This window comes from Acidovorax sp. IB03, from assembly GCF_016406015.1.
GTDB lineage: Bacteria > Pseudomonadota > Gammaproteobacteria > Burkholderiales > Burkholderiaceae_C > Acidovorax > Acidovorax temperans.
This window is the reverse complement of the sequence record NZ_JAEFCH010000016.1, coordinates 1-47,725: the sequence shown is the minus strand read 5'-3', so window position 1 is coordinate 47,725 and position 47,725 is coordinate 1. Positions and strand designations below refer to the sequence as shown.

The 47,725-nt window shown below is 65.2% G+C and carries 40 protein-coding genes and 1 pseudogene; 24 read left to right on the top strand and 17 right to left on the bottom strand.

Annotated features, from left to right (window positions below):
* The first annotated feature begins 131 nt into the window (after positions 1 to 131).
* Positions 132 to 881, top strand: coding sequence for a 5'-methylthioadenosine/adenosylhomocysteine nucleosidase (locus tag IHV84_RS10985; RefSeq protein ID WP_198846882.1), 750 nt, complete (start codon positions 132 to 134; stop codon positions 879 to 881).
* Positions 882 to 1,070: 189 nt separating this feature from the next.
* Here the strand turns inward: IHV84_RS10985 and corA are convergent, their stop codons facing one another.
* The 9 genes from corA to tsaB all read right to left on the bottom strand — a co-directional run bounded on the left by corA (position 1,071) and on the right by tsaB (position 11,941).
* Positions 1,071 to 2,057, bottom strand: coding sequence for a magnesium/cobalt transporter CorA (gene corA, locus IHV84_RS10980; RefSeq protein ID WP_044399042.1), 987 nt, complete (start codon positions 2,055 to 2,057; stop codon positions 1,071 to 1,073).
* Positions 2,058 to 2,281: 224 nt separating this feature from the next.
* Complete coding sequence (locus IHV84_RS10975) at positions 2,282 to 4,015, bottom strand: bifunctional protein-serine/threonine kinase/phosphatase (protein WP_198846881.1); 1,734 nt, start codon at positions 4,013 to 4,015, stop codon at positions 2,282 to 2,284.
* A gap of 92 nt (positions 4,016 to 4,107) precedes the next feature.
* The gene (locus IHV84_RS10970; protein ID WP_198846880.1) at positions 4,108 to 4,920 is read right to left on the bottom strand and encodes a formate/nitrite transporter family protein; all 813 of its coding nucleotides are present in this window, start codon (positions 4,918 to 4,920) and stop codon (positions 4,108 to 4,110) included.
* A 237-nt stretch (positions 4,921 to 5,157) separates the two neighbouring features.
* Entirely contained in the window at positions 5,158 to 6,471 is a 1,314-nt protein-coding gene (locus tag IHV84_RS10965; RefSeq protein WP_198846879.1) for a nitrate regulatory protein, read from the bottom strand.
* 45 nt (positions 6,472 to 6,516) lie between these two features.
* On the bottom strand, positions 6,517 to 6,855 hold the full coding sequence (gene nirD / locus IHV84_RS10960; RefSeq protein WP_198846878.1) for a nitrite reductase small subunit NirD: 339 nt from the start codon (positions 6,853 to 6,855) through the stop codon (positions 6,517 to 6,519).
* 36 nt (positions 6,856 to 6,891) lie between these two features.
* Positions 6,892 to 9,435, bottom strand: coding sequence for a nitrite reductase large subunit NirB (nirB, locus tag IHV84_RS10955; RefSeq protein WP_198846877.1), 2,544 nt, complete (start codon positions 9,433 to 9,435; stop codon positions 6,892 to 6,894).
* Between the two features lie 415 nt (positions 9,436 to 9,850).
* Complete coding sequence (locus IHV84_RS10950; RefSeq protein ID WP_198846876.1) at positions 9,851 to 10,669, bottom strand: uracil-DNA glycosylase family protein; 819 nt, start codon at positions 10,667 to 10,669, stop codon at positions 9,851 to 9,853.
* Between the two features lie 58 nt (positions 10,670 to 10,727).
* The gene (rimI, locus tag IHV84_RS10945) at positions 10,728 to 11,219 is read right to left on the bottom strand and encodes a ribosomal protein S18-alanine N-acetyltransferase (protein WP_198846875.1); all 492 of its coding nucleotides are present in this window, start codon (positions 11,217 to 11,219) and stop codon (positions 10,728 to 10,730) included.
* Complete coding sequence (gene tsaB, locus IHV84_RS10940) at positions 11,216 to 11,941, bottom strand: tRNA (adenosine(37)-N6)-threonylcarbamoyltransferase complex dimerization subunit type 1 TsaB (RefSeq protein ID WP_198846874.1); 726 nt, start codon at positions 11,939 to 11,941, stop codon at positions 11,216 to 11,218. Before tsaB ends, rimI begins: the two co-directional genes overlap by 4 nt.
* 315 nt (positions 11,942 to 12,256) lie before the next feature.
* Here tsaB and dacB point away from each other — a divergent pair, with 315 nt between their 5' ends.
* The 3 genes from dacB to IHV84_RS10925 all read left to right on the top strand — a co-directional run bounded on the left by dacB (position 12,257) and on the right by IHV84_RS10925 (position 15,490).
* A complete protein-coding gene (gene dacB / locus IHV84_RS10935; RefSeq protein ID WP_198846917.1) occupies positions 12,257 to 13,630 on the top strand; it encodes a D-alanyl-D-alanine carboxypeptidase/D-alanyl-D-alanine-endopeptidase in 1,374 nt (457 codons plus the stop codon).
* 173 nt (positions 13,631 to 13,803) lie between these two features.
* On the top strand, positions 13,804 to 14,073 hold the full coding sequence (locus tag IHV84_RS10930; RefSeq protein ID WP_198846873.1) for a SemiSWEET transporter: 270 nt from the start codon (positions 13,804 to 13,806) through the stop codon (positions 14,071 to 14,073).
* A gap of 118 nt (positions 14,074 to 14,191) precedes the next feature.
* The gene (locus IHV84_RS10925) at positions 14,192 to 15,490 is read left to right on the top strand and encodes a lipase family protein (RefSeq protein ID WP_198846872.1); all 1,299 of its coding nucleotides are present in this window, start codon (positions 14,192 to 14,194) and stop codon (positions 15,488 to 15,490) included.
* Between the two features lie 124 nt (positions 15,491 to 15,614).
* On the opposite strand, the gene IHV84_RS10920 is transcribed toward IHV84_RS10925, so the two are convergent.
* The 4 genes from IHV84_RS10920 to purE all read right to left on the bottom strand — a co-directional run bounded on the left by IHV84_RS10920 (position 15,615) and on the right by purE (position 19,463).
* The gene (locus tag IHV84_RS10920) at positions 15,615 to 16,568 is read right to left on the bottom strand and encodes an SGNH/GDSL hydrolase family protein (RefSeq protein WP_198846871.1); all 954 of its coding nucleotides are present in this window, start codon (positions 16,566 to 16,568) and stop codon (positions 15,615 to 15,617) included.
* A 215-nt stretch (positions 16,569 to 16,783) separates the two neighbouring features.
* Positions 16,784 to 17,800, bottom strand: a complete 1,017-nt coding sequence (locus IHV84_RS10915) for an L-threonylcarbamoyladenylate synthase (protein WP_198846870.1) — start codon at positions 17,798 to 17,800, stop codon at positions 16,784 to 16,786.
* 2 nt (positions 17,801 to 17,802) lie between these two features.
* Positions 17,803 to 18,972, bottom strand: a complete 1,170-nt coding sequence (locus IHV84_RS10910) for a 5-(carboxyamino)imidazole ribonucleotide synthase (protein ID WP_198846869.1) — start codon at positions 18,970 to 18,972, stop codon at positions 17,803 to 17,805.
* A complete protein-coding gene (gene purE / locus IHV84_RS10905; protein ID WP_198846868.1) occupies positions 18,969 to 19,463 on the bottom strand; it encodes a 5-(carboxyamino)imidazole ribonucleotide mutase in 495 nt (164 codons plus the stop codon). The genes IHV84_RS10910 and purE overlap by 4 nt, the downstream gene beginning before the upstream one ends.
* Before the next feature lie 163 nt (positions 19,464 to 19,626).
* Here purE and trxA point away from each other — a divergent pair, with 163 nt between their 5' ends.
* A complete protein-coding gene (gene trxA / locus IHV84_RS10900; RefSeq protein WP_198846867.1) occupies positions 19,627 to 20,583 on the top strand; it encodes a thioredoxin in 957 nt (318 codons plus the stop codon).
* A gap of 185 nt (positions 20,584 to 20,768) precedes the next feature.
* Here trxA and IHV84_RS10895 read toward each other — a convergent pair whose 3' ends face one another.
* The gene (locus IHV84_RS10895) at positions 20,769 to 21,689 is read right to left on the bottom strand and encodes a phosphoribosylaminoimidazolesuccinocarboxamide synthase (protein ID WP_044399082.1); all 921 of its coding nucleotides are present in this window, start codon (positions 21,687 to 21,689) and stop codon (positions 20,769 to 20,771) included.
* A gap of 411 nt (positions 21,690 to 22,100) precedes the next feature.
* Between IHV84_RS10895 and hpf the strand changes: the two genes are divergently transcribed.
* From hpf to hprK, 3 genes are all read left to right on the top strand, one after another.
* Complete coding sequence (gene hpf / locus IHV84_RS10890) at positions 22,101 to 22,436, top strand: ribosome hibernation-promoting factor, HPF/YfiA family (protein ID WP_044399058.1); 336 nt, start codon at positions 22,101 to 22,103, stop codon at positions 22,434 to 22,436.
* Between the two features lie 115 nt (positions 22,437 to 22,551).
* Positions 22,552 to 23,019, top strand: coding sequence for a PTS sugar transporter subunit IIA (locus IHV84_RS10885; protein WP_198846866.1), 468 nt, complete (start codon positions 22,552 to 22,554; stop codon positions 23,017 to 23,019).
* Positions 23,020 to 23,070: 51 nt separating this feature from the next.
* Positions 23,071 to 24,027, top strand: a complete 957-nt coding sequence (hprK, locus tag IHV84_RS10880) for an HPr(Ser) kinase/phosphatase (protein WP_044399060.1) — start codon at positions 23,071 to 23,073, stop codon at positions 24,025 to 24,027.
* 52 nt (positions 24,028 to 24,079) lie between these two features.
* Here the strand turns inward: hprK and fur are convergent, their stop codons facing one another.
* Positions 24,080 to 24,496 (bottom strand): ferric iron uptake transcriptional regulator, encoded by a 417-nt coding sequence (fur, locus tag IHV84_RS10875; protein ID WP_198846865.1) that lies wholly within the window; start codon positions 24,494 to 24,496, stop codon positions 24,080 to 24,082.
* Between the two features lie 97 nt (positions 24,497 to 24,593).
* Between fur and IHV84_RS10870 the strand changes: the two genes are divergently transcribed.
* From IHV84_RS10870 to lptE, 6 genes are all read left to right on the top strand, one after another.
* Complete coding sequence (locus tag IHV84_RS10870) at positions 24,594 to 25,160, top strand: outer membrane protein assembly factor BamE (protein WP_044399064.1); 567 nt, start codon at positions 24,594 to 24,596, stop codon at positions 25,158 to 25,160.
* Positions 25,161 to 25,282: 122 nt separating this feature from the next.
* Entirely contained in the window at positions 25,283 to 26,128 is an 846-nt protein-coding gene (dapB, locus tag IHV84_RS10865; protein ID WP_198846864.1) for a 4-hydroxy-tetrahydrodipicolinate reductase, read from the top strand.
* Positions 26,129 to 26,142: 14 nt separating this feature from the next.
* Positions 26,143 to 26,865, top strand: coding sequence for a MotA/TolQ/ExbB proton channel family protein (locus tag IHV84_RS10860; RefSeq protein WP_198846863.1), 723 nt, complete (start codon positions 26,143 to 26,145; stop codon positions 26,863 to 26,865).
* Complete coding sequence (locus tag IHV84_RS10855) at positions 26,862 to 27,290, top strand: biopolymer transporter ExbD (protein WP_198846862.1); 429 nt, start codon at positions 26,862 to 26,864, stop codon at positions 27,288 to 27,290. The genes IHV84_RS10860 and IHV84_RS10855 overlap by 4 nt, the downstream gene beginning before the upstream one ends.
* Before the next feature lie 241 nt (positions 27,291 to 27,531).
* Positions 27,532 to 30,270, top strand: a complete 2,739-nt coding sequence (leuS, locus tag IHV84_RS10850; RefSeq protein WP_198846861.1) for a leucine--tRNA ligase — start codon at positions 27,532 to 27,534, stop codon at positions 30,268 to 30,270.
* Positions 30,271 to 30,272: 2 nt separating this feature from the next.
* Entirely contained in the window at positions 30,273 to 30,776 is a 504-nt protein-coding gene (lptE, locus tag IHV84_RS10845; protein ID WP_198846860.1) for an LPS assembly lipoprotein LptE, read from the top strand.
* A gap of 106 nt (positions 30,777 to 30,882) precedes the next feature.
* Here the strand turns inward: lptE and rocF are convergent, their stop codons facing one another.
* Complete coding sequence (gene rocF / locus IHV84_RS10840) at positions 30,883 to 31,848, bottom strand: arginase (protein ID WP_198846859.1); 966 nt, start codon at positions 31,846 to 31,848, stop codon at positions 30,883 to 30,885.
* 540 nt (positions 31,849 to 32,388) lie between these two features.
* Here rocF and IHV84_RS10835 point away from each other — a divergent pair.
* The 3 genes and pseudogenes from IHV84_RS10835 (at position 32,389) to IHV84_RS10825 (ending at position 36,638) form a co-directional block, all read left to right on the top strand.
* Positions 32,389 to 34,077 (top strand): annotated as a pseudogene (locus IHV84_RS10835) (methyl-accepting chemotaxis protein).
* 138 nt (positions 34,078 to 34,215) lie between these two features.
* A complete protein-coding gene (gene holA / locus IHV84_RS10830) occupies positions 34,216 to 35,271 on the top strand; it encodes a DNA polymerase III subunit delta (RefSeq protein WP_198846858.1) in 1,056 nt (351 codons plus the stop codon).
* A gap of 47 nt (positions 35,272 to 35,318) precedes the next feature.
* Positions 35,319 to 36,638 (top strand): FAD-binding oxidoreductase, encoded by a 1,320-nt coding sequence (locus IHV84_RS10825; RefSeq protein WP_233099953.1) that lies wholly within the window; start codon positions 35,319 to 35,321, stop codon positions 36,636 to 36,638.
* Positions 36,639 to 37,022: 384 nt separating this feature from the next.
* Here the strand turns inward: IHV84_RS10825 and IHV84_RS10820 are convergent, their stop codons facing one another.
* The gene (locus IHV84_RS10820; RefSeq protein WP_066691073.1) at positions 37,023 to 37,307 is read right to left on the bottom strand and encodes a hypothetical protein; all 285 of its coding nucleotides are present in this window, start codon (positions 37,305 to 37,307) and stop codon (positions 37,023 to 37,025) included.
* A gap of 63 nt (positions 37,308 to 37,370) precedes the next feature.
* Between IHV84_RS10820 and IHV84_RS10815 the strand changes: the two genes are divergently transcribed.
* The 7 genes from IHV84_RS10815 (at position 37,371) to gshB (ending at position 47,624) form a co-directional block, all read left to right on the top strand.
* Positions 37,371 to 38,651 (top strand): glutamate-5-semialdehyde dehydrogenase, encoded by a 1,281-nt coding sequence (locus tag IHV84_RS10815; protein ID WP_198846857.1) that lies wholly within the window; start codon positions 37,371 to 37,373, stop codon positions 38,649 to 38,651.
* A gap of 77 nt (positions 38,652 to 38,728) precedes the next feature.
* Complete coding sequence (gene trkA, locus IHV84_RS10810) at positions 38,729 to 40,207, top strand: Trk system potassium transporter TrkA (RefSeq protein WP_198846856.1); 1,479 nt, start codon at positions 38,729 to 38,731, stop codon at positions 40,205 to 40,207.
* A 166-nt stretch (positions 40,208 to 40,373) separates the two neighbouring features.
* On the top strand, positions 40,374 to 41,840 hold the full coding sequence (locus IHV84_RS10805; protein ID WP_198846855.1) for a TrkH family potassium uptake protein: 1,467 nt from the start codon (positions 40,374 to 40,376) through the stop codon (positions 41,838 to 41,840).
* 121 nt (positions 41,841 to 41,961) lie between these two features.
* A complete protein-coding gene (gene gshA / locus IHV84_RS10800) occupies positions 41,962 to 43,257 on the top strand; it encodes a glutamate--cysteine ligase (RefSeq protein WP_198846854.1) in 1,296 nt (431 codons plus the stop codon).
* Between the two features lie 194 nt (positions 43,258 to 43,451).
* A complete protein-coding gene (locus tag IHV84_RS10795) occupies positions 43,452 to 45,323 on the top strand; it encodes a potassium transporter Kup (protein WP_198846853.1) in 1,872 nt (623 codons plus the stop codon).
* A gap of 63 nt (positions 45,324 to 45,386) precedes the next feature.
* Entirely contained in the window at positions 45,387 to 46,577 is a 1,191-nt protein-coding gene (locus IHV84_RS10790) for a benzoate/H(+) symporter BenE family transporter (RefSeq protein ID WP_198846852.1), read from the top strand.
* 99 nt (positions 46,578 to 46,676) lie between these two features.
* On the top strand, positions 46,677 to 47,624 hold the full coding sequence (gshB, locus tag IHV84_RS10785) for a glutathione synthase (protein WP_198846915.1): 948 nt from the start codon (positions 46,677 to 46,679) through the stop codon (positions 47,622 to 47,624).
* The last annotated feature ends 101 nt before the right edge of the window (positions 47,625 to 47,725 follow it).

Here is a 47,725-nt window from a genome sequence, read left to right as displayed (position 1 = left end):
CACCCGAAGGGGCACTTCTTGCGGCGAAGGCTCATGTTGCGCAGCAACGTGAAGCGCAGCGGCCCCACCGGGGCCGTTTTTCATGGGGCGAGCATCCTTGGTGCAGCCGGGTATACGGGACAATCCAGCACATGACCACAGCCATCCTCAGCGCCCTTCAAGAAGAACAAAGCTCCCTGCTGCAACACCTGCAGCGGCCCCGGCGCACCATGCACGCGGGCCGGGCCTTTTGGCAGGGAGACTGGCATGGGCGCCCGGTGGTGCTGGCCCTGTCGGGCATTGGCAAGGTGGCCGCCGCCACCACGGCCACAGCGCTGGTAGAGCGTTTTGGCGTGGCGCGCATCGTGTTCACCGGCGTGGCGGGGGGCGTGGGCGATGGGGTGCAGGTGGGTGATGTGGTGGTGGCGCACGACTATGTGCAGCATGACATGGACGCATCGCCCCTGTTCCCGCGCTGGGAGCTGCCCGGTTACGCACGCACCCGCCTCAGTTGCGATACCGCGTTGACTGCTATGCTTTTGGAAGCTGCCAGCGCTTATGTACAAAGCGCTGCAGGCCAATTTGACTCCAAACTGGTGGCGGGCCAGCCGCGCGCCCACCGGGGGCTCATTGCCAGTGGCGACCGCTTTGTCAGCGCCGCGCAGGAAGTGCAGGGCCTGCGCACCGCGCTCAGCAGCGCCGGGCACGAGGTGCTGGCGGTAGAGATGGAAGGCGCCGCCGTGGCCCAGGTCTGCCACGACTACGGCCTGCCCTTTGCCGCCATGCGCACCATCTCTGACCGCGCTGACGACTCGGCCCATGTGGACTTCCCGGCGTTTGTGAACACCGTGGCCACCCGGTACGCCGAGCACATCATCCAGGATTTCTTGCAAAAGCTATGAAATTCATAGCTGCTGGCGCTTATCTGGCAAGCGCTGGCGGCCATTTTGATGTGAATGCTTGCGTTCGAAAAAACAGCGGGCGTTGATAAAGGCGCGCCCCAATACCAGCGCCACCGCGGAACCGGCTTTGCCGGGCCGCTGGAGGCGTCCCCCTCAGGGGGAAGGCGCGCAGCGCCACAGGGGGAAAACCTATTTCAACCAGCCGCGCTTGCGGAAGTACCACATGGGGCCCAGCGCACTGGCCACCATCAGCGCCAGCGCGTAGGGGTAGCCCCATTCCTGGGCCAGCTCGGGCATGTACTGGAAGTTCATGCCGTACACGCTGGCGATCAGCGTGGGCGGCAGCAGCGCCACGCTGGCCACCGAGAAGATCTTGATGATCTTGTTCTGGTTGATGTTGATGAAACCGACGGTGGCGTCCATCAGGAAGTTGATCTTTTCAAACAGGAAGGCCGTGTGGTTGTCCAGCGACTCGATGTCGCGCAGGATCTGGCGCGCTTCCTCGAACTGCTCGGCGTTGAGCATCTTGCTTCGCATCATGAAGCTCACCGCGCGGCGCGTGTCCATCACGTTGCGGCGGATGCGGCCGTTCAAGTCTTCCTGGCGGGCAATGGCGGCCAGCACTTCACCTGCGCGGGTGTCAGTCACGTCGCCGGCCAGCACCTGCTTGCTCACGCCTTCAAGCTCATCGTAGATGTTCTCCAGCGTGTCGGCCGAGTATTCCGCATCGGCGTCGAACAGCTTGAGGAGCACTTCCTTGGCGTCTTCGATCAGCCCTGGCGCGCGGCGCGCGCGCAGGCGCAGCAGGCGAAACACGGGCACGTCTTCGTCGTGGATGGAAAACAGCACGCCCCGGCTTTTGAGGTTGGCGTTGTGCTGGTTCAGGATGAAGGCCACGCGCACCGAGCGGGGGTCTTCGTCGTCGTCGATCAAGAAGTCGCTGCGGATGTGCAGCTCGCCGTTGTCTTCCTCGTAGAAGCGGGCGGATTCCTCAATGTCGTCGTCCATCGCATCTTCGGGGATGGACAGGCCGTAGTGCTGCTTGATCCAGCGCTTTTCTTCGAGGGTGGGGGATTCCAGATCCACCCAGATCGGCTGGAACTTGGTCAGCTCTTCCAGCGATTCGATTTCTTCCTGGAACAGCCGGCCATTGGCGAGCGTGAAGATGTTGAGCATAGGCTCACTCCCTTGTTTGGTGGCATCTGCGGTGTGGGGGGGCTCGGGTTGCTTTCAACCCCACGTGGCGTGCCAGGGGAGCTGAAAGCTACCGACTCGGGTAGGTTTCCAAAACGCTGTCTCCGTTTGTCGATCAATAGCCGCCGATTATGGCACCGCACGCAGCGGCGCAAGGCCTGGCGGGCGCGGTTGCGCCCCGTGTGCGTGGCGGGGTCTGAGGGGTTTCAGGCCGCCAGCACCAGCCTGGCCGTCAGCCAGAGCACGGCCAGGGCCAGCACCGCGGTGGTGGTTTGCCAGAACACCACGGGGTTGCGTTCAATCAGCGGCACCGCCCGCCGGTGCTGCAGGCCGTGGCTGGGGAAGTGCAGGTCGTGCATGAACTCCGACACCGCCTCTTGCCGTTTGGCGGGGTCGGGGTGCAGGGCTTTTTGCAGCACCACATCCAGCCAGTCGGGCAGGTCAGGGCGCAGGTGGCGCACGGGCACGTAGCGCAGTTTGCGGGTGTCTGCCGGGCTGCGCAGGCGGGTGACTTGCAGGCCATAAGGCAACTGGCCGGTGAGCATCTGGTACACCAGCACCGCCAGCGAGAAGAGGTCAGAGCGTGCGCTGCTGCCTTGCCCCGTGAAGTATTCGGGGGCGGTGTATTGCAGCGTGCCCTGGATGGCCGGGGGCTGGCGGGAGTCGGTCAGGCCTTCGGTGAGCCCGGCCACATGGGTGGCGCCAAAGTCGATGATCTTGGCGGTGCCGCTGCGGTCAATCATGATGTTTTCGGGCCGCAGGTCCTGGTGCAGCATTTCCTTGCTGTGAAAGGCTTGCAGGCCCTTGGCGACTTGCGCCGCCAGGCTGCGCACGCTGTCCAGGTCGGGCGCGGGGTGGTCCATCATCCATCGGGCCAGGGTCTGGCCCTCGATGTATTCCATGGCGACGTACAGGTGCGTGCGCGGGCGCTGCGTGGCGTAGGGCCTGAGCACATGCGGGTTGTGCAGCCGCTGTGCCACCCACTCTTCCAGCACGAAGCGCTCCAGGTAGGCGGTGTCATCGCGCAGCGCTACAGACGGCAGCTTCAGCACCAGGGGCTGGCCGGTCTGCTCGTCTACGGCCAGGTGCACATGGCTGCGGTCGCTGACATGCAGCTCACGCAGCACCCGAAAGCCCTCAAATGACATGCGCTCGGTGAGGACAGGGGGCAGGGCCAATTCCTGGCGCAGGCCCAGCAGCGGCTGGGCCTGCGGCAAGCCGTCAATGCGCAGCAGCTGCACCGTGATGTCGTCCTCGGAGCCGCGTGCCTGGGCGATGTCCACCAGGGCTTGTGCGGCAGCGTCCAGATCGTCCGGAAACTGCTGTACGGCGCTGTGTGCGCTGGCTGCGTCCAGGTGGGTGTAGGCCCCATCGGTGGCCAGCAGGTACAGATCGCCCGCCTCGGCCTCCAGGCAGCGGTAGTCGATCTCGATGTGCGGGCCGGTGCCCAGCGCCCGCCCCAGGTACGACTCCACCGACGACAGGTGCACGCGGTGGTCTTCGGTGATTTGCTCCCACGCCGCGCCTTGCAGCCGGTAGATGCGCGCATCGCCCACATGCAGCACATGCACCTCGCGGCCTTTGACGACCAGGGCGCTGAAGGTGCAGACGTAGCCCCGGTCTTTGTCAAAGCGCGCGTGGCTGCGCATGGTCTGCGCATGCAGCCATGCATTGGTCGCACCCAGCACCCGTTGGGCGGAACGGCGCACCGACCATGCATCGCTGGTGGCGTAATAGTCTTCCAGAAAGCTGCGCACCGCAGCCGCGCTGGCCTCCTGGCTGACGGGGCTGGAACCAATGCCATCGGCCAACGCCACCGCAATGCCCTTGCGGCTGCGCAGGGGCTCGTGGGGCAGCATGGCGCCATGGAAGTCCTGGTTGACGCCATGCACCCCGCCACGCGAGTGCTGGCCCAGCGTCACGCGCAGCGTCTGTGTCATGGTGCGTTGGGGGGAATCAAGGTGCGGTCAGGGTGACCGGGTGCAAAGCGCGCTGGGCTGGGGCTTGCCAGGCCCAGCGCACCGTGCAGCGGTCAGGACACCTTGCGCTTGGGGGCGGTTTTGTAGTGCGTCGAATACAGGGTGGCACCCACAAACGTCAGGCCGCCCACCAGGTTGCCCAGCACCGTGGGCAGTTCGTTCCAGATCAGGTAGTCCATCAGCGTGAAGTTGCCGCCCAGCATGAGGCCTGTAGGGAACAGGAACATGTTGACGATGGAATGTTCGAAGCCCATGTAGAAGAAAACCATCACCGGCATCCACATGCCGATGGCCTTGCCCGAGACCGTGGTGGACATCATGGCCGCAACCACGCCGGTGGACACCATCCAGTTGCACATCACAGCGCGAATAAACAGCGTGAGCATGCCCGCAGCGCCATGCGCGGAATAGCCCAGCGTACGGCCTTCGCCGATGTGGCCCAGCTTTTCACCCACGGCACCGGGTGCCTCGCTGAAACCGAAGGTGAGGATGATGGCCATGAACACGGCCACCGTGAGGGCGCCCGCAAAATTGCCGCAGAACACCAGGCCCCAGTTGCGCATCACGCCGCCCCAGGTGGCACCGGGGCGCTTGTCCATCACTGCCAAGGGGGCCAGGGTGAAAACGCCGGTGAGCAGGTCAAACCCCATCAGGTACAGCATGATGAAACCCACCGGGAACAGCATGGCCCCGATGAGGGGGTTGCCCGTGTTGACGGTGACGGTGACCGCAAAGGCGGCGGCCAGCGCCAGGATGGCGCCCGCCATGTACGAGCGGATCAGCGTGTCGCGGGTGGACATCAGCAACTTGGATTCACCAGAATCCACCATCTTGGTGACGAACTCGGCAGGGTTGAGATAGGCCATTTGACTTCCTTGGGACGGGGTACGGGCGGAGCCACCTCAGGCAAGGCTCTGGGTGGCGCGTGAAAGAACGCGGTGCGCTGCAGGGACGCCGTTATCCCTGTGTGCACGCTTGCGTGGCTTGCGGAAGGTTCCGCGGTGAAGTTCGTGCCGCCATCAGCCCGGACTGTTCTGTGTATTTGCAAGTTCCATGCCGCCCTGCGGGGGGGCGTCAGGGCTGCGGCGCTGCACGGAGAGGTTTCACTGCAGTGCTCGCGCACCTGACGCGGGCGTGGCAAAGGCCAGGTCGGGCAGTGCCAACGTGGCCTCAGCCACTTCCAGCAGGCGGCGGTTCTGGTCCATGGATGTTTTTTGCAGGGCGCGGAAGGCCACGTCTTCCGTCATGCCCAGCCGGGCCATCAGCACCCCCTTGGCGCGCTCGATGATCTTGCGCTCGTTCAGGGTGCGGCGGGTGGCTTCGAGTTCGGCCTCCATCTGTGCCATGCGCTGCGATTGCGTGCGCAGCAGCTCCCGCAGCGGGGTGGGCTCAGCGCCGGTCGGCGGGTGGTCTGCCTGTTCGGGCGGGGTAGGGTGCGTGCTGCCCGTTTCAAAAAAGCGATCCACCGCGTGCGTGCGCTGCGGCGGGTTTTCGCGCAGAAGGCGCAGCAGGTTGCGAGAGTCCTGCAGGTCCTGCTGCGCATGTGCGATGCGCGCGTCGCACTCTTCGCGCAGGCGCTGGACCAAAGCCCCTTGCAGCTGCCACAGCCCGTCCATGCGCTCGGAGCAGGCGCCGAACCAGGTGCGGCTCAGGTCGCTGTCGAGCGCTGAGCCGGGGCGCGCCACACACAGCGCGCGCCGCAGGCGCTCCAGTGTGGCCATGCAGGGGGCCAGTTGCAGCTCATCCCAGCGGGCGCGCAGGGCGGGCTCTGCAAAATCACCAAACACGCGCAGGCTCCGCTCCTGTGCATCAATCAAGTGCAGCAGGCGTTGCTGGTGGGCTTCCTGGCAGTGGCCCGATGCGTACAGCAAGGCGCCCATGGCCCGTTCCTGGCCCGCCTCTTCCGTGGCCTGCACGGCGTGCAGCAAGGCCACCAGCAAGCGCGACACACTGGGCACGCCTGCGGTGTCGGCCATGTGGAACACCAGCTCCACCAAACCGGCGATCAGGTGGCTGTAGGCCGCCACGGCATCGAGCGCGCTCATGGCCTGCCGGTCAATCTGCAAGCGCAAGGCAGGCAGAGATTCCAGCCCGAGCAGTGCCCAGGCCATGAGCGACAGCGTCTGGGCCGAGGTGCCCTGCGCCGGGTCCATCTGCGCGCTGAACACCTGCCGCAGTTTTTCCTCGTGCAGCAGGGCTTCGTTGACTGCCTGGTGGCGCACCTCGGCAAACCGCTGGGTTTGCGAGGCCAGGTAAATGCACGACGCCCCGCGTTCGCGTTGCAGGCGCTGCACCAGCTGCCCGATCACGTCCACCCACTCCGCCTTGTGTGCCAGGTGGCGCAGGGCGTCGATTTCCTGCTGCTTGGAGCGCAGCACCAGGTTGGCGACAGACAGGGTGGGGGTCGTATCGGGCATGGGTGGTTCCTCGATCCTTTTCGAAAGGGCTGGGTGGTGCGGCTTTCAGGCCACCGCCACGCGAATGCGGCCTTGGTGGGCCTGCACCGGGTGGGTGCGAACCGAGTGCTCCGGCTGCTCCAGGCATTCGCCGGTCTGCAGGTCAAAGTGGTTTTTGTAGAGGGGCGATGCCACCACCACGCGGTCGCCCAGATTGCCCACCAGCCCGCGCGACAACACGCTGGCGCCCGACTTGGGGTCCACGTTGTCAATCGCGAACCAGCGGTCGGTGCCGGTGCGAAACACGGCCACATGGCGGCTGCCCACGAGCGCGCACACGCCGGTGTTGGGAAGGATGTCTTCGACCGCGCAGACGTCGGTCCAGTGCAAAAGTGCTTCGGTCATTGGGGGCCTTCTTGAAACAATGGGGAACCGGCCACGTCAGGCCACGCGCCGCAGGGCGATGGTGGGGCGTGTGGGCTGCGGGCGCTCTTGCGTGCTGGCCGGGCGGATCTGGCCGCGCTCGTGCACGAACACCACGTTCTCGTCGGGCTGGTCGCTGTTGACGAAGGTGCGAAAGCGCTTGCGTGTTTCGGGGTCGGTCACCGCGGTTTTCCATTCGCACTGGTAGGTGTCCACCACTTGCTGCATCTGCAATTCCAGCTCGGCGCACAGGCCCAGGCTGTCTTTTTGCAGCACGTCCTTGAGGTAGTCCAGGCCACCTTCGAGGTTCTCGCGCCAGGTGCTGGTGCGCTGCAGCCGGTCAGCGGTGCGCACGTAGAACATCAGCACCCGGTCGATCATGCGCACCAGGTCTTGCTTCGTGAGGTCCGATGCGAACAGCTCGGCATGGCGCGGCTTCATGCCGCCGTTGCCGCAGATGTAGAGGTTCCAGCCCTTTTCGGTGGCAATGACGCCGATGTCCTTGCCCTGCGCCTCGGCGCATTCGCGGGTGCAGCCCGACACACCAAACTTGATCTTGTGTGGCGCCCGCAGGCCTTTGTAGCGGTTCTCCAGCTCCACCGCCAGGCCCACGCTGTCCTGCACGCCGTAGCGGCACCAAGTCGATCCCACGCAGCTCTTCACCGTGCGCAGCGATTTTCCATATGCGTGGCCGGACTCGAAGCCGGCGGCGATCAGCTCTTCCCAGATCAGCGGCAACTGTTCCACCCGTGCACCAAACATGTCCACGCGCGCACCGCCCGTGACCTTGGTGTACAGCCCGTACTTCTTGGCCACCTGGCCCACGGCGATCAGGCCGTCGGGCGTGACTTCGCCGCCGGGCATGCGTGGCACCACGGAATAGGTGCCGTCCTTCTGGATGTTGCCCAGGTAGTAGTCGTTGGTGTCCTGCAGGCTGGCCAGTTCCTTCTTGAGCACAAACTCGTTCCAGCACGACGCGAACACGCTGGCCGCCACGGGCTTGCAGATGTCGCAGCCCATGCCTTTGCCGTGGCGGGCGAGCAGGTCGTCGAAGGTCTTGATCTGTCCCACGCGCACCAGGTGGTAGATCTCCTGGCGCGAGTACGCGAAGTGCTCGCAGAGGTGGTTGTTCACCGCCAGGCCCCGGCGTGCCATCTCGGCCTTCATGACCTGGGTGACCAGGGGCACGCAGCCGCCGCAGGTGGCGCCCGCCTTGGTGCAGGCCTTGATGTCCGCAATGGTGCATGCGCCGTTGCCCACGGCTTCGCAGAGGTTGCCCTTGGTGACGTTGTTGCATGAGCAGATCTGCGCCGTGTCGGGCAGCGCATCCACGCCCAGGCCGGGCTTGGCCTTGCCCTCGCTGGACGGGAAGATCAGGAACTCGGGGTCTTCAGGCAGGGTGATGCCGTTGAGCGCCATCTGCAGCAGCGTGCCGTATTCAGCCGCATCGCCAATCAACACTGCGCCCAGCAATTGCTTGCCGTCTTCGCTGATGACGATCTTCTTGTAGACCTGGCGGCGTTCGTCCACGTACTGGCAGCTTCGGCTGTGGGGCGTCTTGCCATGGGCGTCGCCAATGCTGGCCACATCCACGCCCATGAGCTTGAGCTTGGTGCTCATGTCCGCGCCCACAAAGGCTGCAGCGGCATCGCCTGCAATGTGGCGTGCCGCCACGCGGGCCATGTCGTAGCCGGGGGCTACCAGGCCGAAGGTCTGTTCGTTCCACGAGGCGCACTCGCCAATGGCGTACACATCGTGGTCGCTGGTGCGGCAGGCGCTGTCGATGGCGATGCCCCCGCGCGGCCCAATGGCCAGCAGGCATTGCCGCGCCAGCTCGTCGCGCGGCCGAATGCCGGCCGAGAAGACCACCATGTCGGCCTCCAGATGCGACCCATCGGCAAACACCATGCGGTGGCGGGCGCGGGCGCCATCGGTGATCTGCTGCGTGTTGCGGCCCGTGTGCACCTGCACGCCCAGGCGCTCGATCTGGGCCTGCAGCACCCGGCCGCCGCCTTCGTCCACCTGCACCGCCATCAGGCGGGGGGCGAACTCCACCACATGGGTTTCCAGGCCCATGTCGCGCAGGGCCTTGGCGCATTCCAGCCCCAGCAGGCCGCCGCCAATCACCACGCCCGAACGGGCCCTGGCCCCCGCCGCCTGCATGGCTTCCAGGTCTTCGATGGTGCGGTACACAAAGCAGTGCGGGCGGTCGCGCCCCGGCACCTGGGGCACGAAGGGGTTGGAGCCTGTGGCCAGCACGAGTTTGTCGTACGGCACGACTTCGCCATCGTGCGTGGTGACGGTATTGGTGCGCCGGTCAATGCTGGCGGCGCGCGTGGCCAGCCGCAGCGAAAAGCCCGTGCGCTCGAAAAAGCCGGGTTCCACCAGCGACAGCTCGGCGGCAGACTTGCCGCTGAAGAATTCGGAGAGGTGAACGCGGTCGTACGCGGGGCGGGGTTCTTCGCACAGCACCGTGACTTCCACGCCGGTGATACCGGTCTCGGCCAGGCTCTCCAGAAACTTGTGGCCCACCATTCCGTGGCCAATGAGAACAATCTTCATGCTTGCAATCCTGCTATGGCCCGGGTCACCGGTGGGGCGGATTGCAGTGCACCGGCCAGGGGTGACTGGCAAGGGGTGCAATACATCCTCCGCTGGCGTGCGGGCTTGTTGTGGAACAACCGGTACGCTGGGCATGGGCCCAGCCTTGGGGGTTCCGCCATCGTTAGCGGAGGTCACGGGTCGCCGCAGGCGGCATCACCTGCGTCAGTCAGGTAGGTGGCAATATCCGTGCCCGCTTTGGCTGCGGGCAGGTGCCTCGCTTCCGCAGGCTCAGGCGGTATGTGGTTGCCAAGGCGGTGCGTCGCAGCCCCGGATTGGTGCGGGAGCACCAGCCTTGGAGCAGATGGCGCACCTTTGGGGATGGCCAAGCGATCAGCCGCAAGGGCAATTGGCCCCGCGCCTCAGCGGGCGCGGTTTAGCCCGAGTTGGCAGTGCTGCCCTCTGCCTTGCGCACCAGCGCCAGGGCACGGCACAGGTCGGCCCAGGTGGCTGCTTTGGCGTCTTGGGACCGCAGCAGGAAGGCCGGGTCGTAGGTGACCACGGCCGGGCGCCCGGCCACGGTGTGCGGCACGGCGCGCAGCCTGCCCAGGGGCTCGGTGCGGCCCAGGGCGGCGCGGGCGGCCACATGCCCCAGCACCAGCACCAGAGCGGGCTGCAGGGTGGTCACCACCTCGGCCAGCGCTGCGGCCACGTCGGCTGGCGCCGCAGCCCCTTCGGCCGTGCGGGCGCCGGGTGCGGGGCGTTCCAGTGCTGCCACGAACACGCGGGGGTGGCGGTGCAGTTGCATGGCACGCAGTATGTTGTCCAGCAGCTTGCCCGCATCCCCCCCCAGGGGGTCGGCGGCCGCAATGCCTTCGGTCACGATGAGCCAGCCAGCGCCCAGCCCTGGCGGCGTCTGTGCCGGATCCACCGTGGGGTACAGCAACTGCGGTGCGTGCAGGCGTAGCGCAGGGGCGGCGCCTGGTGCGCCCAGCCCTGCAGGAGCGGCTGGCGCCGCAGGTGCGGGCGCGGTGTGCGCCTTGGCGGCAGGTGCCGAAATGGGCTGGGCCACAGGCATTGCCGGTGGCTGGGCCATGGCCGGTGCGGCTGGTAGGGGCGCGGTGGCGGGCACGGCCACCGTAACGGGCTGCATGGCGGCTGGGGCCTGGGGGGCAGCGGTTTCGGCGCGGGTCCAGACGGTCACGCCCATCTCTTGCAGCATGGCGCGCTGGCGCGCATCAAGGTTCAGGCTCATGGCGATGGGCTCACAACAGGGGCTGGCGAAATGGGGGTGAATGGGGTGGCGGGGTTCATCACAGCGGCAGGCTCATGACCACGGCGTCTTCGCGCTGCCCGTGCCCTGCCGGGTAGTAGCGTTTGCGTTCGCCCACGCGCCGGAAGCCATGGGCCTCATACACCTGCTGGGCGCGCAGGTTGCTGGCGCGCACTTCCAGCCACAGCCACTGCGCCCCGCGTCCGCGTGCCCACAGGGCCAGGGCGTCCAGCAGCACCCGTGCCCAGCCCTGGCGCTGGTAGGCGGGGGCGACGGTGATGTTGAGCAGGTGCGCTTCGTCCACCCCCAGCATGGCCACAAAGTAACCCAGCAGGTGGTCGCCTGCCATGAGCAACTGGCATTCGTAGCCTGCGGCCAGGGCGTCGGTGAAGTTGCCGCGCGTCCAAGGGTGGGAATAGGCGCTGAATTCCACGTGCAGCAGTGCGTCGAGGTATTCGGGCGTGAGCTTTTCAAAGCGCACCTCCAGCGCGTTTTCCGCTGCGGTGGCTGCAGTCGATGGCCGTGCGCTCATGGTGCGGCGGTGCCTGCAGCGGCCTGGGCGCGCAGGGCTTCGCGCTCGGCAGTGGTTTGTGCCACCTTGTCGCGGATGTAGCGCGGCAGCGCCTCGCTGGCGGGCACGGCCGCGCCGGCTGCCAGCAGGGCCGAGGCCAGACGCAGCAGGGCGGTGGCTGTGGGCAGGGCTGGCACATGGCGGGCCTGGGGCAGCAGGCGCTCGCCGTAGGCGGCGTGTGCGTTGCCGGCCACGGTCCACAGGGCTGCATCGGCCAGCGTCAGCGCTTCAGGGGCGCACAGGCCAAAGTCGGCATCGGTGCTCCATTGCCGGGTGGCCTCTTGCCAGGTGCAATGGGCGCTGTAGACCTCGTTCATGCGTGCATCCAGCACCGCCAGCACCTGGGTGCAGCCGTGCTGCTGGCGCGCTTCCTCGGCCACGGCCAGCAGGGTGTCCACCGGCAGCACGGGCGTGCCCTGGCCACTGCGGGCGCCAAACGCCAGGCCTTGCGCCACCGCACAGGCCGTGCGCAGCCCGGTGAAGGAGCCGGGCCCCCGGCCGAAGACGATGGCGTCGAGGGTGTCAAAGCCCAGCCCCGCCTCGGCCAGCAGCCGCTGGATGGCGGGGATCAACGCCGCAGAAGCCTGCGCGCCCCCTGCGCCCGTGTGCTGCCACACCGCATCGCCGTGCTGCACGGCAATGGAAAGGGTGTCGGTGCTGGTATCAAAAGCAAGCAGGTTCATGGGCCTAGGGTTCACGGACGGGGCTGCGCTGCTGGCGCGCGGGTGGGGCAGAAATGCCCAAAGGGCAATTATCGGTGGTTGCGGTGATGGGGCGGGGCGGCAGGGCAGCGCTGGTGCCGGGCGCCTGTTTTTTTCATGGAGCGTGGGCAGAGATTCCCTAGACTCTCCGGTATGTGGAATTTTTCTGTCTCGGGGTTTCTTGCCCCCCTCGCGCCTTGGGCTCTTTTGCGGAACGGCAGTTTGCCGGTCATCCCCCCCGCGCGAGTGCGTGCCTGGGTGGGGTCTGTGGGGCTGGCCGTGGGGCTGTGCGGGGCGATGCCCGCCAGTGCGCAGCCTGCCGGTGCGCCGCCCCTGCCGCCGGAGGTGGAAGCCGCCCTGGCCCGCGCCAAGCTGCCGCGCGAATCCTTGAGCGTGCTGGTGGCCGATGCGCAGGGCGGTGCACGCACGCCGCCCCGGCTGGCGCACCGGGCGCAGGTGCCCGTCAACCCGGCCTCGGTGATGAAACTCGTCACCACCTATGCAGCGCTGGAACAGCTCGGCCCGGCCTACACCTGGAGCACGCCGGTGTTTGTGGAGGGGGCGGTACAGGGTGGCAGCCTCAAGGGCAATGTCTACATCCAGGGCCAGGGCGACCCCAAGCTGGTGGTGGAGCGCCTGTGGCTGCTGATGCGGCGCCTGCAGGCGCAGGGCATTCAGGTCATCGTGGGCGACATCGTGCTCGACCGCTCTGCCTTTGATGTGCCCGAGCAAGACCCCGGCCGTTTCGATGGCGAGCCCTTGCGCCCCTACAACGCATCGCCCGATGCGCTGCTGCTCAACTACAAGTCCAGCGTGATGACCTTTGTGCCCGACGCGTCTGCCGGGCTTGCCCACATCCAGTACGACCCGCCGCTGGCCGGGGTGCAGCGCCCGGCCACGGTGGCTTTGGCCCCGCCGGGGGCAGACTGCGGCGACTGGCGCGGTGCCTTGCGCGCGGAATTGAACGACCCGCTCAAAGTCGTCTTCCAGGGGGCTTACCCCGCCGCCTGCGGCGAGCGGGTCTGGCCCGTGGCCTACCCCGCGCCGCGGGAGTTTGCCGCCCGCGCGGTGGAGGGCATGTGGCGCGAGCTGGGGGGCAAGCTCACCGGCAGCGTGCGTGAAGGAAAGGTGCCCGCGGGGCTCAAGCCCGCGTTTGTCAGCACCTCGCCCGCGCTGGCCGAGGTGGTGCGCGACGTGAACAAGTACAGCAACAACGTCATGGCGCAGCATGTTTTTCTGACCCTGGCGCGCCAGAAAAACGGCGTGGCCACGCTGGACGGTGCCCGTGAAACCCTGCGCCAGTGGTGGCAGGCCCGCTTTGCCGATGTGGACGCCCCCGCGCCCGACAACGGCGCGGGCCTGAGCCGCGATGCCCGCATCACCGCCCAGGCGCTGGCGCGCATGTTGCAGGCCGCCTGGGCCTCGCCCGTCATGCCCGAGCTGGTGGCTTCGCTGCCCATTGCGGGGGTGGACGGCACGCTGCGCCGCAGCCAGAGCCGCAGTGCCGCCCACCTCAAAACCGGCAGCCTGCGTGACGTGATGGCCGTGGCCGGATATGTGCACGCGCAAAGCGGGCGCCGCTACGTGCTGGTGGCCATCGTCAACCACCCCAATGCCAATGCGGCCCGGCCCGTGCTGGACGCCCTGACGGATTGGGCTGCCAAGGATTGATTGCTATTAAATCAATAGCTGCTGGCGGCTTCACCGATTGGGTTGGTGTCACTTTTTATTCAAAATCGCGATGGGACGACGCCTTTGGCTGTCACGCTGGCATTCCACCCACACGCGTTGCACCCCGCCGCTGTTTCTTTATCCCCCACCCTGTCTTTCCTCCGAAAGCCCCCATGCCCTCGACCGAGCTGATTGGCTACCTTGCCGCCACGTTGACCACCTGCAGCTTTGTGCCCCAGGCCTGGCACACCTTCCGCACCCGCGATGTCAGTGGCATCTCGCTGGGCATGTACAGCGTCTTCACCACCGGGGTGGCGTTGTGGCTGGCTTATGGCATCGCCTTGCAGGCCTGGCCCATCGTGGTGGCCAATGCCATCACGCTGCTGCTGGCCAGCACCATCCTGGGTATGAAGCTGCGTTTTCGCCGCACGCCCGGCGGCTGAGCACGCCTCTGTCGCCTACGCGTCATGAAGGGCGGGGGTGCCGCGTTATCCCCTATGGATGCTGCACCGCAGGTGCGCGCACCATGCCTTCCTTTCTGGTCATCCACGAGGGATTTTCATGACACTGTTTCGCCTTTCCTGTGTGGCGGCTGCGGCCGCGTTGCTGGTCGCCTGTGGCGGCTCTGACGATTCCGTTCGCGGTGAGTTGATTGATCCGCCCGCCGTGGTCACCACCCTCACGGCCGCGCAGATCGACGCCACCACCGCAGCCAGCGGCCTGCAGGCCCTGAGTGGCAAGGCCAAGTGTGATGTGAAGGTGGTGGCGCTGAACTACCGCACGCCAGGCGCCAAAGAAGGCGAGATGAGCAACGCATCGGGCGTCATGCTGGTGCCCGGCGGCATGTGCTCGTCGGCCGCGCCGCTGGTGGCCAACGCCCGGGGCACCGAGGTGCTCAAAACCCGTACCCTGGCCAACCCGCAAGACGGCGAAACCTTCCTGCTGGCCGCCATGTACGCCGCCCAGGGCTATGCCGTGGTCGCCACCGACTACCTGGGCTATGCCAAGTCCACTTACGCGTTCCATCCCTATCTGCACGCTGATTCGCAGGCCACCACCGTCATCGACTCGGTGCGTGCTGCCCGCAACGCCGCCGATGCAGTGGGCGCCAAACTCTCGGGCAAGGTGATGTTCACCGGCTATTCGCAAGGCGGCCACGCCTCCATGGCGGCCCACCGCGCGGCTGAGCGTGACCACGCCGGCGAGTTCAATGTGGTGGCGGGCGCGCATTTGGCGGGGCCTTACAACCTGTCGGGCTCGTTGCAGGTCACGGAGGCGATCGCCGGGTACCAGTTCTTTGTGCCCATGATCGTGACCTCCTGGCAAAAGGTCTACGGCAACATCTACGGCAGCCCGTCCGAAGCCTTCAAGGCTCCCTACGCCAGCTACATCGAAAACCTGCTGCCCAACCCCACGTTGACCACCACGACCCTGATCACGTCGGGCAACCTGCCGGGCGGCACGCCGAACCAGGCCCGCGACGCGCTGTTCCAGCCCGCCTTCCTGACCGGGGCCCAGCAAGGCGGCAACAACCCGCTGTACCAGGCGGGCAAGAAGAACGACCTGCTCGGCTGGACGCCCAAAGCCCGTGTGCTGCTGTGCGGTGGCGCGGGTGACCCTACCGTGCCGCCTGCCGTGCACCAGGTGGTCATGAAGGCCGACTTTGACAAGCGCGGCGTAACCAACGTCACCTCGGTGGATGTGGATGCCGCCATTCAGGCCACCTACGGCCCTGATGGAAAAGCGCCGACCGATCCCACCTCGGCCGCCTTCGCCACCTATTACGGCAACTACCACGGCCGCTATGAGCCACCGCTGTGCCATGCCCAGGCGCGCGGCCTGTTCGACACGGTCAAGTAATCTGCCGCCACACCGCACGCTGCCACGATCAAGCGTGCGGGCAACAAAAAACCGACCCTGGGGTCGGTTTTTTTGTTGGAGGCCTGGGCCTGCCCAAAGGGCAGTGCCAGGCAGGCTGCGCGGCTTACCAGCGCGAACGCAGGCGGTCGTAAGCGTAGGTGCCAAACTGGCGTTGCGCCGAAGGCGTCAGGTACACCGAGTCTGCAAAAGCGTACTTGTCCTGGTTGGCGCTGGCCAGCAGGGTGGAGGTGGTGCACAGCGCAGAGTTCACCTTGCCCGCGCCAATGCCGATGCCGTCGGTAGCGTCCACCGACGTGCACACGGCCTTGGTGGCGTTTTCAAAGCCGTAGGCCGATGGGCTGCTGGTGTACAGGTTCACGTAGTAGGCCAGGTCCACGTACAGCACGTTGGCGCCCAGGTCCACGATGCCCACGAGCAGGCCTTCGTTGAAGGCGCTGCTGGCCGAGTTCAGCACGGTGGTGCGGCCAATGTCGGTGGCCCAGGGGGTCTTGCTCAGGTCATAGGTGCCAGCCACCACAACGTACTTGGCGCCTGCGTTCACCAGACGGCGAATCTGCGCAGCGAAATCGGTACCCGCCTGGCGCGAGGCCGTGATCATCTGCTCTGTGGTCATGGTGCCAGCGTTCACGGCGGCCATGTTGGCAATCACATCGCTGATGCCGCCGTTGATCATCACCAGGTCATCGCCCGTGAAGGTGTTGCTGGCCAGGAAGCTGTCGATCTGCTCTTTCACCGTCAGCGTGGTGTTGCTGCCAGCGGCATCGGGCTTGGCCACGATGCGGGCATTGCCTGCGGCGTAGCTCTTGCCGCCAGCCGAAGAGGCGGCGAGGGTCTTGCCATAGCCCGAAGCCACCTGCAGTGTCCAGTTGTTGACCGAGCCGTCGTTGACGGTGTAGCGCGTGCCCTTTTGGCCCACATCGCTCATGCCATCGCCGAAAGCAATCATGCGCTGCGGCGAGATGGCCGATTCGGTGGTGCTGGAACCGCAAGCCGCGAGCAGCGCTGCCGACGCACAGGCGGCGACCATCAAGCTGCGGCGCATCCAATTTGCTGCCATGTATTTCTCCAAAAAAGTGGGGGGTAGTTTAACGATGCCGAGTCAACGCATGTAAAGCGATTTCGGGAACCATACTTGCAATATTCGTGTTTCGGATCCGCGAGCTTTGCCACTGGCACTGTCGAGGCCAGCGGCCGCCGCGCAAGGGCCGCCCCGCCGCGCTGGCGGCGTCCCCCTGGGGGGAAGTCGCGAAGCGGCTCAGGGGGGCTTCCAATCTATGCTGCCGCGGCGCGCTGCAGCCGGTCGCGCACACCTTCCCATTCAGGGGTGGCGGGCGGGGTTTCAATCCAGATCAGCTTCACGCCCTGGTCATCAAACGCGCGCAGCGCCGCGAACAGTTGCTGGGCGGCTGCGCTGGCGTCATCGGGCATGCGGCGCATGACCAGCTTGGACGACGGGGTGCGCAGCGCAGCGCGGGCATACACGGCAATGTGGGCGGCTTCGGCGCCCAGCAGGTCCAGCCCGGTTTGCAGGGCCTTGGCGTCCATCAGCCGCACCTTCGCAGCCGGGGCGTAGTGCGCCTCCAGCGTGCCCGAGGCGCGCGGGGTGTGGCTGGGCAGGTCTTCTTTGGACAGCGGCACCATGCCGCAAGCCTGCTGGATCTGCTCGCGCGTGATGGCGCCTGGGCGCAGCAGCACGGGCACGCCCCGCGTGCAATCGACGATGGTGCTTTCAATGCCCACCTGGCACGGGCCGCCGTCGAGCACCAGCAGGGCCTCGCCCAATTCGTCCTGCACATGCTGGGCGGTGGTGGGGCTCACGCGGCCAAAGCGGTTGGCGCTGGGCGCGGCCACGCCCCACACGGGGGCATCACCGGGCACGGCCGCATCAGCCGGTGCAGCGCAGGCCACCAGCAGCGCGTGCGCCACCGGGTGGGCCGGGCAGCGCAGGCCCACGCTGTCTTGCCCGCCCGTGGCGGCGGTGGCCACGCCAGGCAGGCGTGGCAGGATGAGCGTGAGCGGGCCGGGCCAGAACGCATCGACCAGTTTTTGCGCAAACGCGGGCACGTCGCTGGCAAAGTGGGCAATGCCTGCGGCGTCGGCTACGTGCACGATCAGCGGGTGGTCGCTGGGGCGGCCCTTGGCTGCAAAAATCTGCGCCACGGCAGCGTCGCTGCTGGCATCGGCGGCCAGGCCGTACACGGTTTCGGTGGGCAGGCCCAGCAGCGCGCCGCTGCGCAGGGCGCGTGCGGCGGTGGCGATGGCCGAAGGATCGTTGCCGTCAAGGATCATGGTCAGAACGCGTCAATGCCCAGCAGGGCTGCCGCCTTCAGGGCGGTTGCGCGCGCTGCTTCGGGCGTGGCGGCGGTGATGTTCAGGTGCCCCATCTTGCGGCCGCGCTTGGCGTCGCGCTTGCCGTACAGGTGCAGGTGGGTGCCGGGCAGGGCCAGTACCTGTGCCCAGGGCGGGGTCTGCGCCGCCTCGCCGTGGGCAAACCACAGGTCGCCCAGCAGATTCAGCATGACGGCGGCGCTGTGCTGGCGCGGCTGCGTGAGCGGCAGGCGTGCCATGGTGCGCACCTGCAACTCAAACTGCGACACGTCGCAGGCGTTCTGGCTGTAGTGGCCACTGTTGTGGGGGCGCGGCGCAATTTCGTTGACCACCAGGCTGCCGTCTTGCAGCACAAAGAACTCCACGCACAGCACGCCCACATACTGCAGGCCTTCTGCTACAGATTTTGCAGCTGCTACCGCTTGTGCAGCAAGCGCTGGAGGCAGATTCCCTTCATAAACCTCGGTCACCGCCAGAATGCCATCGCGGTGCAGGTTGCGCTGCACGGGCAGGTGCACCATGGCGCCGTCCGCGCCGCGCGCCACGATCACGGAGCATTCGAGCTGCAGGGGCAGCATCTTCTCCAGCACGCAGGGTACTTGGCCGACGGAATCCCAGGCAGCGGCCAGCTCGGCGGGCGTCTTCACGCGCACCTGGCCCTTGCCGTCGTAGCCCATGCGGGCGGTTTTCAAAATGCCGGGCAGCAGGTCGGGCGATACCGCGGCCAGTTGTTCGGCCGTCTCAATCACCGCATAGGGCGCGCAGGGCACGCCGCAGGCCACAAAGTGCGCCTTCTCGCGTGCGCGGTCTTGCGCTACCGACACGGCACTGGCGGCGGGCGACACGGGCCGTTGCGCGGCCAGGGCCGCGAGCGCGGCGGCGGGCACGTTTTCAAATTCGGTCGTCACCGCATCGGCCACGCGGGCCAGCTCAGCCAGGCCCTGCGGGTCTTCGTAACCGGTCTGGATGTGGTGGTGGCTCACCAGCCCGGCGGGGCTGGTCGGGTCGGCATCCAGCACGGCGGTGAAGTAACCCATGGCTTGCGCCTGGTGCACAAACATGCGGCCTAGCTGGCCGCCGCCCAGCACGCCCAGGGTGGATCCGGGAAGCAAGGGTTGCATGGCGGCGCTCATGCGGCGGGTGGCAAGGTCATGTTGCGGGCCACTTCCGTCTGCTCGGCGCGGAAGGCTTCCAGGCGCTGGCGCAGTTCGGGGCTCTCGCTGGCGAGCAGGGCCACGGCAAACAGGGCGGCGTTGGCTGCACCTGCGGTGCCGATGGCAAACGTGGCCACGGGAATGCCCTTGGGCATTTGCACAATGCTGTGCAGCGAGTCCACACCCTGCAGGTGGCGGCTGGCCACGGGCACGCCCAGCACCGGCACGGTGGTCTTGGCGGCGATCATGCCGGGCAGGTGGGCAGCACCGCCCGCACCGGCGATGATGGCCTTCAGGCCCCGGCCTGCAGCGGCTTCGGCGTAGGCAAACATGTCGTCGGGCATGCGGTGGGCCGAGACCACGCGGGCCTCGTGTGCAATGCCGAACTGCTCAAGAATTTGCACTGCGTGCTGCATGGTGTCCCAGTCGCTGCTGGAACCCATGACGACGCCGATCTGGATGGATTTCATGGTGTGTGGGGGTGGCGCTGCGGCCGCATGGCGCAGCCGCTCGCAATGGATGGAACCCGCGATTTTACTTTTTGCGTCCCCCCACGGCACATCCGGTCACAGGCTTGGGCCAAAATAGCGCGAACTCGCCTTTGAAAGGGCCCTGCCGGCCCGCTTTTTGCCCATGATCGACATCACCGTAGAGAATTTTGAAACCGAGGTGGTTGCCGCCTCGATGACCGTGCCCGTGCTGGTGGACTTCTGGGCGCCTTGGTGCGGCCCCTGCAAGTCGCTGGGCCCGGTGCTGGAAAAGCTCGAAGTGGAATACGCGGGCCGCTTCAAGCTGGCCAAGATCGACTCGGACCAGCAGCAGCAACTGGCCGCCATGTTCGGCATCCGCAGCATTCCCACCTGCGTGCTGCTCAAGAACGGCCAGCCCGTGGACGGATTCATGGGCGCACAACCCGAGGGCCAGGTGCGGGCCTTCCTCGACAAGCATGTACCCAGCGAGGGTGCGCTGGAGGCCGAGGCCGATGTGGACGAGGCCCACGAACTGCTGGAGTCTGGCGACACCCAGGCCGCGCTTTCCAAGATGGCCGATGCCCTGGCTGCAGACCCCACCAACGACGACGCCCGCTTTGACTACGTGCGCCTGCTGATTGCCACCGGCGGCTACGAAGAGGCCGATGCCCTGCTGCAGGAACCCCTCAAGCGCATTCCCCAGCCGCTGCGCTTCGATGCGCTGTGGCGCTGGCTCGATGCCCTGCAGTTCGTGCAGAACGATGACCGGGGCAACTGGCCGCTGGAGCAATTTGACGCCCTGATTGCCCAGAACAAGCGCGACTTCGACACCCGCTTTGCCAAGGCCCGCGTGCTCATGGCCGAGGGCGAATGGGCGGCGGCCATGGAAGAGCTGCTGGAAATCATCATGCGCGACAAGACCTGGAACGCCGAGGCACCGCGCAAGACCTATGTGGCCATTCTGGAGCTGCTCACTCCGCCCCAGCCCAAGCCCGACCCCACCGCGGCTGGCAAGACGGCTGCGGGCATTGAACTGGTGGGCAAGACCACTGTGGAGCAGGACGAAACCACGGCCATGCTCAACGCCTACCGCCGCAAGCTGAGCATGGCGCTGAACTGAGACCCTGCGGCCTGGTCCGCGCGCTCACAAAAAAAGGAGGCATCGCCTCCTTTTTTGTTGCCGGTTTTCAGCGTGCTGGTGCTATGAAATCAGAAGCGGCTTGCGCTTGTTGGTAGCTATATTCCAATAGAAATCGGCCACGAAGTCACGCCAGTAAAGCGCAAGATGCTATCAATTAATGAGTATCAGGCGGTGAGGCGCTCCAGCGCCTCGCGGTACTTGGCCGCCGTTTTTGCGATCACTTCCTGGGGTAGGCGTGGCGCGGGGGCGGTTTTGTCCCAAGGCTTGCCGTTCACCTTGGCCTGCTCCAGCCAGTCGCGCACAAACTGCTTGTCGTAGCTGGGGGGGTTGGCACCAGCGGCCAAGGCGGCTTCGTAGCCTTCCACGGGCCAGTAGCGTGAGCTGTCGGGGGTCAGCACCTCGTCCATCAGCACCAGCGTGCCATCGGGGGCCAGGCCAAACTCGAACTTGGTGTCGGCAATGATCATGCCCTTGGTCAGCGCAATCTCGGCCGCTGCCTTGTAGATGGCGATGCTCAGGTCGCGGATGCGGGTGGCCAGGTCCAGGCCAATCATCTCCACGGTGCGCTCGAAGGTGATGTTCTCGTCGTGCTCACCCACGGCTGCCTTGGCAGCGGGCGTGTAGATGGGCTCGGGCAGCTTGGCCGCGTTGGTCAGGCCTTCGGGCAGCGGCACGCCGCAGACCGAGCGGCTTTCCTGGTATTCCTTCCAGCCGCTGCCAGCCAGGTAACCGCGCACCACGGCCTCCACCGGGATGGGCTTCAAGCGCTGCACCAGCATCGAGCGGCCGCGCACCTGGGCCACTTCCTCGGGCTTGACCACGCTTTCCGGGGCATCGCCTGTCAGGTGGTTGGGGCAGATGTGGCCGAGCTTGTCGAACCAGAACAGGGCCATCTGCGTGAGCAGCTCGCCCTTGCCGGGGATGGGCTCGCCCATGATCACGTCAAAGGCCGAGAGGCGGTCGCTGGCGACCATGAGGATGCGGTCGTCGCCCACGGCGTAGTTGTCACGCACCTTGCCGCGAGCCAGCAGGGGCAGCGATGTGAGGGCAGAGGTGTGCAGGGCGGGGTTGCTGGGCTGGGTCATGGTTTCGATGGTGGCAATCAACGCGCCAGGAACGTGGCGTACGAAGGCAAGGCAAGCTCGCGGGCGCCCAGAGGGCTGGCATCGCAAGCGGCCAGATTTTACGCGGCTTGCCTGCTCTCGCGGCTGCAGTGGCGCGCGGGCTGTGTGGGGTGGGGTGTTGGGGGGAGGATGCGTGACTACGCGAGTGGTCGGCGGCATGGTGCAGTTTTGAGCCGACTTCAGCATTGTGCGGGGTTTTTTGGCGTTTGGCACCTTGGGCCTGATAACCCGGTACAGCACAGCGGAATGGGATTGCATTTCAGACGGTGCAGAGGCATAGTGAACTCACGCCAACGGATGCATCCAGTTCGCCGGGCCGCCACTCTGATCCAGTGCGGCATATGTTTCACCGAGAGCACAGGAGACCTATTTATGAATCTGACGATCAGCGGGCACCACCTCGAAGTTACCCCTGCCTTGCGCAATTACGTCACCACCAAGCTCGATCGGATCACTCGCCACTTTGACCAGGTGGTGGACGTCAAGGTACTGCTGACAGTAGAGAAACAGAAGGAGAAGGAAAAGCGCCAACGTGCTGAATGCAACATCCACGTCAAAGGCAATGATTTGTTTGCAGAAAGCGCCCATTCAGACCTGTACGCTGCTGTGGATGAACTCGTAGACAAGCTGGACCGCCAAGTGGTACGCCACAAGGATCGCCTGCAAGACCACCACCATGAAGCTGTGAAGCGTGAGTTGCAAGTCTGACGACACTGCCTGATTGGCATTCGCACGGCAACCGCCCCCTGGGGGCGGTTTTTTTGTGGGCCACGTTCCGTTACTCAGGGTTTTTGCCAGTGTGTGCATAATTGTTACTGTGACCATGAACCGACTCGCCTCTATCCTCCCCGCCGCTCAAGTCCTTGTGAGCGTGGACGCCACCAGCAAAAAGCGTGCTTTTGAAGAAGCGGGGCTGCTCTTCGAGAGCCAGCACGGGCTTTCGCGGGCGCTCATCACAGACAGCCTGTTTGCCCGGGAGCGATTGGGATCGACAGGACTCGGACATGGTGTGGCCATTCCCCACGGGCGCATCAAGGGGCTGAAGGCGCCCATGGCGGCGGTATTTCAGCTGCTGCAGCCCATCGGGTTTGATGCGCCGGACGAAATGCCGGTCAGCCTGCTGATCTTTTTGCTGGTGCCAGAAGCTGCCACACAAAAGCACCTGGAAATCCTCTCTGAAATTGCCGAGCTGCTCAGTGATGCCAGCTTGCGCGAGCGCCTCAAAGCTTCGGCAGATGCTGCCGAGTTGCACGGCATGATTGCAGGCTGGCAGTCCACCCAGGCTGCCTGACATCGCCGGTCTGAACGGCGTGTTTTTTGTTCCACCCAACGCCCTCACGCCGTGAAACCTAACGTAGTCAGCGCTGACGTACTGTTTGAAGAATTCCGTGCTTCCCTGAAATGGGAATGGGTGGCTGGCCTGGGGGCGTCAGAGCGCCGCTTCGATGAAGTGGCCGTGCGTTCTGCCCGCTCGGGTGCAGACCTGGTGGGTTACCTCAACTACATCCACCCTTATCGCGTGCAGATTCTGGGCGAGCGCGAGATTGCGTATCTCAGCAACGCATCGCCCGACGACTGCAAGCGCCGCATTGCCCGCATCGTGACCCTGGAACCGCCGGTGCTGGTGCTGGCAGACAACCAGGTTGCGCCCGACGCCCTGGTGTCCATGTGCGAGCGCGCGCAGATTCCGATGTTCTCCACGCACGAGTCGTCGGCGTTCGTCATCGATGTGCTGCGTGCCTACCTGTCCAAGCACTTTGCTGATCGCACCACCATGCACGGCGTGTTCATGGACATTCTGGGCCTGGGCGTGATGATCACGGGCGAATCCGGCCTGGGCAAGAGCGAGCTGGGCCTGGAGTTGATATCGCGCGGCAACGGCCTGGTGGCTGACGATGCGGTGGATCTGTACCGCATCAACCAGACCACCATCGAAGGCAAGTGCCCCGAGCTGCTGCAGAACCTGCTGGAAGTGCGCGGCATTGGCCTCCTGGACATCCGCGCCATCTTTGGTGAAACCGCCGTGCGCCGCAAGATGCGCCTCAAGCTCATCGTGCATCTGGTGCGCAAGGAAACGCTGGAGCGCGACTACGAGCGCCTGCCCTACGAGCCGCTCACCCAGGACGTGCTGGGCGTGCCCGTGCTGAAGGTGGTCATTCAGGTGGTGGCAGGGCGCAACATTGCGGTGCTGGTGGAGGCTGCAGTGCGCAACACCATCTTGCAGTTGCGCGGTATTGATACCTACCAGGAATTTGTGGATCGCCACCGCCGTGCCATGGAGCGCGACAGTGGGGGCTGAGTCCGCCTTTTGACGCCGCGCTGCCGTCGTGGCGTTTTGGTGTCGTTGGCGCTTACTTGCCAGCGCAATTGGCGCACTGGCCGTACAGCGCCATGGTGTGGTCTTCCACCACCCAGCCCTTGTTTTTCGCAATCAGCTGCTGGCGCTTTTCAATTTCAGCATCGTAAAACTCTTCCACTTTGCCGCAGGACGTGCACACAAAGTGGTCGTGATGCTGGCCCTCGTTGAGCTCGTACACCGCCTTGCCGCTTTCAAAGTTGCTGCGGATCAGGATGCCTGCCTGCTCAAACTGGGTGAGCACGCGGTACACCGTGGCCAAGCCAATGTCCGAGCGTTCTTCCAGCAGCACGCGAAACACGTCTTCCGCCGTCATGTGGCGCTGCACGCCTTTTTGGAAGATCTCCATGATCTTCAGGCGAGGCAGGGTGGCTTTGAGTCCCGTGCTCTTGAGTTCGTCGATATTGGTCATGGGTGGAGGCTCCTTGCGGTTGCGGGGGAATGGGCCCGCCCATGCGAGGGGAGGCTGCCGCTACAATGGTTTGATCATATCCTTTGCCCTTTTCCCCATGCCAGACCAAGCCTGTTGCAACGCCCGCCTGGGCCGCATTCTTTGGGTCAGCGCCGCAGTCGCTGTCCTGGCGGGATGTGGCAGCTTCGACGGTGCCAGCCGTCGTGTGGCCAACGCAATCACTCCCTACAAGATCGACATCGTCCAAGGCAACTTCGTGTCGCGCGAGCAGGTGCAAGCGCTGCAGCCGGGCATGAGCCGCCAGCAGGTGCGCGAGATCCTGGGCACGCCCCTGGTGACGAGCGTGTTCCATGGTGATCGCTGGGAGTACGTGTTCACCATCAAGCGCCCATCTTCTGAAATGGAATCGCGCAAGCTCACCGTGTTCTTCCAGGGGGATACGCTGGCGCGCTTCGAGGGCGACGAGATGCCCTCTGAAACCGAATTCGTCGCCACCCTGGGATCGCACAAAGGCAAGCCCAAGGTGCCTTCGCTGGAGGCCACTGAAGCCCAGCTGGCCCGCTACCCCGCCCGCAAGGCAGAGGCGGCCGCTGCACCCGCAGCGCCAGCGCCCTCAGCACCCACGCCCGGCCGCTACCCGCCCCTGGAATCGTCCTCACGCTGAGTTGCGGGGCGCATACCCCGCCCATGATGGTGGGGTAAGTTTTTACGGCGGGCGCGCGGCAGCGCCATGCGCGCGAGGCGCACGCTGATTTCTTGGCTGACCCCCTTTTTTGCAGGATCGACATGTCTGTGAACACCACCGCCGCTGCGGCGTCTTCTTCCACCCCCTGCCGCGTTGCGGTGGCTGGCGCATCGGGCCGCATGGGCCGCATGCTGATCGAAGCAATCCGTGCCAGCGATGATTGCGTGCTGGCTGGCGCGCTGGACGTGCCCTCCAGCCCAGGCATTGGCTCTGACGCCTGCGCGTTCCTTGGCTACGCCAGCGGCGTGACCATCACCGCCGACCTGAAGGCGGGCCTGCAAAACGCCGATGTGCTGATCGACTTCACCCGCCCCGAAGGCACCTTGGCCCACATGGCCGTGTGCGCGGAGCTGGGGGTGAAGGCCGTCATTGGCACCACCGGTTTTACCGATGCACAAAAGGCTGAACTCGACGCTTTTGCGCAGCGCACGGCCATCATGTTCTCGCCCAACATGAGCGTTGGCGTGAATGTGACGCTCAAGCTGCTGCAGATGGCTGCCAAGGCCATGTCCACAGGGTACGACATCGAGATCATCGAAGCGCACCACCGCCACAAGGTCGATGCGCCCTCGGGCACGGCCCTCAAAATGGGCGAAGTGATTGCCGAAGCGCTGGGCCGCGATTTGAAGGATTGCGCCGTGTACGCCCGCGAAGGCGTGACGGGCGAGCGCGATCCCTCCAGCATTGGTTTTGCCACCATCCGTGGTGGCGACATCGTGGGCGACCACACGGTGCTGTTTGCCGGCATTGGCGAGCGCATCGAGGTCACGCACAAGTCCTCCAGCCGTGCCACGTATGCACAGGGTGCTTTGCGCGCCGTGCGCTTCCTGGCAGCCCACAAGACCGGCATGTTCGACATGTTCGACGTGCTCAACCTCAAGAACTGACGCAGGCCCACGCCATGGACGCCCTTCACTGGTGGCTCCAGGGAGATGCGGTGACCCAGGGCGCCGCCGTGGTGCTGCTGGCCATGTCGGTGGCCAGCTGGGTGGTCATGCTCTGGAAGGCCCGTCTGGTGTTGCGCGCGGGCGGCGATGTGGCGCGCTGCACAGCCGCTGTCTGGCAGTCGCCCTCGCTCGATGTGGCCGCCCAGCGGTTGGCCGCGCTGGATTCGCAGGCGCTGGTGGCACCGCTGGTGGCGGCCGCGCAAGGGGTGGTCCAGCCCTCTGCGGCCTCTGTGGGCACTACGCTGGCTGCCGCCGGGCCTTTGTCGCAGCAGCTCACGCGCGTGCTGCGCGATGCCTTGCACGGCGTGCTGGGCCGCCTGCAATACGGGCAGGTGCTGCTGGCCACCGTGGGTGCCACGGCTCCGTTTGTGGGCCTGCTGGGCACGGTGTGGGGCATCTACCATGCGCTCACGGCGCTGGGTGGAGGTGGGCAGGTCACCATCGACCGCCTCTCAGGTCCCGTGGGCGAGGCCCTGGTCATGACTGCGGCCGGGCTGGCGGTGGCCATTCCGGCGGTGCTGGCCTATAACGTATTTGGCCGCTTGATTGGCCGCATCGAGGCCGACCTGGAAGGCTTTGCGCTCGACCTGCGCGAGCTGCTGGCGGGCACGCCCCCGGCCCAGCGTGAAGGCGTGGAAGGCCGTGAGCTGCGCGGCCCAGAAGGCGCGAACGTATGAGCTTCGGCCGGCTGGAACGCACCACGGGCGCCCAGCCCATGAGCGACATCAACATGACCCCGCTGGTGGACGTGATGCTGGTGCTGGTGGTCATCTTCATCCTGACGGCGCCGTTGCTGGCCAGCTCCATCCGCCTTGACTTGCCCCAGGCCGAAGGCACCGGCCCCGCTGCGGCCCCTGAATTTGTGACCGTGGTGGTGGATGCCACGGGCCAGGCCTATCTGGATGACCAGCCCCTGTCGCAAGCCGCGCTCGCCGTGCGCCTGCAACGCATTGGCGCGGCCCAGCCCGCCACCGAAGTGCAATTGCGCGCCGACGCCACCGTGCCTTATGGCCGCGTGGTCGAAATCATGGGTGCCGCCCATGAAGCGGGGCTGCAGCGTATCGGCTTCGTGGCCGAGCCTGCCAAGGTCAGCGCCCCGTAGTGGTTGGTTGATTTGCTATTGAATTAATAGCTGCTAGCGCTTGTGGATAAAGCGCTGCAGGCCGATTTGATTGCAAATGCTCAGGCTTTCGCGCGTGGCGTGATCGCTGGGCTTGGCGGTGGCAGCCCCCACGCCGCACTGGCGCAGTGCGGTTTGGCACGGCGCTGGCCGCTGCACCGCCTAAAATCCATCGATTGCGGCCCAGGGTGGGCCTGCTCCGTCCTCTCACCTTCAAGCTCCCATGCAAGACAAATACTCCCACCAAGAGGTTGAACGCGCCGCGCACAGCCACTGGACTGCCCGCGACGCCTACCGCGTGACGGAAGACACCAGCAAGAAGAAGTTCTACGCCTGCTCCATGCTGCCGTACCCCAGCGGCAAGCTGCACATGGGCCACGTGCGCAACTACACGATCAACGACATGCTCACGCGCTACCTGCGCATGAACGGCTACAACGTCTTGATGCCCATGGGCTGGGATGCCTTCGGCCTGCCCGCTGAGAACGCCGCGCTCAAGAACGGCGTGCCACCGGCCAAGTGGACGTACGAAAACATCGCGTACATGAAGAAGCAGATGCAGGCCATGGGCCTGGCCATCGACTGGAGCCGCGAGGTGGCCACCTGCGACCCCGAGTACTACAAGTGGAACCAGTGGCTGTTCCTGAAGATGCTGGAAAAGGGCATCGCCTACCGCAAGACCCAGGTCGTGAACTGGGACCCGGTGGACCAGACCGTGCTGGCCAACGAGCAGGTGATTGACGGCAAGGGCTGGCGCACCGGTGCCGTAGTCGAGAAGCGCGAGATTCCTGGCTACTACCTCAAGATCACCGACTACGCCGAAGAACTGCTCGACTTCGTGACCGGCGACAAGCTGCCCGGCTGGCCCGAGCGCGTGAAGCTGATGCAGGAGAACTGGATCGGCAAGAGCGAAGGCGTGCGTTTTGCCTTCACCCACGACATCCAAGGCGATGACGGCAAGCTGATCGGCGACGGCAAGATGTACGTGTTCACCACGCGTGCCGACACCATCATGGGCGTGACCTTCTGCGCCGTGGCGCCCGAGCACCCGCTGGCCACCCACGCCGCCAAGAGCAATCCGGCTCTCGCTGCGTTCATCGAGGAATGCAAGACCGGTGGCACCACCGAAGCTGAGCTGGCCACGCAAGAGAAAAAGGGCGTGCCCACGGGCCTGTACGTCACCCATCCGCTGACCGGCGAAAAGGTGCAGGTGTGGGTCGGCAACTACGTGCTGATGGGCTATGGCGATGGCGCCGTGATGGGCGTGCCCGCACACGACGAGCGCGACTTTGCGTTCGCCCTGAAGTACGGCATCGAGATCAAGCAAGTGGTGCTGGTCGATGGCGAGACGTTCAACTACCACCAGTGGCAGGACTGGTACGGCCTGAAAGACGAGTCCGGGCAGCGCGGCATTGTGACCATCAACTCCGACAGCTTCAGCGGCCTGAGCTACAAGGAAGCGGTGAACGCCGTGGCCCATGCGCTGGAGCAAAAGGGCCTGGGTGAGAAGAAGACCACCTGGCGCCTGCGCGACTGGGGCGTGAGCCGCCAGCGCTACTGGGGCACACCCATCCCCATCATCCACTGCGACGAGCACGGCGCCGTGCCCGTGCCCGAAAAAGACCTGCCCGTGGTGCTGCCGCAAGACTGCATCCCCGACGGCTCGGGCAACCCGCTGCACAAGCACGAAGGCTTCCACGCGGGCGTGACCTGCCCCGTGTGTGGTAAGGCTGCCCGCCGCGAGACGGACACCATGGACACGTTCGTGGACAGCTCGTGGTACTTCATGCGGTATTGCGACCCCAAGAATGCCGAGGCGATGGTGGCCGGCGGCACCGCCTACTGGATGCGGGACCAGCAACATGCCACTGGCGGCAGCGGCATGGACCAGTACATCGGCGGCATTGAACATGCCATCCTGCACCTGCTGTACGCCCGCTTCTGGACCAAGGTCATGCGCGACCTGGGCCTGGTCAAGGTCGATGAGCCCTTCACCAAGCTGCTCACGCAGGGCATGGTGCTCAACCACATCTACAGCCGCCGCACCGCCAAGGGCGGCAAGGACTATTTCTGGCCGCACGACGTGGAGCATGTGCTGGACGAAGGCGGCAAGATCATCGGCGCCAAGCTGAAGAACGAAGCCACCAGCGGCGACGGCCTGCTGCCCGTGGGCACTCCCATCGACTACGAGGGCGTGGGCACCATGTCCAAGTCCAAGAACAACGGCGTGGACCCGCAGGACCTGATCGAGAAGTACGGCGCGGACACGGCCCGCCTGTACACCATGTTCACCGCTCCGCCCGAAGCCACGCTGGAGTGGAACGACGCGGCCGTGGAAGGCAGCTACCGCTTCCTGCGCCGCGTGTGGAACTTTGGCGTCAAGCTCGCGGGGATTGACCGCGAGGCCGCCATCGCCAGCGTGGTGGGCGCCAAGAGTCTGCAGGACGTGCAGTTTGGCAAGGAAGCCAAGGCGTTGCGCCTGGAGATCCACAACGTGCTCAAGCAGGTGGATTACGACTACCAGCGCATGCAGTACAACACCGTGGTGTCGGGCGCGATGAAGATGATCAACGCGCTGGAAGACTTCAAGGCCATGGATTCTGCCGGTGCACAGGTGGCGCTGATCGAAGGCTTTGGCATTTTGCTGCGTTGCCTCTACCCCGCCACGCCCCACATCGCCCACAGCCTGTGGACGGGCCTGGGCTACGCCGGTACGCTGGGCGACTTGCTGGATGCGCCCTGGCCGCAGGTGGATGCTGGCGCCCTGGTGCAGGACGAGATCGAGCTCATGCTGCAGGTCAACGGCAAGCTGCGTGGCTCCATCCACGTGCCCGCCCAGGCCGACAAGACCGAGATCGAACGCATTGCGCTGGCCAGCGAAGCCTTTGCCGCCCACAGCGGTGGCGCGGCCCCCAAGCGCGTCATCGTCGTGCCGGGTCGTCTGGTCAACGTGGTGGTGTAAGCATGCACAAGCGCACCTTGCTCGGACTGGTCCCGGCGGCTGTGCTGGCGGGCTGCGGTTTTCGCCTGCGGGGCGTGCCGGAGTTTTCGTTCTCGTCGCTGTACATCGCCGCGCCCACTACGTCGGCACTGGCTCGCGAGCTGCAGCGCACGCTGGAGGGCTCGGGCAGCCCGCTCAAGGTGCTGCGCAACGCCACCGATCTGCCTTCTGCGCAGGCCGTGATCGACATCCTGTCGGAGCAGCGCGAGCGCATCGTGGTGGGCCAGAACGCCTCGGGCCAGGTGCGCGAGCTGCAACTGCGCCTGAAGGTGAAGTTCCGCCTGCGCACCGCGGCCGGGGTGGAGATGATTCCCGAGACCGAAATCCAGCAGCAGCGCGACATGAGCTACAACGAAACCCTGGCGCTGTCGAAAGAGGCGGAAGAAGCCCTGCAGTACCGCAACATGCAGACCGACATCGTGCAGCAGTTGCTGCGGCGCCTGTCGGTGGCCAGATTGCCGATGTAAGCACGAAATCGCCCTGTGGGGCTTATGAATCAAGCGCTGGCAGCTATTGAAAATATAGCGCCAGTGCTTTTTTCTGGGCGCTGAGCAGGCCGCTGGCCCTGCGCCATCAAAACGGCCGCGTGCGCATCAGCGTGCTCTTGCCAAACAGCGACTCCACCAGGTCCACCGCCAGCACGGCGGTCTTGTTGCGCACGTCCAGCGCGGGGTTCAGCTCCACGATGTCGAGCGAGGCCAGGCGGCCGCTGTCGGCAATCATCTCCATGCACAGCTGCGCCTCGCGGTAGGTGGGGCCGCCGGGCACGGTGGTGCCTACGCCGGGGGCAATGTCGGGGTCCAGAAAGTCCACGTCAAAGCTCACATGCAGGTGGGTGTCGGCGTCCATGCCCGCCAGGGCGCGCTCCATCACCTGGCGCATGCCCACCTCGTCAATGGCGCGCATGTCAAACACTTCCAGGCCCTGCTCGTGCACAAAGCGCTTTTCGCCCTCGTCCACGCTGCGAATGCCGATCTGACGGATTTGCGAAGGGTGCAGCGCCGGGCCGCCGCCGGGCATGGCGGCCAGCTGCGTCAGCTCGGCCGGGCCAAAGCCACACAGGCAGGCCACGGGCATGCCGTGCACATTGCCGCTGGGCGTCAGCGCGCTGGTGTTGAAGTCGGCATGGGCATCCAGCCACAGCACGCGCAGCTTTTTGCCGCTTTCGGCGCAGTGGCGGGCCACGGCGCTGATGCTGCCCAGGCCCAGACTGTGGTCGCCACCCAGCAAGATGGGCAGGTGGCCCTGTTGCAACTCGGCATACACAGCGCCATACACCAGCCGGTTCCACTGCACCACCTCGGGCAGGTGGCGGTAGCCATCCACCGGGGGCTGCCAGGGGTTGGAAGGGCCGCTCAGGTTGCCCCGGTCCAGCACCTGCAGCCCGTGCAGCTCCAGCGCCGCCTGCAAGCCCGCCACACGCAGGGCCTCGGGGCCCATGGATGCGCCGCGTGCGCCGGCGCCAATGTCGGTGGGCGCGCCAATCAGGCTGCAAGGCGGGAGGCTTCGGGGCAGGGTGGCGGGCAGGTCGTGGGTCATGTCTGTGGGGTGGAAGGTGATGGTTGGGTGAGTGTGGCAGGCACACCGGGCTGGCACAACGGCGTTGCCCCGGCCTCGAGCGTTCGAACCCTGGCCCCGCGTGCGGTGGCCTGGAGAGCACACCATGCCTTCAATGACAAGCAGGCGACAGCCAGTGCTGAAGCGGTGAAAAGCCAGGGGTTCTAATCACACCACGGGTGATTTGCAGGATTTTGTGCCAGCGCGGCGCCAGTGAAAAGACAGCGGGTTGAGCATTTGGCGCGGTGTTTTCTGCAAATTGATAGATGCAACTGAGCAAATCGACCGTGCAAGCGTGGCGTCACGGAGGGTTGTAACATTCATGTAACCATCGCAGCCCTGGGGGCTTGCGGGTTACCACGGAGACAACCGATCCGCTTCAGTGCGCACACTGCGGAGACTGGTTTTTGTAATCAGATGTGTCGGCCATGGGCTGGCTGGTTATCCATTTAGAGGCAGAAGAATACGCAGCGCGACAACATTCGCGTTTCGCGCAAGCTCTGGTTTGCGTTTTTGGGGTTGATGGTGGCCATGGCGTTGGTGTCGGGCATTGCGCAAAACCGCGGCAACACCACCATGGCGCGCGCCATGGATGCCGTGGTGGACATCGACACCCGTGTGGTGGCAGCCGTGCGCTGGCGCGGCGGCACCGAAACGGCGGTGAACATGATCATGGGCGGCGCCGTGACCACCGACGCCGTGCTGGCACAGCAGTACGACGCGCGGGTGAAGGAAATCATCGGCAACATCAACAAGATTCAGGAAACCATCGTGGCAGGCGCAACCGCCCCCGAGGAAAAAGCCGCCATCGACAAGGTGGTGGCCGAGCGCAAGCTGGTGCTCCAAGCTGTGGCCAAGACCTGGGAGCTCAAGGGCGCGGGCGATGCGGTGGAAACCCAGCGCTTTGCCGACGAGCAGCTCACCCCCATGGTGGCGCGCTACCTCAAGGCGCAAGACGAATTCATCGCCTAGCTGGAACGCCGCCGTGATGTCGTGCGCGAAGAGGCCACGGCCCAGCGCATTCGCTCGGGCGTGATCAGCACGCTGACCGCGCTGGTCGTGTTTTCTGCGGGCGCGCTGCTGGCCTGGCTGCTGGTGCGCTCCATCACCGCGCCCCTGCAGCAAGCGGTGGACACCGCCCACGCCATCGCCGCAGGCGACCTGACCCGCGAGCTGCAAACCAGCCGCAAAGACGAACTCGGCCAGATGCTGCGCGCCCTCAATGACATGTCGGCCCGCCTGCGCGGCGTGGTGAGCGAGGTGCGCCAGGGCGTGGACTCGGTCTCCAGCGCCTCTATCCAGATTGCCAACGGCAACCACGACCTCTCGGCCCGCACCGAACAAACCGCCGCCAATCTGGAAGAAACCGCATCCAGCATGGAGGAGCTGACGGCCACCGTCACCCAGTCGGCCGACACCGCCCGCCAGGCCAACCAGCTGGCCGGCACCGCCGCCCAGGCCGCAGCCCGTGGCGGCGAAGTGGTGGGCCAGGTGGTCACCAGCATGCAGCAGATCACCGAAAGCTCGCGCAAGATCAGCGACATCATTGGCGTCATTGACTCCATCGCCTTCCAGACCAACATCCTGGCGCTGAACGCCGCCGTGGAAGCTGCCCGCGCTGGCGAGCAAGGCCGTGGCTTTGCCGTGGTGGCCAGCGAAGTACGCAGTCTGGCCGGCCGCAGTGCCGAAGCCGCCAAGGAAATCAAGACCCTCATCAACCAGTCGGTCGAAAACGTCGAAAGCGGCTCCGCCCAGGTGGCCCAGGCCGGGCAAAGCATGGAAGAGATCGTTTCCAGCGTGCGCCGCGTGAGCGACCTGATTGGCGAAATCACCGCCTCTTCCACCGAACAACGCGACGGCATCAGCCAAGTCAACCAGGCTGTGGCCAACCTCGACCAGATGACGCAGCAAAACGCTGCGCTGGTGGAAGAGTCCACCGCCGCCGCAGCCTCCATGCGCGACCAGGCGCAGCGCCTGGCCGAAGTGGTGAGCGTGTTCAACGTGGGCGCCACCAGCGCCCTCAGCGCCGCTCCGGCCCCCCGGCCTGCAGCGGCCCCCGCGCCGCGCTTTGCCTCGGCACCGGCCAAGCCTGCGGTGGCGGCCCGCCCCAAGCCCGCCCCCGCCGCCAAGCTGGCCCACAGCGCCAAGCCCGCAGCCCCTGCACCTGCGCCTGCGGCCAAGGGCAGTGACGATGATTGGGAAAGCTTCTGAACATCGAACGCCAGTTTGCTATTAAATATATAGCTGCTGGCGCTTTGTAGATAAGCGCTAGAGGCCTAAAAGAGCAAAGCCCTGCACCCGCCGCCCCGGCGCGGCGAGCGGCCCGCCTGGGGGCGATAAACTTTGCCCATGCAAGTCGCCCTGGCCCAACTCTCCAACCACCTCCAACGGGCCCTGTCGCCGCTGTACATCCTGCACGGCGACGAGCCCTTGCTGCAGCAGGAAGCCGCCGACGCCATCCGCGCCACCGCCCGTGCCCAGGGCTACACCGAACGCAGCAGCTACACCGTGGCCGGTGCCCACTTTGACTGGAGCGCCGTGCTCGCCGCTGGCGGCAGCTTGAGCCTGTTTGCCGACAAGCAGATCGTCGAGATCCGCATCCCCTCTGGAAAGCCCGGCAAGGATGGCAGCGTGGCACTGCAGCAGATCGCTGAATCAGTCCGGGGCAACGACAGCACCCTCACCATGGTCATGCTGCCGCGCCTGGACAAAGCCACCAAGACCGGCGCCTGGTTTGCCGCGCTGGAGGGCAACGGCGTCTCCATCCAGATCGACCCCATCGAACGCGGCCAGCTCCCGCAGTGGATTGCCCAGCGCCTGGCCCAGCAAGGCCAGCGCGTGGTGGCGGGCGAAGAGGGCCAACGCACCCTGCAGTTTTTTGCCGACCGCGTGGAAGGCAACCTGCTGGCCGCGCACCAGGAGATCCAGAAACTGGCTTTGTTGCACCCGGCGGGTGAACTGACCCAGGCCCAAGTCGAAGCCGCCGTGCTCAACGTGGCGCGCTACGACGTGTTCAAGCTGTCTGAATCCGTGCTGGCCGGGCAGACCGGCCGCGTGCAGCGCATGCTCGACGGCCTGCAGGCCGAGGGCGAGGCCGAAGTGCTGGTGCACTGGGCGCTTGCCGAAGACATCCGCGCCTTGAAGCGCGTGAAAGACGCCATGAACGCCGGCAAGCCCCTGCCCATGGCCCTGCGCGAAAACCGCATCTGGGGCCCCAAGGAGCGGCTGTTTGAACGCATCCTGCCCAAGGCCAGCGACGCCGCTCTGGCGCGCCTGCTGCAATCCGCCCACATCGTGGACGGCATCGTCAAGGGCCTGAAGGTGCCCGACTGGCCGCAAGACGGCTGGCAGGCCCTGCAGCGCCTGGCGCTGCAACTGTGCCGCCTGACCAGCGCGGCCCGGTGATGGCGCCTGTGGATGCCACCCTGCGGCCCTCGCAGGGTTCCCGGCCCATGCGCCTTCCCAACGACGACGCCACCAACGGCTGGTCCGCCATCCTGCCCCCGCGCACGCCGCGCCCCGCGCTGCAGGGCGATGTGCAGGCCGACTGGCTGGTGCTGGGCGCGGGCTTTGCGGGCCTGGCCGCTGCGCGCCGCCTGGCCGAGCTGCGCCCGCACGCCCACATCGTGGTGGTGGATGCAGGCACCGTGGGCAACAACGCCTCGGGCCGCAACTCGGGCTTTGCCATCGATGTGCCGCACAACATTGGCAGCTCGCTCGAAGAACTGCGCCAGGCCGCGCACTACCAGGCCCTGCTCACGGCGGGCATGAACGACCTGGAGGGGCTGGTGGCGCAGCACCGCATCGACTGCCAGTGGCGCCGCGCAGGCAAGTACCACTGCGCCGTGTCGCCCGCCGCCGAGCGCACGCTGCAGCACCATGTGGATGAGCTGCGCGCCCTGGGTGCGCAGCACGAGCTGCTGGACCGCAATGCTCTGGCCGCCCGCCTGGGCACCCGCTACTTTGCCGCCGGGCTCTACACGCCGGGCACCGTGCTCCTCAACCCCGCTGCGCTGTGCCGGGGCCTGGCTGATGCGCTGCCCGCCAACGTCACCTTGCACGAGCAAACGCCCGTGCAGCGGCTGGATTTGTCAGGCGGCCGGGTGGTGGCGCACACCCCGCACGGCAGCGTGCGTGCGCCGCAGTTGCTGCTGGCGGCCAATGGCTTTGCGCAGCAGCTGGGCTTGTTTGGCAGTGCCTGGGGGGCGGAGACGTTTCCGCTGGTCACTTTCGGCTCGCTGACCGCGCCGCTCACCCCTGAGCAGCGCAGCCGCCTGGGCGCGCCTGAGGGCTGGGGCGTGACGCCTGCGAGTGCCGTGACCGGGGCCACGCTGCGCTACACGGACGACCACCGCATTCTGGTGCGCCAGGGTTTTGAATACGCGCCGCATTTCCGCGTCAGCCCCGCCGTGCGTGAGCGGGTGCGGCGCGAGCACGCTGCCGTGTTTGCGGCGCGGTTTCCGCAGCTGGGCGATGTGGCGCTGGAGCATTTTTGGGAAGGCTCCATCGCCATCACCCGCAACGGCGCGCCGCGCTGGGGGCGGCTGGCGCCGCAGGTGCATGGGGTGGCGGGGTGCAATGGGGCGGGGGTGGTGAAGTTCACTGCGCTGGGGGCGTTGGCGGCGGATTTGGCGCTGGGGCAGGACCATCCGTTGTTGGCGCATGCGTTGGCGTTGGGTGGGCCGGCGCGCATGCCGCCGCAGCCGTTCATGGGGGTGGGGGTGCGGGCTTATATTGCGCGGGAGAAGTGGTTGGGGCGGGCGGAGGTTTGAGAGTTTTTTGGCGTCTAGCGCTCTGTAGGTATGCGCTGGCAGCTATGAAATTCGTAGTGAATTGCAGTATTTGGCTGCATGCTTTTGCCTGGTGCGGGAGCCGGGAGGTGCGCCCGGCGGCGCAGTAACTTTCTTTTGCTTCGCCAAAAGAAAGTCACCAAAGAAAAGGCGACCCCGCTGTCTGCGTCCCTGCGCTTCGCTTCGGGCAACCTGCGGTGCTCGCGTCCAGCGGGGTCTCGCTCGAACTCGCTGCGCTGCGCTTCGCTCAGACAATCGCGAGCCCTGATCCGCTGGCCGCTGCGCTCCTCGGCGCATACAGAGGGGATGGGGAGCCGAACATCCAAACAGCCACTCGGGCCATTGCTGCGCTCGGCCCTGGGGGCGCTAGCTGGCGTTTAATGTGGCTTGGGCTTTTTCTACCCACATTGTCAGGTTGGCCACCAAGTCCTTTTGGCTGAATGAGCAGCTTTCCTCTGAAAACAGTGCGCTGGATTCCAGGCGGTCCAGCAGGTTCAGCAGCACGTCGCTGTAGCGTGGGGGCAGGGCGGCGAGCAGAGCCGTCTGCTGGCGGGCCAGGGTGCTCAGGGTGGCGGCGGTGTGGTCGCCGCGTTCGAAGGCTTGCAGGGCTTGGGCCAGGGTGGTGAGCTGGGCGGATGCGGTGTCGGTCATGGGCAGAGCGGGTGTGAGCGGTGCAGGCCGCAAGGGTAAGGCCAACTGCGGCAAAATCGCCGGATGAATGCCCTCAATGTCGCTGAATACACGCACTCCCTCGGTCTCCAGGCAAAAACGGCCTCTGCGCTGATGGCGAAAGCGCCGGCAGCTATCAAAAACAAAGCATTGCTGGCCCTGGCCCGTCTGCTGCGCGAGCAGACCGAGGCGTTGCAGGTGGACAACGCGCGCGACCTGGAGCGCGCCCGCGCTGCGGGTTTGGCCGAGCCGATGGTGGACCGTTTGAAGCTCAGCCCCAAGGTGCTGGAAACCTGCGCCCAGGGCTGCGAGCAGCTGGCTGCCATGGCCGATGTGATTGGCGAGATCATTGGCATGAAGCAGCAGCCCAGCGGCATCCGCGTGGGGCAGATGCGGGTGCCGATTGGCGTGTTCGGCATGATTTACGAGAGCCGCCCCAACGTGACCATCGAGGCGGCGTCCTTGAGCATCAAGAGCGGCAATGCCTGCATCTTGCGCGGCGGCTCGGAAGCCATTGATTCCAACCGGGCGCTGGCCAAGCTGGTGCAGCAGGCGCTGACCGAGGCCGGTCTGCCGCAAGACGCGGTGCAACTGGTGCAAACCACCGACCGCGAGGCCGTGGGCCAGCTCATCGCCATGCCGCAGTTTGTGGACGTGATCATTCCGCGTGGCGGCAAGGGGCTGATCGAGCGCATCAGCCGCGATGCCAAGGTGCCCGTGATCAAGCACCTGGACGGCAACTGCCACACCTATGTGGACGACCCCTGCGATATCGCCATGGCGGTGAAGGTGGCCGACAACGCGAAGACCAACAAATACAGCCCCTGCAACGCGAGCGAAGGCCTGCTGGTGGCGCGCGGCGTGGCAGCGGACTTTTTGCCCCAGATTGGCGCGGTGTATGCCGCCAAGGGCGTGGAGATGCGCGGCTGCCCTGAGTCGCTGGCCATCCTGCAATCGGTGGCCGGGGCCCAACTGGTGCCCGCGACGGAGCAGGACTGGAGCGAGGAATACCTGGCCCCGATCATCAGCGTGAAGGTGGTGGCCGGTGTGGATGAGGCCATTGCCCACATCAACCGCTACGGCAGCCACCACACCGACGCCATCCTGACGCGCGACCACATGCACGCCCAGCAGTTCCTGCGCGAGGTGGATTCGGCCAGCGTGATGGTGAACGCCAGCACGCGCTTTGCGGATGGCTTTGAGTTTGGCCTGGGGGCTGAAATCGGCATCAGCACCGACAAGTTCCACGCGCGCGGGCCGGTGGGCATTGAAGGGCTGACTTCGCTCAAGTACGTGGTGCTGGGCGAGGGCGAAGTGCGCGGCTGAGGCAGGAGGTCAGGGTTTTTGCTCTTGATTTGATAGCTGCTTGCGCTTGCCAATAGACAGCAGGAGCCCAATTTCTTATGAAAATCATCATCCTCGGGGCCGGCCGTGTGGGCGAGAGTGTGGCCGACAGCCTGGTGTCCGAACGCAACGACATCACCGTCATCGACACCGATGCCGAGCGCCTTCGCGATCTTCAGGCGCGGTTTGACCTGCGTGGGGTGGTGGGCAGCGGCATCGAGCCTGCCGTGCTTGCCGAGGCCGGGGCGCGCGATACCGATCTGCTGATTGCCTGCGCCGCGCAGGACGAGACCAATCTGGTGTGCTGCAAGATGGCGCAGCTGTTGTTCAACATCCCCACCCGCATTGCGCGCGTGCGTTCGCTGGGCTTTCAGTGCGATACCCGGCTGCTGGGCGCCGACGGTTTTGCGGTGGACCGCATCATCTGCCCTGAGGAATCCCTCACGCGCTACATCGGCAAGCTGGTGGAATATCCCGAGGCCATGCAGGTGCGCGAGTTTGCGGGCGGGCGGGCCAGCCTGGTGTCGGTGCGTGCGCGAACGGGTGCGCCCATGGTGGGCCACACCATTGCCGAGCTGCGTGCCAGCGCCCCCGATGTGGCGGTGCGGCTGGTGGCCATCTACCGCCGCTTTCCGGACGAGCCCGACCGTTTTGTCGCCTGCTCGGGCGGCACCCGCATCGAGCCGGGTGACGAGGTGTTTGTGCTGGCAGCGCAGGAGCACATTGCGCATGTGCTGTCGGCCCTGCACCGCCGCGATGCGAGCAACGCGCCGCCCGTGCGCCGCATCATGATTGCCGGTGGCGACCGCGTGGGCCTGCGCCTGGCACAGCAGCTGGGCCAGGAGGAAGGGCGCTTTCACCTCAAGATCATCGAATCAGACCCACAGCGCTGTGTGGAGCTGGCCTCGGCGTTGCCGCCTTCGGTGCTGGTGCTGCAGGGCGAGACCACCGACGAAGACCTGCTCAATGACGAGGGCGTGGAAGAGGTGGACCTGTTCCTGGCGCTGACCGAGGACGACGAGGACAACATCATGTCGTGCCTGCTGGCCAAGCGCATGGGCGCCAGCCGGGTGCTGGCGCTCATCAACCGCCGCAGCTACGCGGATTTGATGCACGGCACGCAGATCGACATTGCCTTGTCGCCCGCGCAGGCCATGCTGGGCGAGTTGCTGGCCTTTGTGCGCCAGGGCGATGTGCAGGCGGTGCACAGCCTGCGCCGGGGCGTGGCCGAGGCGCTGGAGATTGTGGTGCGCGGGGACCGCAAGAGTTCGCGCGTGGTGGGCCGCAAGGTGAGCGAGCTGCCCCTGCCGCGCGATGTGCACATCGGCCTCATCGTGCGTGGTCTGCCCGACCACTCGGCGTCTGCCCCTGAATCCGAAGCGCTGCCCGTGCCTGCGGAGCCCGCCGAGCCGCAGGTGATCATTCCGCGCAGCTCCACCGTGCTGGAGAGCAATGACCATGTGGTGTTCTTCCTGCCGCACAAGCGCCTGGTGCGCGAAGTGGAAAAGCTCTTCCGCGTGAGCGCCACGTTTTTCTGATGCACCCCCCTGAGTCGCTTCGCGCCTTCCCCCCGCTCTCGCATGGCTGCGCAATGCGGGCAGGGGGACGCCGCCAGCGCGGCGGGGCGGCCCTTGCGCGGCGGCCCTCGCATGGGCCGCGCCAGAATCAGGCACTGTGCAGCGTGCTGAACAAACGGCTTTCATCATGACGGACATGTTTCCCGTTTTGCGCGTGCTGGGCATGCTGGTGATGATCTTCGCGTCGTCGCTGGCGCTGCCCATGGCGGTGTCTTGGTGGACGCGCGATGGTGTCCTGTTTGTGTACCCGCTGTCGATGGCGGCCACGGCATTCGTCGGCGCATGGCTGTGGTGGAGCTTTCGCGTCTTCCGGCGCGAGCTGCAGCCGCGCCACGGGGTGATGCTGGTGTCGCTGGTGTGGCTGCTGCTGCCGCTGTTTGCCGCGCTGCCGCTGATGCTGGCGGGGCACCACCTTGGGCGGCCGCTGTCGTTCACGCATGCGTACTTCGAAGCCGTGTCGGGCCTGACCACCACGGGCTCCACGGTGATGAGCGGGCTGGACCGGTTGCCGGTGTCCGTCAACGTCTGGCGCACGTTCCTGCAGTGGCTGGGCGGCATGGGCATTCTCATTTTGGCCGTCGCGGTGTTGCCCTTGCTGGGCGTGGGCGGCAGCCAGCTCTTCAAGGCCGAGGCCGCCGGGCCGGTGAAAGACGCCAAGCTCACGCCGCGCATGACCGGCACGGCCAAGGGGCTGTGGGGCGTGTACGCGCTGTTTTCCGTGGCCTGCGCCTTGGCCTACTGGCTGGGCGGCATGGCGCCGCTGGACGCGGTGATGCACATGTTCACCACCGTGAGCCTGGGGGGGCTGTCGCCCTACGACGCGAGCTTTGGGCACTTTCAGTCGCCGTTGCTTGAAGCCATTGCCGTGGTCTTCATGCTCGTGGCCAGCTGCAACTTTGCGCTGTATTTTGTGGCCCTTCGCAAGGGCGACTGGCGTGGTTTTTGGCGCGACCCAGAGCTGCGCGCCACGCTGGGCACGCTCATCGTGGGTGGCCTGGTCGTGTCGCTGCTGCTATGGGCCAAGGGGGTGTATGAGCCACTGACTGCCTTGCGTCACGGCATGTTCAATGTGGTGTCGCTGGCTACCACCACGGGCTATGCCACGGTGGATTACCTCGGCTGGCCGGTGTTTGCGCCGGTGCTGATGCTGCTGCTGTCGGGCGTGGCCACCAGTGCGGGGTCAACCGGCTGCGGTATCAAGATGGTGCGCATGCTCATCCTGGTCAAGCAGGCCCGCCGCGAAATGACGCGGCTGGTGCACCCCCGCGCCGTGCAGCCCGTGCGCTTGGGCGATGCGGTGGTGGACAACCGCGTGATCTTCTCGGTGCTGGCCTTCATGCTGGTGTACGGCGCCACGGTGATTGGCCTGAGCATGGTGCTGCTGCTGACTGACCTGGACCCGGTGACGGCGTTTTCTGCCGTGCTGGCCAGCGTGAACTGTGCCGGGCCAGGGTTGGGCGCGGTGGGGCCTGCCTCCAACTTTGCGGTGCTGACGGACTTTCAGGTGTGGGTGTGCACGCTGGCCATGCTGCTGGGCCGGCTGGAGATTCTGAGCTTCATGGCCGTGCTCACCCCGGCGTTCTGGCGCCGTTGACGGCGAGCCTGGGATTTTTCGCCCAGCCGGGGTACTGGCATTGCGAAACCGGCAGTCGCCCCCACATCCGGGAATCCCAGTTCCCTACAATCGTTCTCCAACGTGTCCCCCGAGGGGTTTTATGGTTCCGCATCTCATCACAGCCCTCACCGGGCCCATCAACGAGCTTGAGCAGCGCATTCTGGATTCCATGCCTGCCATCGAGCGCTGGTTTCGTCTGGAGTGGATGGAGCACACGCCCCCGTTCTATACCTCGGTAGACATCCGCAACGCGGGCTTCAAGCTGGCGCCGGTGGATACCAACCTGTTTCCCGGCGGCTGGAACAACCTGACCAAGGAAATGTTGCCCCTGGCCGTGCAGGCGGCCATGGCGGCCATCGAAAAGATCTGCCCCGAAGCGCGCAACCTGCTGATCATTCCCGAGAACCATACCCGCAACACTTTCTATCTGGCCAACGTGGTGCAGCTGCAGCGCATCTTCAACATGGCGGGCCTGAATGTACGGGTGGGGTCCATCAGCCCCGAGATCAAGAAGCCCACGCTCATCGAGTTGCCCAATGGAGATTCGGTGACGCTGGAACCTGTGGTGCGTACCAAGGGCCGCCTGGGGCTCAAGAACTTTGACCCCTGCACCATCTTGCTCAACAACGATCTCTCGGCCGGCGCGCCGGGCATTCTGGAAGACCTGCACGAGCAGTATCTGCTACCGCCCTTGCACGCGGGCTGGAGCGTGCGGCGCAAGAGCACCCACTTCAAGAACTACGAAGAGGTGGCCAAGCGCTTCGGCAAGATGCTGGGCATTGACCCCTGGCTTATCAACCCGATGTTCAGCCAGGTGGGCGGGCTCAACTTTGCCGAGGACACCGGGTTGGACGCCCTGCAGGCCGCCACCGACGCGCTGCTGACCAAGGTGCGCCGCAAGTACAAGGAATACGGCATCAATGAAAAGCCGTTTGTGGTGATCAAGCCTGATAACGGCACCTACGGCATGGGCATCATGACCGTGCGTGACGCCAAGGAACTGGATGCGCTCAACCGCAAGACCAAGAACAAGATGGCCGTCATCAAGGACGGCCAGACGGTGTCTGACGTCATCATCCAGGAAGGTGTGCTGACCCAGGAGCGGGTGAACGATGCGGTGGCCGAGCCTGTGGTCTACATGATGGACCGCTACGTGGTCGGCGGTTTCTACCGCATGCACGCCGAGCGCGGGGTGGACGAGAACCTCAATTCGCCCGGCGCCAGCTTTGTGCCCCTGGCCTTTGAGCACAGCACGCACATGCCCCAGCCGGGCGTGCGTCCTGGGGTAAGTGCCCCCAACCGCTTCTACATGTATGGCGTAGTGGCCCGCCTGGCCATGCTGGCGGCCAGCTACGAGCTGGAAGCCACCGACCCCGACGCCGAGGTGTACGACTGACCCCCGGCTGTAGCGCTGCGGCTTGGCCGCCGCTCTTGCCACGCCTGGCCTTTGGGCGCCAGGGGTGGTAGGTGGCAGTTGTTGCGGTGCAACATATTTGATCGTTTGCACAGAAGCCTGGGCGGGCGGCGCAAAATAGCGCTCCCCCAAATCATGGAACCCCGACCGGCTTGAGGGCCTGCGGGGTCGCTTCAGTGCAAAGCTCTTCCAAATCCTCGCTGGCGGCTCTCACGCTAGGCGCTATCGGTGTTGTCTACGGCGACATCGGCACGAGTGTTCTGTATGCCGTCAAAGAGGTGTTCGGCTCGGGGCATGTGCCCTTCACGCACGAGAACATCTACGGCATCCTGTCGATCTTCTTCTGGACCCTCACGGTCATCGTGTCACTCAAGTACGTGGTACTTGTGCTGCGTGCGGACAACAACGGTGAGGGTGGCCTGATCGCCATGCTGGCGCTGGCATCGCAAGCCGTCAAAGACAAGCCCAAGCTGCGCGGCATGCTGCTTGCCGTCGGTATTTTTGGCACATCGCTGTTTTATGGGGATGGGGTCATCACTCCCGCCATCTCGGTGCTTTCGGCCGTCGAGGGGCTGGAGGTGGTGTCACCGCACTTCAAGAAGTACGTCATTCCCCTGACGCTGGTGGTGCTGTTTTGCCTTTTTGCGGTGCAAAAGCGGGGCACAGGCGGCATCGGCAAGTTTTTTGGGCCCATCACGCTGGTGTGGTTCATGACCCTGGCGGTGCTGGGCGTGTTTCACATCCACGGGCACCCCGAAATTCTGTGGGCGATGAGCCCGCACCACGCGCTGATGTTCATGTGGCACCAGCCCGGCACCAGCTTCATCATCCTGGGCGCTGTCGTGTTGTGCGTGACGGGGGCGGAAGCCTTGTATGCCGACCTGGGCCACTTTGGCAAACGACCCATTCGCCTGGCGTGGTTTGGTGTGGCGATGCCGTCGCTCACGCTCAATTATTTCGGTCAGGGCGCGCTGCTGCTGGCTGAGCCTGAGGCCGTCAAGAACCCGTTTTTCATGATGGCGCCCGACTGGGCGCTGATACCGCTGGTCGGGCTGGCCACGCTTGCCACCGTGATCGCTTCGCAGGCACTGATCACGGGCGCCTTCAGTGTCACCAAGCAGGTCATCCAGCTTGGCTATCTGCCGCGCCTGAACATCCAGCACACCAGCGTGCGCGACACCGGGCAAATCTACATGCCGCTGGTGAACTGGGGCCTGTTCGTGGCCATTGTGCTGGCGGTGGTCATGTTCCGCTCGTCGAGCAACCTGGCGGCGGCCTACGGCATTGCCGTGACGCTGGACATGTTGATCACCACCACGCTCACGTTCTTTGTGATCCGCTACGGCTGGGGCTACCCGCTGGCGCTGTGCCTGGCTGCCACTGGCTGCTTCTTTTTGGTGGATTTGGCGTTCTTTGCATCCAACCTGCTCAAGTTGTTCCAGGGCGGGTGGTTCCCGTTGATGATTGGCGGTGCCCTGTTTACTTTGATGATGACGTGGAAGCAAGGCCGCCGTCTGCTCAATGCCAAGCTGCGCGCTGATGCCATCGACCTCAAGGATTTTCTGGAGTCGGTTTTCATCAGCCCCCCGACCCGGGTGGAAGGCACGGCCATTTTTCTGACGGCTGAGCCTGGGGCAGTGCCCAATGCCCTGTTGCACAACCTCAAGCACAACAAGGTGCTGCACCAGCAAAACCTCTTCGTCACGGTGCGCAACCATGAAGTACCCTGGATTGGCTTGGACAAGCGCTTGCAGGTGGAGCCTCTGGGGCATGACTGCTGGCAGGTGGTGGTGCACTACGGCTTCAAGAACGACCCTGACCTGCCGCGTGCCTTGGAAGCCCTTCGAGGCCGGGGTTGCGATGTTGAGCCCATGACCACCAGTTACTTCCTGTCGCGTGACACGGTGATTCCTTCCATCGGTAGTGGCATGGCGCACTGGCGCGAAAAGCTGTTCGCGCAAATGCACCACAACGCCAGTGGCGCTGCAGACTTTTTGCACCTGCCTAACAACGCGGTGGTGGAGCTGGGCTCCAAGATCGAAATCTGACAACTGGATCAGGCCCTGATCTTTGGTGAGAGCGTTTCCCGCGTGGGTGCCAGAATGCGCGCCATGCAATTTTTCAAAGATCTCAGCCTGTCGGCCTTTGTCGCAGGCTTCGTCGCCGTGCTGGTGGGCTTCACCAGCTCCGTGGCCATCGTGTTTCAGGCCGCCCAGAGTTTTGGAGCCACGCCAGCGCAAATCACGTCGTGGATCTGGGCACTGGGTTTGGGCATGGGCCTTTGCTCCCTGGTTCCATCGCTGTTGCTGCGCAAGCCGGTGATGGTGGCCTGGTCCACCCCGGGTGCTGCAGTGCTCGCTACCGCAGGGGCTGCGGGCAGTTTCTCCATGGGCGAGGCTGTGGGTGCGTTCATGGTGTGTTCGGCGCTGGTGATTCTGGTGGGCGCCACCAGAGCCCTCGAACGTGTAGCTGATCGCATTCCCATGGAAATCGCCTCTGCCCTTTTGGCCGGGGTGCTGGCCCGTTTTGGCATCCAGGCCTTTGCTGCTGCGCAAACGGCGTTGCCTCTGGTGCTGCTGATGGTGGGCACGTATCTGGTAGCCCGCCGCATGGCTGCCCGCTATGCGGTGGTCGTCACCTTGATGGTGGGCATCCTGTGGGTGCTGATGACGGGGCAGATGGCTTGGTCCATGGAGCCCGTACGCTTGGCCATGCCAGTCTTGGTGGCGCCACAGTGGAGTGTGTCCGCCATTGTCAGTTTGGCGATCCCCCTGTTTGTGGTGACGATGGCCTCTCAGAATCTGCCGGGTATGGCTGTCATCCGCGCATCAGGGTATGAGCTTCCCGTGTCTCGGTTGATCACGATGACGGGGTGGGCTTCGCTCGTGCTTGCACCCTTTGGCGCGTTCGCTTTGAACTTCAGTGCCATTACCGCAGCGATCTGTATGGGGCCCGAAGCCCACGAAGATCGGCTCAAGCGCTATACCGCAGCGGCGTCCTGTGGTGCTATCTATATATTGATCGGGCTGTTTGGCGCTTTGGTCACTGGGCTGCTGACTTCTTTTCCAAAGGAGTTGGTGGTCGCCATTGCCGGAATCGCGTTGTTGAGCACCATTGGCAATGGTTTGGCCTCCGCCCTGCGCGACGAAAGGCACCGTGAGCCAGCGCTGATCACTTTCTTGGTCACGCTCAGCGGAATCACGTTGATGGACATTGGCTCTGCCTTCTGGGGCGTGGTCGCCGGCAGCCTTGCTTTATTTGTGCAACAGTACAAGCAATCACGTTCCGCTCTGCCTCGTTAATGACCTGGCGTCATCGTGGATGCTGCGCGTGTGCATGCGCCCGTTTTCGAAGGCGCCACACAATCCTGTGCAGCTCTGCACACTCACCGTACACACACCATGCAAATTCTGTTCATTGCCGATCCTCTTGAGAGCTTCAAGATCTACAAAGACACCACCTTCGCCATGATGCGTGAGGCGCAGCGGCGCGGTCACACCCTTGCAGTGTGCGAGCCCAGGCATGTGAGTTGGGTGCGTGGTGGACAGGTCTCGGCCCAGGTTCGGCACATCACCTTGACGGGCGAGACGGACTCATGGTTTGCCGTGCGGTCCGACGGCATCGCAGCGCTGGCCGGATTTGACGCGGTGCTCATGCGCAAGGACCCGCCTTTTGACAGCGAGTATTTCTACGCGACGCACATGCTGGAGCAGGCAGAGCGTGAGGGAGCACGGGTTTTCAACAAACCCCGTGCTTTGCGTGATCACCCTGAAAAGCTGGCGATCATGGAGTTCCCTCAGTTCATTGGCCCCACCCTCGTTACCAGGGATGCCGCAGAAATCAAGAAATTCCACGCGGAACACCGCGACATCATTTTGAAACCGCTGGACGGCATGGGTGGCATGGGGATCTTCAGGGTTCGCGAAGACGGGCTGAACTTGGGCAGCATCATCGAGACGCTGAATCGTGACGGTGTGCAGAGCGTCATGGTCCAAAAATTCCTCCCGGCGATTGCCGAGGGCGACAAGCGCGTCCTCATCGTCGGTGGCAAACCTGTGCCATTTTGCTTGGCTCGCATTCCTCAGGGCGGCGAGGTTCGGGGTAATTTGGCGGCAGGTGGCAAAGGGGTGGCCCAGCCGCTGTCTGCGAGGGATCTGGAGATCGCTGAGTCGCTGGGGCCCATTCTTTTGGAGCGCGGCCTGCTGCTGGCTGGGGTGGATGTGATTGGTGACAGTGTGACGGAGATCAACGTGACCAGCCCGACGTGTTTTCAAGAGATCTTTGATCAGACCGGCTGCGATGTGGCAAGTCTCTTCATAGACGCGCTGGAGGCGGCCGCAAATTTATAAAAGCTCAGCTTCTTGCATTCGATCCAAAATCTCTGCTATGATCGAGGGCTTCGCTGCACAGAGGGCATGTTTCTAGGTGCGGCGGGGTTGGTTGAAGAAGT

What these genes read in the sequence shown, in the direction of transcription:
- IHV84_RS10985 (WP_198846882.1), top strand. Translation starts at nt 132, where the DNA reads ATGACCACAGCCATCCTCAGCGCCCTTCAAGAAGAACAAAGCTCCCTG.
- corA (WP_044399042.1), bottom strand. Translation starts at nt 2,057, where the DNA reads ATGCTCAACATCTTCACGCTCGCCAATGGCCGGCTGTTCCAGGAAGAA.
- IHV84_RS10975 (WP_198846881.1), bottom strand. Translation starts at nt 4,015, where the DNA reads ATGACACAGACGCTGCGCGTGACGCTGGGCCAGCACTCGCGTGGCGGG.
- IHV84_RS10970 (WP_198846880.1), bottom strand. Translation starts at nt 4,920, where the DNA reads ATGGCCTATCTCAACCCTGCCGAGTTCGTCACCAAGATGGTGGATTCT.
- IHV84_RS10965 (WP_198846879.1), bottom strand. Translation starts at nt 6,471, where the DNA reads ATGCCCGATACGACCCCCACCCTGTCTGTCGCCAACCTGGTGCTGCGC.
- nirD (WP_198846878.1), bottom strand. Translation starts at nt 6,855, where the DNA reads ATGACCGAAGCACTTTTGCACTGGACCGACGTCTGCGCGGTCGAAGAC.
- nirB (WP_198846877.1), bottom strand. Translation starts at nt 9,435, where the DNA reads ATGAAGATTGTTCTCATTGGCCACGGAATGGTGGGCCACAAGTTTCTG.
- IHV84_RS10950 (WP_198846876.1), bottom strand. Translation starts at nt 10,669, where the DNA reads ATGAGCCTGAACCTTGATGCGCGCCAGCGCGCCATGCTGCAAGAGATG.
- rimI (WP_198846875.1), bottom strand. Translation starts at nt 11,219, where the DNA reads ATGAGCGCACGGCCATCGACTGCAGCCACCGCAGCGGAAAACGCGCTG.
- tsaB (WP_198846874.1), bottom strand. Translation starts at nt 11,941, where the DNA reads ATGAACCTGCTTGCTTTTGATACCAGCACCGACACCCTTTCCATTGCC.
- dacB (WP_198846917.1), top strand. Translation starts at nt 12,257, where the DNA reads ATGCCCGCCAGTGCGCAGCCTGCCGGTGCGCCGCCCCTGCCGCCGGAG.
- IHV84_RS10930 (WP_198846873.1), top strand. Translation starts at nt 13,804, where the DNA reads ATGCCCTCGACCGAGCTGATTGGCTACCTTGCCGCCACGTTGACCACC.
- IHV84_RS10925 (WP_198846872.1), top strand. Translation starts at nt 14,192, where the DNA reads ATGACACTGTTTCGCCTTTCCTGTGTGGCGGCTGCGGCCGCGTTGCTG.
- IHV84_RS10920 (WP_198846871.1), bottom strand. Translation starts at nt 16,568, where the DNA reads ATGGCAGCAAATTGGATGCGCCGCAGCTTGATGGTCGCCGCCTGTGCG.
- IHV84_RS10915 (WP_198846870.1), bottom strand. Translation starts at nt 17,800, where the DNA reads ATGATCCTTGACGGCAACGATCCTTCGGCCATCGCCACCGCCGCACGC.
- IHV84_RS10910 (WP_198846869.1), bottom strand. Translation starts at nt 18,972, where the DNA reads ATGAGCGCCGCCATGCAACCCTTGCTTCCCGGATCCACCCTGGGCGTG.
- purE (WP_198846868.1), bottom strand. Translation starts at nt 19,463, where the DNA reads ATGAAATCCATCCAGATCGGCGTCGTCATGGGTTCCAGCAGCGACTGG.
- trxA (WP_198846867.1), top strand. Translation starts at nt 19,627, where the DNA reads ATGATCGACATCACCGTAGAGAATTTTGAAACCGAGGTGGTTGCCGCC.
- IHV84_RS10895 (WP_044399082.1), bottom strand. Translation starts at nt 21,689, where the DNA reads ATGACCCAGCCCAGCAACCCCGCCCTGCACACCTCTGCCCTCACATCG.
- hpf (WP_044399058.1), top strand. Translation starts at nt 22,101, where the DNA reads ATGAATCTGACGATCAGCGGGCACCACCTCGAAGTTACCCCTGCCTTG.
- IHV84_RS10885 (WP_198846866.1), top strand. Translation starts at nt 22,552, where the DNA reads ATGAACCGACTCGCCTCTATCCTCCCCGCCGCTCAAGTCCTTGTGAGC.
- fur (WP_198846865.1), bottom strand. Translation starts at nt 24,496, where the DNA reads ATGACCAATATCGACGAACTCAAGAGCACGGGACTCAAAGCCACCCTG.
- IHV84_RS10870 (WP_044399064.1), top strand. Translation starts at nt 24,594, where the DNA reads ATGCCAGACCAAGCCTGTTGCAACGCCCGCCTGGGCCGCATTCTTTGG.
- dapB (WP_198846864.1), top strand. Translation starts at nt 25,283, where the DNA reads ATGTCTGTGAACACCACCGCCGCTGCGGCGTCTTCTTCCACCCCCTGC.
- IHV84_RS10860 (WP_198846863.1), top strand. Translation starts at nt 26,143, where the DNA reads ATGGACGCCCTTCACTGGTGGCTCCAGGGAGATGCGGTGACCCAGGGC.
- IHV84_RS10855 (WP_198846862.1), top strand. Translation starts at nt 26,862, where the DNA reads ATGAGCTTCGGCCGGCTGGAACGCACCACGGGCGCCCAGCCCATGAGC.
- leuS (WP_198846861.1), top strand. Translation starts at nt 27,532, where the DNA reads ATGCAAGACAAATACTCCCACCAAGAGGTTGAACGCGCCGCGCACAGC.
- lptE (WP_198846860.1), top strand. Translation starts at nt 30,273, where the DNA reads ATGCACAAGCGCACCTTGCTCGGACTGGTCCCGGCGGCTGTGCTGGCG.
- rocF (WP_198846859.1), bottom strand. Translation starts at nt 31,848, where the DNA reads ATGACCCACGACCTGCCCGCCACCCTGCCCCGAAGCCTCCCGCCTTGC.
- holA (WP_198846858.1), top strand. Translation starts at nt 34,216, where the DNA reads ATGCAAGTCGCCCTGGCCCAACTCTCCAACCACCTCCAACGGGCCCTG.
- IHV84_RS10825 (WP_233099953.1), top strand. Translation starts at nt 35,319, where the DNA reads ATGCGCCTTCCCAACGACGACGCCACCAACGGCTGGTCCGCCATCCTG.
- IHV84_RS10820 (WP_066691073.1), bottom strand. Translation starts at nt 37,307, where the DNA reads ATGACCGACACCGCATCCGCCCAGCTCACCACCCTGGCCCAAGCCCTG.
- IHV84_RS10815 (WP_198846857.1), top strand. Translation starts at nt 37,371, where the DNA reads ATGAATGCCCTCAATGTCGCTGAATACACGCACTCCCTCGGTCTCCAG.
- trkA (WP_198846856.1), top strand. Translation starts at nt 38,729, where the DNA reads ATGAAAATCATCATCCTCGGGGCCGGCCGTGTGGGCGAGAGTGTGGCC.
- IHV84_RS10805 (WP_198846855.1), top strand. Translation starts at nt 40,374, where the DNA reads ATGACGGACATGTTTCCCGTTTTGCGCGTGCTGGGCATGCTGGTGATG.
- gshA (WP_198846854.1), top strand. Translation starts at nt 41,962, where the DNA reads ATGGTTCCGCATCTCATCACAGCCCTCACCGGGCCCATCAACGAGCTT.
- IHV84_RS10790 (WP_198846852.1), top strand. Translation starts at nt 45,387, where the DNA reads ATGCAATTTTTCAAAGATCTCAGCCTGTCGGCCTTTGTCGCAGGCTTC.
- gshB (WP_198846915.1), top strand. Translation starts at nt 46,677, where the DNA reads ATGCAAATTCTGTTCATTGCCGATCCTCTTGAGAGCTTCAAGATCTAC.